The following is a 57,671-nucleotide window of genomic DNA, read 5'->3' as shown; positions in this document are numbered from 1 at the left end:
CCCAGCAGGAGGCCCTCGGTCCTTCTGCCGCCCGTCCGCGCCGGGTCCGTCACGCCGGCCCGCGGGGTTCCGGCCTGCTGCGGGGCGGCGTCGCCGTCGGCGGCCGCGAGGGGTGCTGGCGTGGGTGGGGTGGTGCGGTCGGCTCCCGCCGATCCGTGGGGCGCCAGTTCGTGTGCCGTCATGCGGGGGCCTCCGTTCCGTCGCCCGCCGCCAGGACGAAGTCCGCCGGGCCCGGTTCCGTGCCGGGCACCGCCGGGGTCAGCAGGTCCGCCACCTCCAGGACGTGGTGGCCCGCCATCGCCGGCAGGCAGGAGCCCCGCGCCGGGGCGATGGCCGCCGCCCAGGCCGCCGGGATGGCCGAGACGCCCCGGGTGGCGCCCGCCAGCGCCCCCGCCACCGCCGCGGTCGTGTCCGCGTCGCGGCCCATGTTCACCGCGGTCAGCACCGACTGCTCGAAGTCGCCGTCGGCCGCCGCGTACGCGCCGAACGCGAGGGCGACCGCCTCGGGCGCCAGGTCGGTCCAGGGGTAGCCGCCGATGACGACCGCGGAGCGGACGGCGCGTTCGCCGCGGTGGGCGACCGCCACGGCGCGGCGCAGGCTGCGGGCCGTCCAGGAGTCGTCGGGCACGACCGCGAGGCCCGCGGCCACCACGGCGGTCGGCGGGGCGCCGGCCATCGCCGCCGCCACACCCGCCGCCACCGCCTGGCCGCCGTAGATGCCCTCGCCGTCGTGGCTCACCGAGCCGTCGATCGCGACCAGTCGGGCCGCCTCCGCCGGGCGGCCCGCCGCGAACACCCCGAAGGGGGCCGCGCGCATGGCCAGGCCGTCGCTCCAGGCGTGCCGGTGCTGGGCCGAGATGGGCGCGGCCAGGCCCCGGCGCAGATTCTCCAGCGTGCCGCGCTCGCTGAAGCCGGCGCCCCGGAAGGGGCCCTCGTCGCGGTCGGCGATCAGTTCGTGCCAGGCCGCCTCGACGTGCGCCGGGGTGAGCGCGGAGCCGTGCCGGGCCAGCAGGAGGGCCGAGAAGAGGGCGTACTCGGTGTCGTCCGTGCCGGCCGGCTTCTCGGCCACGTAGCCCGTGATGCGGCCCCACCGCGCGCGGATCTCGGACGGCTTCATGTTCTCGGCCGGCGCTCCGAGGGCGTCACCGACGGCCAGGCCCAGCAGTGCGCCCCGGGCCCGTGCGCGGAGTCCGGCGGCGTCCCCGGGCGCCGGGACGGAGGGGACGCGGGCGATCGATGCCATACGGCATGTGTCCCACCGCGAGGACTCCCGCGAGCCTCACCCACCTCAGCATCACCCGGTCGACATCTGCGCGAGGCCATGATCAAGTGAGCGAAAACCGGTAAAAGCGCAGGTTAGCGCAGCCTTTCCTTGCTGGCAGGAGCGGAATCGGAGGGGTAGTTTTGTTGTTGTAAAACTCTGGAACTTGTCCAAAGTAGGGGAGCGGGGTTTCTTCCATGGCCATCATCGAGACCGAGGCGGCGCTGCACGAGGCGCACCGGGACAACCACACGCACCGGGACGTGAACGGCGGCTGGCTGCGTCCCGCGGTGTTCGGCGCGATGGACGGCCTCGTCTCCAACCTGGCTCTGATGACCGGCGTGGCGGGCGGGTCGGTCAGCCAGCAGACCGTGGTGCTCAGCGGGCTGGCGGGCCTGGCCGCCGGTGCCTTCTCCATGGCCGCCGGCGAGTACACCTCCGTCGCCTCGCAGCGCGAGCTCGTCGAGGCCGAGCTGGACGTGGAGCGGCGCGAGCTGCGCAAGCACCCCAAGGACGAGGAGGCCGAGCTGGCCGCCCTCTACGAGGCGAGGGGGGTCGAGCCGCGGCTGGCCCGCGAGGTGGCCCGGCAGCTGTCGAAGGACCCCGAGCAGGCGCTGGAGATCCACGCCCGGGAGGAACTGGGCATCGACCCCGGCGACCTGCCCTCGCCCACCGTCGCCGCCGTGTCCAGCTTCGGCTCCTTCGCGCTCGGCGCGCTCGTCCCCCTACTGCCGTACCTGCTGGGGGCGAGCAGCATGTGGCCGGCGGTGCTGCTGGCGCTGCTCGGGCTCTTCCTGTGCGGCGCGGTGGTGGCCAAGGTGACCGCGCGCAGCTGGTGGTACAGCGGTCTGCGCCAGCTGCTCCTGGGAGGCGCGGCGGCCGGTGTGACGTACGCCCTGGGCACCGTGTTCGGAACGGCCGTAGGATAGCGCGGCTCGGACTTATGCGTGGGGCCGCATAAGTAACCGTTACTCGCTGGTTTCGATGGTGCGGCCACCGGGCATGAGCCGTAAGCGCTGCGGGCAATGAGGCCCGCCGCGTGCCCCCAGCGGGGCGGGCGACGACGCCTGCCCCCGCCCCAGGGCCCGACGGGCATCGATCTCACCCGGTCGTTCCGTGCCGGCCCCCCATAGCTTCCGCCGTCGGCGCGGTACCCCCGCCGCGAGCCCACGGTGTCCGCATGTTGGAACGGGTTATCCCGGTTCCCGAGAACCGCTCCATCATGTAACCTGCACGAAATTTTGCGATCACGCAGAGGGCCAACGTCGTCCCTCGGCACTTTGCACACGCCACATGACGACGACGGGAGAGCCGATGCGTACGCCGCGCCAGCCGTCCCAGCACTCCGCGAATGGCCAGAACTGGTCGTTCATGGATGCTCGCCCTGCTGCGCAGGGTATGTACGACCCCCGCAACGAGCACGACGCCTGCGGCGTCGGCTTCGTCGCCACCCTCACCGGCGAGGCGTCCCACACCCTGGTCGAGCAGGCCCTGACCGTCCTGCGCAACCTGGAGCACCGCGGTGCCACCGGCTCCGAGCCCGACTCCGGCGACGGCGCGGGCATCCTGTCGCAGGTCCCGGACGCCTTCTTCCGCGAAGTGGCCGGATTCGAACTGCCCGCGGCCGGTGCCTACGCCGTCGGCATCGCCTTCCTGCCGGAGGACTCCACCGACGAGGCCGTCTCGCGCATCGAGACCATCGCCGCCGACGAGGGCCTGACCGTCCTCGGCTGGCGCGAGGTGCCGGTCGCGCCCCAGCTGCTCGGCGCCACCGCCCGGTCGACCATGCCGGTCTTCCGCCAGGTCTTCGTCACCGACGGGGCCTCGGAGGGCATCGCCCTCGACCGCAAGGCCTTCGTGCTGCGCAAGCGCGCCGAGCGCGAGGCCGGGGTGTACTTCCCCTCGCTGTCGGCCCGCACGATCGTCTACAAGGGCATGCTGACCACCGGCCAGCTGGAGCCCTTCTTCCCCGACCTGTCCGACCGCCGTTTCGCCTCCGCGATCGCGCTCGTGCACTCCCGCTTCTCGACCAACACCTTCCCGTCCTGGCCGCTCGCACACCCGTACCGCTTCGTCGCGCACAACGGCGAGATCAACACCGTCAAGGGCAACCGCAACTGGATGGTGGCCCGCGAGTCGCAGCTCGTCTCGGACCTGTTCGGCTCCGACGGCAAGGCCATCGAGCGGATCTTCCCGATCTGCACCCCGGACGCCTCCGACTCCGCCTCCTTCGACGAGGTCCTGGAACTGCTGCACCTGGGCGGCCGCTCCCTGCCGCACTCCGTGCTGATGATGATCCCGGAGGCGTGGGAGAACCACGACTCCATGGACCCGGCCCGGCGCGCCTTCTACCAGTTCCACTCCACGATGATGGAGCCCTGGGACGGCCCCGCCTGCGTCACCTTCACCGACGGCACCCAGGTCGGCGCGGTCCTCGACCGCAACGGCCTGCGCCCCGGCCGCTACTGGGTCACCGACGACGGCCTGGTCGTCCTCGGCTCCGAGGTCGGCGTCCTGGACATCGACCCGGCCAAGGTCGTCCGCAAGGGCCGCCTGCAGCCCGGCCGCATGTTCCTCGTCGACACCGCCGAGCACCGCATCATCGAGGACGACGAGATCAAGGCCCAGCTCGCCGCCGAGCACCCCTACCAGGAGTGGGTGGAAGCCGGCGAGATCGAGCTGTCCGACCTGCCCGAGCGCGAGCACATCGTCCACACCCACGCCTCGGTCACCCGCCGCCAGCAGACCTTCGGCTACACCGAGGAGGAGCTGCGCGTCATCCTCGCGCCGATGGCCAAGGCCGGCGCCGAGCCGATCGGCTCGATGGGCACCGACTCGCCGATCGCCGCGCTGTCGGACCGCCCGCGGCTGCTCTTCGACTACTTCACGCAGCTGTTCGCGCAGGTCACCAACCCGCCGCTGGACGCCATCCGCGAGGAGCTGGTCACCTCCCTGCGCAGCTCCCTCGGCCCGCAGGGCAACCTGCTGGAGCCGAACGCGGCCTCCTGCCGCAGCGTCCTGCTGCCCTTCCCGGTCATCGACAACGACGAGCTGGCCAAGCTCATCCACATCAACGCCGACGGCGACATGCCCGGCTTCAAGGCCGCGACCCTGTCCGGCCTGTACCGGGTGCACGGCGGCGGTGAGGCGCTGGCCGCGCGGATCGACGAGATCTGCGCCGAGGCCGACGCGGCCATCGAGAACGGCGCCCGCCTGATCGTCCTGTCGGACCGGCACTCGGACGCCGAGCACGCGCCGATCCCGTCGCTGCTGCTCACCGCGGCCGTCCACCACCACCTCATCCGCACCAAGCAGCGCACCCAGGTGGGCCTGCTGGTCGAGGCCGGCGACGTCCGCGAGGTCCACCACGTCGCCCTGCTCATCGGCTACGGCGCCGCCGCGGTCAACCCGTACCTGGCGATGGAGTCCGTCGAGGACCTGGTCCGCGCCGGCACCTTCCTGCCCGGCATCGAGCCCGAGAAGGCCATCCGCAACCTCATCTACGCCCTCGGCAAGGGCGTGCTGAAGGTCATGTCCAAGATGGGCATCTCGACCGTCGCCTCCTACCGCGGCGCCCAGGTCTTCGAGGCCGTCGGCCTGGACGAGGCCTTCGTCGACAAGTACTTCAACGGCACGGCCACCAAGATCGGCGGCGTCGGCATCGACGTCATCGCCAAGGAGGTCGCCGCCCGCCACGCCAAGGCCTACCCGGCCTCCGGCATCGCCCCGGCGCACCGCGCGCTGGACATCGGCGGCGAGTACCAGTGGCGCCGCGAGGGCGAGCCGCACCTGTTCGACCCGGAGACGGTCTTCCGCCTCCAGCACTCCACGCGCGCCGGCCGCTACGACATCTTCAAGAAGTACACCGAGCGCGTGAACGAGCAGTCCGAGCGGCTGATGACGCTGCGCGGCCTGTTCGGCTTCAAGTCGGACCGCAAGCCCATCCCGATCGACGAGGTCGAACCGGTCTCCGAGATCGTCAAGCGGTTCTCCACGGGCGCCATGTCGTACGGCTCCATCTCGCAGGAGGCGCACGAGACCCTCGCCATCGCCATGAACCAGCTCGGCGGCAAGTCCAACACCGGTGAGGGCGGAGAGGACCCGGAGCGCCTGTACGACCCGGCGCGCCGCTCCAGCATCAAGCAGGTGGCGTCCGGCCGGTTCGGTGTGACGAGCGAGTACCTCGTCAACTCCGACGACATCCAGATCAAGATGGCCCAGGGCGCCAAGCCCGGCGAGGGCGGCCAGCTGCCCGGCCACAAGGTCTACCCGTGGGTCGCCAGGACGCGGCACTCGACGCCCGGCGTGGGCCTGATCTCCCCGCCGCCGCACCACGACATCTACTCCATCGAGGACCTCGCCCAGCTGATCCACGACCTGAAGAACGCCAACCCCCAGGCGCGCATCCACGTCAAGCTGGTCTCCGAGGTCGGCGTCGGCACGGTCGCCGCGGGTGTGTCCAAGGCGCACGCGGACGTCGTGCTCATCTCCGGCCACGACGGCGGCACCGGCGCCTCCCCGCTGACCTCCCTCAAGCACGCGGGCGGCCCCTGGGAGCTCGGCCTCGCCGAGACCCAGCAGACGCTGCTGCTCAACGGTCTGCGCGACCGCATCGTCGTGCAGACCGACGGCCAGCTGAAGACCGGCCGCGACGTGGTCATCGCCGCGCTGCTCGGCGCCGAGGAGTTCGGTTTCGCGACCGCGCCGCTCGTCGTCTCCGGCTGCGTCATGATGCGCGTCTGCCACCTGGACACCTGCCCGGTCGGCATCGCCACGCAGAACCCGGTGCTGCGCGAGCGGTACAACGGCAAGGCCGAGTACGTCGTGAACTTCTTCCAGTACATCGCGCAGGAGGTCCGCGAGATCCTCGCCGAACTGGGCTTCCGCTCCATCGAGGAGGCCGTCGGCCACGCCGAGGCCCTCGACGTGACCCGCGCGGTCGACCACTGGAAGGCGCAGGGCCTGGACCTGGCTCCGCTGTTCCACGTGCCCGAGCTGCCCGAGGGCGCCGTGCGCCACCAGCTGATCGCGCAGGACCACGGCCTGGAGAAGGCGCTCGACAACCAGCTGATCAAGCTCGCCGCCGACGCCCTGGCCGCCTCGGACGCCACCGAGGCCCAGCCGGTGCGCGCCCAGGTGCAGATCCGCAACATCAACCGCACGGTCGGCACCATGCTCGGCCACGAGGTGACGAAGAAGTTCGGCGGCGCGGGCCTGCCCGACGACACCATCGACATCACCTTCACCGGCTCGGCCGGCCAGTCCTTCGGCGCGTTCGTGCCGCGCGGCATCACGCTGCGCCTGGAGGGCGACGCCAACGACTACGTCGGCAAGGGCCTCTCCGGCGGCCGGATCATCGTCCGCCCCGACCGCGCGGCCGACCACCTCGCCGAGTACAGCGTCATCGCCGGCAACACCATCGGCTACGGCGCCACCGGCGGCGAGATGTTCCTGCGCGGCAAGACCGGTGAGCGGTTCTGCGTCCGCAACTCCGGCGCGACGGTCGTCTCCGAGGGCGTGGGCGACCACGGCTGCGAGTACATGACCGGCGGTCACGCGGTGGTGCTCGGCGAGACGGGCCGCAACTTCGCGGCCGGCATGTCCGGTGGTATCGCGTACGTCATCGACCTGGACCGCGACAACGTCAACGCCGGCAACCTGGACGCGATCGAGGCGCTGGACGACACCGACAAGCAGTGGCTGCACGACGTGGTCCGCCGCCACCAGGAGGAGACGGGATCCACCGTCGCCGAGAAGCTCCTGGCCGAGTGGGACACCGCCGTCGAGCGCTTCAGCAAGATCATCCCCAGCACGTACAAGGCAGTGCTCGCCGCCAAGGACGCCGCCGAGCGAGCCGGTCTCTCCGAGACCGAGACCCACGAGAAGATGATGGAGGCGGCGATCAATGGCTGACCCGAAGGGCTTCCTGAACCACGGGCGCGAGGTCGCCAAGTCCCGCCCCGTCGAGGAGCGCGTCCGCGACTGGAACGAGGTCTACGTCCCCGGCTCCCTGCTGCCGATCATCAGCAAGCAGGCCAGCCGGTGCATGGACTGCGGCATCCCGTTCTGCCACAACGGCTGTCCCCTCGGGAACCTCATCCCCGAGTGGAACGACTACGCCTACCGCGAGGACTGGTCGGCCGCGCAGGAGCGCCTGCACGCCACCAACAACTTCCCGGAGTTCACGGGCCGCCTGTGCCCCGCCCCGTGCGAGTCGGCGTGCGTGCTGGGCATCAACCAGCCGCCGGTCACCATCAAGAACGTCGAGGTCTCGATCATCGACAAGGCGTGGGAGACCGGGGACGTCGCCCCGCAGATCCCGGAGCGCCTGTCCGGCAAGACCGTCGCGGTCGTCGGCTCGGGCCCGGCCGGCCTGGCCGCCGCCCAGCAGCTGACCCGGGCCGGCCACACCGTCGCCGTCTACGAGCGCGCGGACCGCATCGGAGGGCTCCTCCGGTACGGCATCCCCGAGTTCAAGATGGAGAAGCGGCACATCAACCGCCGCATCGAGCAGATGCGCGCGGAGGGCACCCGCTTCCGCACGGGCGTCGAGATCGGCCGCGACCTGAAGGCCACCGACCTGAAGAAGCGCTACGACGCGGTCGTCCTGGCCGTCGGCGCGACCACGCCCCGCGACCTGCCGGTGCCCGGCCGCGAGCTCAAGGGCATCCACCAGGCCATGGAGTACCTGCCGCTGGCCAACAAGGTGCAGGAGGGCGACTTCGTGGCGCCTCCGATCTCGGCCGAGGGCAAGCACGTCGTGGTCATCGGCGGCGGCGACACCGGCGCGGACTGCGTCGGCACCGCCCACCGCCAGGGCGCGGCCTCCGTCACGCAGCTGGAGATCATGCCCCGCCCGAACGACGAGCGGCACCCGATCGACCAGCCCTGGCCGACCTTCCCCATGCTGTACAAGGTCACCTCGGCCCACGAGGAGGGCGGCGAGCGCGTCTACTCGGTCTCGACGACCCACTTCGAGGGCGACGAGGACGGCAACGTCCAGTGGCTGCACCTCACCGAGGTGGAGTTCGTCGACGGCAGGCTGACGCCCAAGCCGGGCACGGAGCGCAAGATCCCCGCCCAGCTGGTGACGCTGGCGATGGGCTTCACGGGCACCGACCGCGAGAACGGCCTGGTCGAGCAGTTCGGCCTGGAGCTGGACGAGCGCGGCAACATCGCCCGCGACGCCGACTGGCAGACCAACGTGCCGGGCGTGTTCGTCGCCGGTGACGCCGGCCGCGGCCAGTCGCTCATCGTCTGGGCGATCGCGGAGGGCCGCTCGGCCGCCAAGGGCGTCGACCGCTTCCTGACCGGTGCCAGCGACCTGCCGGCCCCGATCCGCCCGACGGACCGTGCGCTGATGGTCTGACGCGCACGCACAGAACGTCCCGTACAACGGCGTACGGAACACCGACGGCGCCTGCCCCACTGTCCCCGACCGGACGACCGGGCAGGCGCCGTCGCCCTGCTCAGCCGTTCCCGTCCCGGTCCCCTCCTCGTCGGACCGGTCGCACGGTCCCCAACTCCTCGGCCCCGCCGAGCGGGTGCCGGAGCTGAGCGGGGGAAGCGGTCGCCGCGGAGTGAGAGAGTACGGCCATGGCCGCGATCAGTCTGAGCAAGGTGCAGGAGACCGCTCCCGCGCTGGTGAACCTGTACAAGAGTGCCGGGGTGTCCCTCACGAAACACGGGCTGGACGGGCTGCGCGCCGCGGTCTACCTCGTGGTCGACCACTCCGGGTCCATGAGGCCCTACTACAAGGACGGCAGCGTGCAGGCGCTGGCCGACCGGGTGCTGGGGCTGTCGGCGCACCTCGACGACGACGGCACCGTGCCCGTGGTGTTCTTCTCCACGGACGTCGACGCCCAGACGGAGATCGCCCTGGCCGGTCACCAGGGGCGGATCGAGCGGATCGTGGCGGGGCTGGGGCACATGGGCAAGACCAGCTACCACCTGGCCATGGACGCCGTCATCGACCACTACCTCGACAGCGGGACGGCCGAGCCCGCCCTGGTCGTCTTCCAGACCGACGGCGGGCCGATCAGCAAGCTCGCCGCGGAACGGTACCTGTGCAAGGCGGCGAGGCTGCCGCTGTTCTGGCAGTTCGTCGGCTTCGGCGACCCGCGCAGCAAGCAGTTCGACTTCCTGCGCAAGCTCGACGAGCTGGCCGTGCCCGGCAAGCGGGTCGTGGACAACGCCGGGTTCTTCCACGCCGGCGAGGACCCCCGGAAGGTCTCGGACGCCGAGCTGTACGACCGGCTGGTGGGGGAGTTCCCGAAGTGGCTGGTGGCCGCCGGGGCCGAGGGCATCGTGCGGGACCCCGGCACGCGCTGAGCGGCACGGTCGCCCCCTTGGCCCAGCCGCTCCCTCGCTCCGTTGGCGTCGCCGGGGAGCCGTGCCACGCTGGGAAGGATCCGACGGGGAGGCGACGACGTATGGGCGACGACGGCGCACGACGGGTGTCCGGGACTGCCTCCGCCCGCAGGTGGCCTCCCGCGGGCAGGGGCGAGAGGCTCGCCGACTGGGCGGACGGCCGGCTGGGACTGTACGCGCTGGCCAAGGCCAACATGCGCAAGGTCTTCCCGGACCACTGGTCCTTCATGCTCGGCGAGGTCACCCTCTACAGCTTCGTGGTCCTGATCCTCACCGGCGTCTACCTCACCCTGTTCTTCGAGCCGAGCATGCAGGAGGTCGTCTACCAGGGCTCGTACACGGAACTCAACGGCGTCCTGATGAGCAGGGCCTTCGAGTCGACCCTGGACATCAGCTTCGACGTGCGCGGCGGTCTGCTCATCCGGCAGGTCCACCACTGGGCGGCGCTGGTCTTCATCGCCGGCATGCTGGTGCACATGATGCGGGTGTTCTTCACGGGCGCCTTCCGCAAGCCGCGCGAGCTCAACTGGGTCTTCGGCTGGACCCTGCTGATGCTCGGCATCATCACCGGCCTGACCGGCTACTCCCTGCCCGACGACCTGCTGTCCGGCACCGGCCTCCGCTTCGCGCACGGCGCGATCCTGTCGATCCCCATCGTGGGCACGTACGTGGCGTTCTTCCTGTTCGGCGGGGAGTTCCCGGGCGACGACATCATCTCGCGCCTCTTCCCGGTCCACGTGCTGCTGCTGCCCGGGATCATGCTGGGCCTGGTGGCCGCCCATCTGATCCTGGTCTTCTACCACAAGCACACCCAGTTCCCGGGGCCCGGACGCCAGGAGCGGTCGGTCGTGGGGATGCCGTTCCTGCCGGTCTACATGGCCAAGGCGGGCGGCTTCTTCTTCCTCGTCTTCGGCGTGCTGACGGTGATGGGCGCCATCGCCCAGATCAACCCCGTGTGGGCCTTCGGCCCCTACCGGCCCGACCTCGTCACCACCGGCGCCCAGCCCGACTGGTACCTCGGCTTCTCCGAGGGGCTGATCCGGGTGATGCCGGGATGGGAGATCAACCTGTGGGGCCACACGCTCGTCCTCGGCGTGTTCATCCCCTTCACGCTGTTCCCGCTGATCCTGCTCGCCCTCGGGGTCTACCCCTTCGTCGAGGCGTGGATCACCGGCGACAAGCGCGAGCACCACATCCTGGACCGGCCGCGCAACGTGCCCGTCCGCACCGGCCTGGGCGTGGCCTGGCTGACCCTGTACGCGGTGCTGCTGATCGGCGGCGGCAACGACATCGTCGCCACCCACCTGCACCTGTCCATCAACGCCATCACCTGGTTCGTGCGCATCGGCGTCTTCGCGCTGCCGGTCGCCGCCTTCTTCGTCACGAAACGGATCTGCATGGGGCTGCAGCGCCGCGACCGCGCCAAGGTCCTGCACGGCAGGGAGACCGGCACCGTCAAACGGCTGCCGACCGGCGAGTACGTCGAGGTGCACGAGCCGCTCACGCAGGCGGACCTGTTCACCCTCACCCAGCACGAGCAGAACCCGCCGTACGCGATCGGGCCCGAGGTCGACGCCGGGGGTGTGCGGCGCAGGGTCAAGCGGTCCGAGCGGCTGCGGGCCCGCCTCGCGCACGCCATGTTCGGGCCCGGCGCGCGGATCGAGAAGCCGACGGTGGAGGAGTACCGGAAGATCACCAGCGGCGATCACGGGCACTGACGACCAGGGCCCGGCACTCCTGCGGCGAGCCCCAGGCGGTACGCAGGGCCCGGGCCTTGCCCAGCCACAGCGACAGGTCGGACTCGGCCGTGTACCCGATCGCGCCGTGCAGTTGCAGCGCGGTCCGGGCGGTGGCGTACGCCGCCTCGCACGCGGCGGCCTTGGCGGCGGCCACGTCGGCCGGGTGCGAGGTGAGCGCGGCGCCGAAGAGCAGCGGCCGCGCGAACTCCAGGGCGATCTTCGCGTCGGCCAGCCGGTGCTTGACCGCCTGGAACGAGCCGACGGGCACGCCGAACTGGTGACGCTGCCCGACGTAGGCGACCGTCCGGTCGAGCAGCGCCAGACCCACGCCGAGGGCCTGGGCGGCGGTGGCGAGACGGGCCCGCAGGAGGGCCGCACCGGTGCCGGCGCCGAGGCGTTCCCCGCCGGGGACGAGGGGCGTGAGACGACGGGCCGGGTCCAGGGAGGGGCGGACGGGACCGTGACCGGGGGAGAGACACACGCCGCCGGGCTCCCAGGAGAGCCGGAGGGCGGCCGCGTCGCCGTCCAGGGCGTAGGGCGTCCGGGGGCCGGCCGGGTCGCCGGTGAGGGTGCGGGGGGTCCGGGTGGTGGCCGCGTCGGTGTCCGGGGCGCGCGGGACCGGCGCGGTGTCCAGGGCGTGGGGGCCGTGCCCGGTGGCGGCGCCGGTGTCCGGGACGCCGGTGCCGGGGGCGTCGGTGTCCTGTGTGCCGGTGTCCAGGGCGTCGGGGTCCCGCGGAAGGCCCGGAACGTGGGGCCGTCCGCCCGGCAGCCGCCGCAGCTTGCGTTCGGTCCGGCCCGGTGGCCGGTCCGGGTGCGGGCCGGGCGGCTCCGTAGGCCGTTCCGCTGTGGGTCCGGCCGGGCCCGGTGGTGTCACCGTCGCCATCGTCTCCCCGCTCGCCAGTGCGGGCAGCAGCCGCTTGGCGGTGGCCGGGCCGGACCCCGCCAGGAGCTCCGCCGCCGTGACCGTCTCCACCAGGGGGCCGGGCACCGCGTGACGGCCCAGCTCGACGAAGGCGACGGTCAGTTCGACCGGCCGCGGTCCCAGCCCCCCGTACGCCTCCGGCACCGCCAGCGCGAACACGCCCGCCTCCGCCAGCCGGGACCACAGCGCCCGCCCGCCCGCGTGGTCGCCCCGGCCCCACGCCCGTGCCACCGCCGGGGTGTCCGCCGCCGTCAGCAGGGCGTCCAGCGACGCGGCGAAGGCACGCTGCTCGGGGTCGAGGAGGAACCGCATCAGCGCCGTCCCTTCGGCAACCCCAGCAGGCGTTCGGCGATGATGTCGCGCTGGATCTCGTTCGTGCCCGCGTAGAGGGGCCCGGCGAGCGCGAAGACGTACCGCTGCGCCCAGTCCGTGTCGGCCCGTTCGCCCTCGGGGCCGAGCAGGTCCAGGGCCGTCTCGTGCAGCGCCAGGTCCAGCTCGGACCAGTGGACCTTGTTCAGGCTCGACTCGGGGCCGACGGCCTCGCCGTCCAGGAAGCGCGAGGCGGCCCCGTAGGTGAACAGCTGGTAGGCCCGGGCACCGATCAGCGCGTCGGCCACCCGGTCCCGCGCGGACGCCGGACCGCCCCGCTCCCGCCACAGCTCCTCCAGCCCGCGCGCGGCGGCGAGGAACCGGCCGGGGGAGCGGAGCAGCAGCCCGCGCTCGTTGCCCGCGGTGGACATCGCGATGCGCCAGCCCCGGCCCGGCGCGCCGATCACGTCCTCGTCGGGGACGAAGACCTCGTCGAGGAACAGCTCCGCGAACGCCGGCCTGCCGTCGAGGCGGGCGATCGGGCGGACCGTGACACCGGGGGCGCGCAGGCCGAACATCAGGTACGTCAGGCCCCGGTGGGGACCGGCCGCGTCCGGGTCGCTGCGGAACAGGCCGAAGGCGCGGTCGGCGAAGGCGGCCCGCGAGGACCAGGTCTTCTGGCCGCTCAGCAGCCAGCCCCCGTCCGTGCGCACGGCCCTGGCCCGCAGGGACGCCAGGTCCGAACCGGCCTCCGGCTCCGACCAGGCCTGCGCCCAGACCACCTCGCCGGAGGCCATCGGCGGCAGGACCCGGGCCCGCTGCTCCTCCGTGCCGTGGTCCAGCAGGGTCGGGGCGAGCAGCTGGACGCCGTTCTGCCCGACGCGGCCCGGGGCGCCGGCCGCCCAGTACTCCTCCTCGAACAGCAGCCACCGCAGGAGCCCGGAGTCCCGCCCGCCGTACCGCTGCGGCCAGCTGACGACCGACCAGCGGTCGGCGGCCAGCTCCGCCTCCCAGGCCCGGTGCGCGGCGAAGCCCTCCTCGGTCTCCAGGGAGGGCAGCGGCGCGCGCGGCACGTGCGCGTGCAGCCAGTCCCGTGCCTCGGTGCGGAACGCCTCGTCCGCCGGGGAGATCGCCAGGTCCACGGCCACCCCTCCTTCCCTAACAAGTGTTTGGTAGGTTAGCGTGGGCCCATGACAGCCGTCGAGTGCCCGTCGTACGTGCCCGGCCACGGCCTGCTGGCGGGGCGGACCGCCGTCGTCACCGCGGCGGCCGGCGCGGGCATCGGCGGGGCCACGGCCCGGCGCCTGCTGGAGGAAGGCGCGCGCGTGCTGGTCAGCGACGCGCACGCACGGCGGCTCAAGGAGCACGAGGCGCGGCTGACCGGCGAGTTCGGCGCGGACGCGGTCACCGCCGTGCCCTGTGACGTCACCGACGACACACAGGTCCGCACCCTCTTCGAGACGGCCGCGCGGGAGCACGGGCGTCTGGACATCGTGGTCAACAACGCCGGTCTCGGCGGTACGGCGGAGCTCGCCGACATGACCGACGACGAGTGGAACCGCGTCCTGGACGTCACGCTGAACGGCACGTTCCGGTGCATCCGGGCGGCCCTGCGCCTGATGCGGGGCAGCGGAGGCGGCGTGATCGTCAACAACGCCTCCGTCGCCGGCTGGCGCGCCCAGGCCGGGCAGGCCCACTACGCCGCGGCGAAGGCGGGAGTGATGGCGCTGACCCGGTGCGCGGCGGTCGAGGCCGCCGCCCACGGGGTGCGGGTCAACGCCGTGGCGCCCAGCCTCGCCCTGCACCCGCACCTGGTGAAGGTGACCACCCCCGAGCTGCTCGCCGAGCTGACCGCCCGCGAGGCGTACGGGCGGCACGCCGAGCCGTGGGAGGTGGCCAACGTGATCGTGTTCCTCGCCTCGGGCTACTCGTCGTACATGACCGGGGAAGTGGTCTCCGTCAGCAGCCGGCACCCGTAGGACGACAATGGACCCGTGCCTCCTACGAAGAAGAAACCCCAGGTGACCACCGTCGAGCCGGCCGCGGCCCCCGCACCCGGCGACCGCCGCGGCGACCTCCTGCGCACCGCCGCCGAGGTCTTCGCCGAGCAGGGCTACAACGCCACCACCGTCCGCACGATCGCGGACCACGCGGGGATGCTCGCCGGCAGCCTCTACTACCACTTCGACTCCAAGGAGTCGATGCTGGAGGAGATCCTGCGCGGCTTCCTGGACGAGCTGTGGGACGGCTACGACACCGTCCTGGGCGCCGGACTCGGGCCGCGCGAGACGCTTGAGGCCCTGGTCACCGAGTCGTTCCGGGAGATCGACCGGCACCGCGCGGCCGTGGCGATCTACCAGAAGGAGAGCAGGCAGCTGGTGGCGCAGGAGCGGTTCGCGTTCCTCGCCGAGTCGCAGCGCAGGTTCGAGCGGGCGTGGCTGTCGACCCTGGAGCGCGGCGTCGCCGAGCGGGCCTTCCGGGCCGATCTCGACGTCCGGCTCACCTACCGGTTCGTGCGCGACACGGTGTGGGTCGCCGCCTCCTGGTACCGCCCGGGCGGACAGCACAGCCCGGAGGAGATCGCCCGGCAGTACCTGTCGATGGTGCTGGACGGGATCGCCGTACGCGAGTAACCCCCAGACGCGAGGGAGTCGTCATGGCCGAGGCCTACATCGTCGAAGCGGTGCGCACACCCGTCGGGCGGCGCGGGGGAGGGCTGAGCGCGGTCCACCCGGCCGACCTCGGCGCGCACGTCCTCAAGGAGCTGATGACCCGCTCGGGCGCCGACCCGGCCGCCGTGGAGGACGTCGTCCTCGGCTGCCTGGACGCGGTGGGACCGCAGGCCGGGGACATCGCGCGCACCTGCTGGCTGGCCGCCGGGCTGCCCGAGGAGGTGCCGGGCGTGACCGTCGACCGGCAGTGCGGCTCCTCGCAGCAGGCGGTGCACTTCGCCGCTCAGGCCGTGCTGTCCGGCACGCAGGACCTGGTGGTGGCGGGCGGCGTGCAGAACATGTCGATGATCCCGATCGCCTTCGCCACCCGGCAGGCCGCCGAACCGCTCGGGCTCACACAGGGGCCGTTCGCGGGCAGCGCGGGCTGGCGGGCCCGCTACGGGGACCAGCCCGTCAACCAGTTGGTGGGCGCCGAGACGATCGCCGCCCAGTGGGGCATCAGCCGGCGTGACCAGGAGGACTACGCCCTGCGCTCGCACAGGCGGGCGCTGCGGGCGATCGACGAGGGCCGCTTCGCGCGCGAAACCGTGCCGTACGGGCAGGTCACGGCCGACGAGGGCCCGCGCCGGGACACCTCCCTGGAGAAGATGGCCGCCCTGAAGCCGGTCCTCGACGGCGGCACGATCACCGCCGCCTGCTCCTCGCAGGTCTCCGACGGGGCGGCGGCGATGCTGCTGGCCTCCGAACGTGCCGTGCGCGACCACGGGCTCACCCCGCGCGCCCGCGTGCACCACCTCTGCGTGCGCGGCGAGGACCCGATCCGCATGCTCACCGCCCCGATCCCCGCCACCGCCCACGCCCTGCGGAAGACCGGCCTGGCCATCGACGACATCGACCTCGTCGAGATCAACGAGGCCTTCGCGCCGGTCGTCCTGGCCTGGCTGAAGGAGACCGGCGCGGACCCGGAGCGGGTCAACGTCAACGGCGGTGCCATCGCCCTGGGCCACCCGCTCGGGGCGACCGGCGTCAGGCTCATGACGACCCTGCTGCACGAACTGGAGCGCACCGGCGGCCGGTTCGGCCTGCAGACCATGTGCGAGGGCGGCGGCCAGGCCAACGTGACGATCATCGAACGGCTCTGAGCCGGGCCAGCGTCTCGTCGGCCTCCCGCATGATCCGCTCCACCAGCTCCGCGCACGACGGCAGGTCGCCGATCACCCCGGCGACCTGCCCGGAGGCCATCACCCCCAGGTCCGCACGGCCGTCGACCATCGCCGACCTCAGCAGCATCGGCGTGTTCGCCGCGAGCAGCACCTGGCTCCAGGAGAGGTCCCTGCCGCGCCGGAGGGCGAGCCCGTCGCGCAGCATCCGCCGCCAGGTCAGCCCGGACAGCCGGCGGAAACCGGACGCGTGCCGCACCGCCCGCACCAGCGCCCGGCCCCGGCCGGCCCGCTCCAGGGCGTCCACCAGGTCCGTGCGCAGCATCCGGTGCGGCAGACCGTCCACCGCCCTGGTCACCGTCACGTCCCGCACGGTCGCCGCGAGGTATCTGGCCTTCACCGCGTCCGGCACCGTCGAGTCCGACGTCAGCAGGAACCGCGTGCCCATGGCCACGCCCGCCGCCCCGTAGGCCAGGGCCGCCACCAGCCCGCGCCCGTCGAAGAACCCGCCCGCCGCGACGACCGGGATCCGCACCGCGTCCACCACCTGCGGCAGCAGCACGGTCGTGGCCACCTCGCCGGTGTGCCCGCCGCCCTCCGCGCCCTGCACCAGCACCGCGTCCGCGCCCCACGCCGCGACCTTCTCGGCATGCCGCCGGGCCCCCACGGTCGGCATGACGACGACGCCCGCCTCCTTCAGCTCACCGATCAGCTCGCGGGAGGGGGCCAGGGCGAAGGAGGCCACGCGGACACCCTCCTCGACGAGGATCCGCACCCGCTCGCCCGCGTCGGCGGCGTCGGCACGCAGGTTCACCCCGAACGGCGCGCCGGTCCGGGCCCGCACCTCCCGTACGGCCGCCCGCAACCGGTCGGGCGTCATCGTCGCCGAGGCCAGGATGCCGAGGGCACCCGCGTTCGCCGCGGCGGAGACCAGGCGCGGCCCGGCCACCCAGCCCATGCCGGTCTGCACGATCGGGTGGCGGACGCCGACGAGCCGGGTCAGGGCCGTCTCCCTCACGCGGCGACCTCCCGGGCCCTGGCACCGGCCGGGTCCAGGACCTCCCGGATCAGCCGGAGCTCCTCGGCGGTCGGCTCCCGGGTGGCCGGCACCTCGTCCGGCACGGTCAGCCCGAAGCCCGTCGCCTCCCCGACCTGCTCCACCGTGACCCCCGGATGCAGGGAGGCCAGCCGCATCGAGCGGTCGGGGGTGGCGAAGTCGAAGACCCCCAGGTCGGAGACGACCCGTGGGATGCGGTGGTGGCGCGCCCCGGCCGCACGGTCGTACCCGACCCCGCAGACCAGGTCGACCCGCTCCACGAAGACGCGCCGGGAGTGCCTCGGGACCCAGTAACTGGTGGGGTGGTTGAGGGTGTTGACCGGTGCGCCGCGCACCCCGAGCAGCTGGCGCCTCGGGCGCTCCCAGTCGCCGATGCAGGAGATGTTCTGGTTGCCGAACCGGTCGAGCTGGCTCGCGCCCATCATCACGTGCCGCCGCCCGCCGGTGACGAGGTCCAGGTGCTGCCGGTAGGGCAGCCAGCCCTCCGGCGTGCCGTCCGGGCGGACGAGCAGGGCCTCGCCGTCGGTGAGCAGCAGCTCCGGTGCGAAGGTGAGCCGGGCCAGCCGGGCCCCGAGCGAGGGGATCAGCCCCATGGGGCTGGCCAGCACCTCGCCGTCACCGCGCCAGGCCTCGGCGCAGGCGACCACGCAGTACTCGGCGCGCGTGGCCACGCCGTACGCGGCGCGGGCGGCCGGGGTCACGCCCCGTCCCCGACGGCCGCGCGGTAGGCCTGTTCGTCCCCGGCGAGGAACCGGGCGGCGAAGTCGGGCCAGGGGGTGGTGGCGTACGTCCGCTGGAAGGCCTCGTCCCGGCCGTAGTCCGGCGCGCAGGACGTGAAGTGGGCGCCGTGCGGGGTCTCGACGACGCCGGTGACCGCGTGCCGCTTGATCAGCAGGGTCTGCGGCGGGGCTTTGCCCGTCAGCTCGGCCGTGTCGACGATCCGTTCGCAGGAGACGTACGCCGTGCCGGCCGCCGCGCAGAAGAGGTCGTCGAAGTACGGGTCGGGGCCCAGGTACTGCCCGTTGCCCGACCGGTCGGCGCGGTTGACGTGCACCAGGGCCGCGTCCAGCCGCAGGGCGGGCATCGCCACGAACGTCTCCCCGTCCTCGTACGGCGACGTGACCGTGCGCAGGCCGGGGTTGATCCGCATGACGTCCGAGCCGAGTCCGGCCCGCACCGGCAGGAACGGCAACCGGTGCGCCGCCGCGCGCAGCCCCCACAGGAACATCGCCTCGTCGATCTCGGTCAGCGCGACGGCGCCGCGCTCGCGGGCCGCGCGGTAGTGCGGCTCCAACGGGATGGAGTCCAGGGTGACGAACGGCGTGACGAGCCTGCGTATGCGTCCGGCGGCGGCGAGCATGCCCACGTCCGGGCCGCCGTACGAGACGATCGTGAGATCGGTGATCTCCGACCGGAGCACTGCTCTCACCAGGGCCATCGGCTTGCGGCGGGAGCCCCAGCCGCCGATGCCGAGGGTCATGCCGCTGCGCAGCCGGGCGGCCACCCCGTCGGCGGTCATCGTCTTGTCCCTCACCCGCGCCCCTCCTCGCCGAACCCCGCGCGCACCCGCGCGCCCACCCCGCCCAGGCCCGCCTCGAAGGTGAAGCCCTGCTCGAAGCGGTAGCTGCGGCGCACGTCGACCGGGTCGATGCCGTTGAGGGCGGCCTTGGCCAGCCGCAGCAGCTGCCCGTCCTTCCCGGCGATCTCGCGGGCCAGATCCAGGGCGGCGGCCCGCAGCTCGCCACGCGGCACGACCCGCCACACCGAGCCGTGCGCGTGCAGTTCGGCCGCGGTCGCCGTGCGCGAGGTGTAGTACAGGGCCCGCATCAGGTGCTGGGGGACCAGCCGGGCCAGATGCGTGGCCGCGCCCAGCGCGCCCCGGTCCAGCTCGGGCACCCCGAAGACGGCGTCCTCGCTCGCCACGATCGCGTCCGCGTTGCCCACCAGTCCGATGCCGCCGCCCAGGCAGAAGCCCTGCACCGCCGCCACCACCGGCACCGCGCAGTCGTACACGGCGCCGAAGGCCTCCGCGCAGGCGTGGTTGGCGCCGATCAGCGCGGCGTCGCCGTCCCGCTGGATCTCCTTGATGTCCACCCCCGCGTTGAAGCCGCGCCCCTCGGCCGCCAGCACCACGCACCGGGCCTCCGGGTCGCGCCCGGCCGCGCGCACCGCGCCGGCCAGGGCGGACCAGCCGGCCACCGGCAGGGCGTTCACCGGTGGGAAGTCGACCGTGACGACGCGGACGCCCTTTTCCCCGCCCGAGGTGGAGACACCCATGGCATCATCAGCTACCTTTCCACCAAACGTTTGTTAGGTGGAAAGGTAGCAGCGCATGGAGCTGGACGGGAAGGTCGCCGTCGTCACGGGCGGGACCCGCGGCGTCGGCGCCGGTATCGCGCGCGCCTTCCTGCGCGCCGGAGCGCGGGTACTGGTCTGCGCGCGCCGTCCGCCCGAACGCCCCCTGCCCGGCGCCGAGTTCGTCCGCCTGGACGTCCGCGACGCCGAGGCCGTCCGGCAGTGGTGCGCCGGCCTCCCACGGCTGGACGTCCTCGTCAACAACGCGGGCGGCGCACCCCAGCGGCTGCTCACCGAGGCGGGCGCCGACCGGCACGCGCGCGTGGTGGAACTGAACCTGCTGGCCCCGCTGACCGTGTCCCTCGCCGCCCACGACCACCTCCGGCGCGCGAAGGGCTCGATCGTCATGATCGGCAGCGTCAGCGGCACCCGCCCCTCACCCGGCGCCGCCGCCTACGGGGCCGCCAAGGCGGGCCTGGAGAACCTCGCCCGCTCGATGGCCGTGGAGTGGGCGCCCGACATCCGGGTCAACACCCTCGTCGTCGGCATGGTCCGCACCGAACTGTCCCACCTCCACTACGGCGACCGGGACGGCGTCGCCCAGGTCTCCCGCACGGTCCCCCTGGGACGACTCGCAGAACCGTCCGACGTGGGCGCCGCCGCGGTCTTCCTCGCGTCCCCGGCCGCCGCCTACATCAGCGGGGCGAGCCTGCACGTGCACGGGGGCGGGGAACGGCCCGCCTTCCTCGGTGCGGCGAACGCCGCCCACGGGCCGGACGGCGACAAGGGGAGCCGACATGAGCGGAATCTGTGAGGGCCGGGTCGTCGCCGTCACCGGCGCGGGCCGCGGGCTCGGCCGCGCCCACGCGCTGGCGTTCGCGGCCGAGGGCGCACGGGTGGTCGTCAACGACCTCGGGGTGGGCCTCGACGGCACGCCCGAGCCGGGCGGCCCCGCCGCCCGGGTCGCCGGGGAGATCCGCGCGGCGGGCGGCGAGGCGGTACCGCACGGCGGCGACATCGCCACCACCGAGGGCGCCGCCTCGCTCGTCCGGACCGCGCTGGAGACGTACGGCCGGCTCGACACCCTCGTCAACAACGCCGGCTTCCTGCGCGACCGGATGCTGGTCAACCTCGACGAGGACGACTTCGACGCCGTCGTGCGCGTCCACCTCAAGGGCCACTTCCTGCCGCTGCGGCACGCGGCCGCGCACTGGCGGGCCGAGATCAGGGCGGGCCGCCGCCCCGAGGCCCGGATCGTCAACACCGGCAGCGGAGCAGGGCTGCTGGGTTCGGTCGGGCAGGGCAACTACAGCGCCGCGAAGGCCGGGATCGTCGCCCTCACCCTGGTCGCGGCGGCCGAACTGCGCCGCTACGGCGTCCACGTCAACGCGATCGCCCCCGCGGCCCGGACCCGCATGACGGAACGGACCTTCGCCGACACCATGGCCGCCCCCGGCACCGGCTTCGACGCGATGGCGCCGGAGAACGTCTCCCCCCTCGTCGTGTGGCTCGGCTCCGCCGCGAGCGCGGGCGTGACGGGTCGCGTCTTCGAGACGGAGGGAGGCCGGATCACGGTGATGGACGGCTGGCGCCGCGGCCCGAGCGCCGACAAGGGGGCGCGGTGGGAGCCGGCGGAGGCGGGAGAAACAGCACGCCACCTCCTGACGAAGGCCCCCGCCCCCGGACCGGTCTACGGTGCCTAGCCCCGACTCGCGCGGCTTCTTTGTGGGCTCCCGCCCCGGGCGGGGTTGGGGGCCGGTCCCGGCTTTGCCCGGCGCCCCCGGGCGGGGCATCGCGCGCCCCCTGCTCTCTTGCGGGCGCCGCTCGGGGGCGGGGCTGTGGCGCCCGGCCCGGTTTGCCTGCGGGCTCCGGTCCGGGTGGGGTGTGGCGTTCGGGCCCGGCCCAGCGGCGTGATGGCTACGTGTCGCACTCCAGCACGCTCCGGCACAGCGCGCACCGTGCCCGGACGCGGCCCTTCACCGGCACCCGGATGCGCTGGTGGCACGTGGGGCAGGGGAACGACACCCGCAGCCGTCCGCCGACGTCGGGCGAGAACGCGTACCGCACCCCGGGCTGGGGTCCCGCCGGCGCGTGCCGCCGGTCCCGGGCGTACCGGCGCCGCCCCGCCCACCCCGCCGCGGTCAGCGGCGGCTGCTGCCCGTCCCGTCGGGCCAGCTCCCTGCCCCGCTCGTACGCCCGGTACGCCTGCGCGCTGGTGAACCACACCGACGGGTCCTCGCCGAAGACCAGTGCCCGCTTGGCCAGCACGTACCCGAACTCCTCCGGCGTGAGGTACCCCAGCTTCTGCGACGACGCCCCGTCCTCCCGGTAGGCGTCCAGCAGCAGCCACCCCGCGCCCAGGTACGTCGTCGCCGTGTCCGTGAGGATCTCGTTGTCCCGCACGCCCGGGAAGGACAGGTCCAGCCGGTGCAGGTACACGTGCGTCACCTCGTGCGCCAGGGCCGCCCCGATGTCCCGCCGATGCGTACGGAACCGGTCGTTCAGCTCCACGAAGTACTCCGGACCCGCCGCCAGCTCGACGTTCGCCGCGTGCCGCATCTCCCGGAAGCTCACGATCAGCCGCGCGTCCGGCAACCGGTAGTGCCGCACCAGCTCGTGCGCCACCCGCTGCGCCCCCAGATACAGGTCGTCGGTGTCGCAGAACGCCACGTCGGCCGGGAGAACGCTGGTCGCGAACGTCTGGATCGTGTCGTACGACAGGCGCCGGTACAGCGCCGTGATGGCGGCCCGCACCGTCTCCAGGTGCGGGTAGCCGTGCTCGACCGGCCCGTCGTTCGCCACGACTCACCCCCAGGACGCCCGGGACCCGGTTCCACTGTACGAGGGCCCGGCGCGCGCCGGACCGGTCCGGGCGCGGCGAAAACCGGTCGTCCTCACCCCGGGCCGCTGGCAGAATCCGGGCCGTGACCAGCGACCAGCGTTCCGTCGCCGCCGCGCTCACGGTGGGCGGCCAGGACGACGACCTCGAAAAGCGGCTCGACGAGGAGCTGACCGCCTTCAACACCGCCGCCTCCGGCGGGGCCGCCACCGAGCCCCTCTCCGCCCGCGTCACCGACGGCGCCGGCGAACTGGCCGGCGGACTCACCGCCTGGACGTGGGGCAGCCTGTGCTCCGTCGACATGCTCTGGGTGCGCGACGACCTGCGGCACGCAGGCTGGGGCAGCCGGCTGATGCGCGCGGCGGAGGCCGAGGCGGCGCGGCGCGGCTGCACCGACATGATCGTCTCCACCTACAGCTTCCAGGCCCCCGGCTTCTACCCCCGCCTCGGCTACCGGGAACGGGGCCGGATCGAGGGCGTCCCCGGCGGCCACGAGGACGTCTACTTCCACAAGCGCCTCCCCGTGGCCGAGGTGTGAGACGGCCCGCTGCCGTCCCGCCCGGTCCCCGTAGGCTGACGCCCCATGACCACCAGCAACACCCGCACCGGCGACGTCGACCCCGCCGTCCGTGAGGAGCTCGCCCGGCTGCGCGACAGCATCGACAACATCGACGCGGCCGTCGTCCACATGCTCGCCGAGCGCTTCAAGTGCACCCAGCAGGTCGGCCACCTCAAGGCGGAACACCAGCTGCCGCCCGCCGACCCGGCGCGCGAGGCCCGCCAGATCGCCCGGCTGCGCGCCCTCGCCGAGAACGCCAAGCTGGACCCGGCCTTCGCCGAGAAGTTCCTCAACTTCATCGTCGCCGAGGTCATCCGCCACCACGAGCGCATCGCGGACGAGGCCACCAACGGCACGGCCCCGACCGGCAGTTGACCGGCGGGATACGGCAACCCGGCCTCCTCGGACAACGGCAGCCGCCCGACGGCGCCCCGACCGAGACGCCCGCCCCCGCACCACGACCCGCGACCGCCGGTAACCGGCCACGGGGGAGTGACACGGCGGCCCGCACGGGGCATGCTGCGCTGTGCACAGCATGTCAGCCGGCGAGCACTGCCCGTCAGTGTCCCGCTTTACTCTGGTCCTCCACGAGGGAGGGGCGTCGGGCCATGCCGTCGGATACCAGGATCCTCATCGTCGACGACCACGAGGACACGCTGTACGCGCTGGAGAGCGCCCTGGCCCCGCTGGGCTACCGGCTCGGCCGGGCCACCAGCGGCGACGAGGCACTCAAGCAGGTCCTGCGCGGTCAGGTCGGCCTAATGCTGCTCGACGTGCGCATGCCCGGCGTCGGCGGCCTGGAGGTCGTGCGCTACATGCGGCGCGTCGAACAGACCCAGCACATCCCGGTCATCCTGCTCACCGGCTTCGGCGCCGACCAGGAACTGACCACCGCCGCCTTCGGCCTCCAAGTCGCCGACCTCGTCATGAAACCCGTGGACCCCTGGGCCCTGCGCACCAAGGTCCGCTACCTCTACGACACCCACCAGCGCCACCTCGCGCTGCAGCGCGAGGTACACCGGCTGCGCACCCTCGTCCGGGAGCACACCGACGCCACCCCGCGCCCCCCGCGCCCGCCCCACCCCGACGCGCGCGTGCCGTCCCAGCGGCTCATGGGGGCGCACGCCGGGGAGCTCGAAAGAGACCGCACCTAGACCGGACATTGCGCACGTACCGATCCGCCTCTGTGCCTTGCCGGTGCCATCAGGCAGCATGTCACGCATGTCCGTACTGACGCGCGACGAAGCGCAGACCCGAGCAGAGCTCCTCGACGTCCACCACTACACCATCGAACTGGACCTGACCGGCGGGGAGGAGACCTTCGACTCCCACACCCTGATCGCGTTCAGCGCCCGCACGGACGGTGACACCTTCGTCGAGGTCAGGCCCGCCGATCTGCGCTCCGTCACCCTCGACGGACACCCCCTGGACCCGGACGCCCTGGACGGCAACCGGCTGCCCCTGAAGAACCTCACCGCCGGCGACCACGAACTGCGCGTGCACGCGGCCATGCGCTACTCGCGCACCGGCGAGGGCATGCACCGCTTCACCGACCCCACCGACGGCGAGACCTACGTCTACACGCAGCTGTTCATGGACGACGTCCAGCGCGTCTTCGCCGCCTTCGACCAGCCCGACCTGAAGGCCGTCTTCGAGCTGTCGGTACGGGCCCCGCAGGGCTGGACCGTCCTCGCCAACGGCGTCACCGAGCACACCGGCGACGGCCACTGGCGGGCCGCCCCCACCCCGCCGATCTCCACCTACCTCGTCGCCGTCGCCGCCGGTCCCTGGCACACGGTGCGCACCGAGCACCGCGGCCTGCCCTTCGGCCTGCACTGCCGCCGCTCCCTCGCCCCCTACCTGGACGCCGACGCCGACGAACTCCTCGACGTCACGCGCGCCTGCTTCGACCGCTACCACGAGAAGTTCGACGAGCCCTACCCCTTCGACTCCTACGACCAGGCCTTCGTACCCGAGTTCAACGCGGGCGCCATGGAGAACCCCGGCCTGGTCACCTTCCGCGACGAGTTCGTCTACCGCTCCGCCGTCACCGACACCGAGCGCCAGACCCGCGCGATGGTCGTCGCCCACGAGATGGCCCACATGTGGTTCGGCGACCTCGTCACCCTCAAGTGGTGGGACGACATCTGGCTGAACGAGTCCTTCGCCGAGTACATGGGCTACCAGACCCTCACCGAGGCCACCCGTTTCACCGACACCTGGACCGACTTCGGCGTCACCCGCAAGTCCTGGGGCTACGACGCCGACCAGCGCCCCTCCACCCACCCCGTCGCCCCCGAGGCCGTCGACGACACCGCCTCCGCGCTGCTCAACTTCGACGGCATCTCCTACGCCAAGGGCGCCAGCGCCCTGCGGCAGCTCGTCGCCTGGCTCGGCGAGAAGGACTTCCTCGCCGGCATCAACACCCACTTCGCCCGGCACAGGTTCGCCAACGCCACCCTCGCCGACTTCATCGACTCCCTCGCCGGCGCCACCGAGCGCGACGTCCACGCCTGGGCCGACGCCTGGCTGCGCACCACCGGCGTCGACACGCTCACCCCGCACATCGCCCCCGGCGACCGCGGCACCTGCGTCCTCACCGTCGACCGCGCCGGCAGCCGCCCGCACCACGTCGCCGTCGGCCTGTACGACCGTGACCTCGGCGACGACGGCGGCCACCTCGTACTGCGCGAACGCCTCCACCTGGACCTCCCGCTGGACGGCGCCCACCCCATCGGCAAGCGCCCGGCGCTGCTCCTGCTCAACGACGGCGACCTCAGCTACGCCAAGGTCCGCTTCGACCCGGAGTCCTTCGAGACCGTCCGCAAGGACCTGTCCGGCCTGCCCGCCCCGCTCACCCGCGCGGTCGTCTGGAACGCCCTGCGGGACGCCGTCCGCGACGGTGAACTCGCGCCCGGCGCCTACCTGGAGACCGCCCGCGCCCACCTCCCCCTGGAGACGGACCTCGCCCTCGTCCAGGGCGTGCTGGCCTTCGCCGCCACGCACATCGCCGACCGCTACCTGGCCCCCGAGGAGCGGCCCGCCGCCCTGGCCACCCTGTCCGAGCTGTGCCGCGACCTCATCCGCCGCACCGAGGACGGCGACAACCCCGGCCTGCGCCTGATCGCCGTACGCCACCGCATCGACGTGGCCGCCCACCCGGACACCATCGCAGCCTGGCTCGCCGACGGCACCGTCCCCGGCGGCCCGGAGCTCGACCCCGAGCTGCGCTGGCGCGTCCTGGCCCGGCTCGCCGTGCTCGGCGCGACCGACGAGGCCGCCATCGCCGCCGAGCTGGAGCGCGACCCGAGCGCCACCGGCCAGGAGGGCGCCGCCCGCTGCCGGGCCGCGCTGCCCGACCCGGAGGCCAAGGCCCGCGCCTGGGAGGCGATGTTCGGCTCCGACGACCTGTCGAACTACCTCTTCTCCGCCACCGCCCGGGGCTTCTGGCAGCGGGAACAGGCCGACCTGGTGCGGGAGTACGTGCCGCGCTACTACGCCGACGCGGTCACGGTCGCCGAGCGCCGCGGCCCCGCCATCGCCACGGCGATCGGCCGGGACGCCTTCCCCGCCCACGCCGTCGACGCGGACACCCTCCGCCTCGGCGAGGAGTGCCTGCGCGACGCCGATCCGATCCCGGCCCTGCGCCGCACGCTGGTGGACCAACTGGACGACCTGGAGCGGGCGCTGCGGGTCCGGGGAATCCGGCGGGGCTGACCACGGGCGCGGCCCGGCCGGCCCCCGGCCGCCGCCCGCGCCGATGGCGGCCGCGGAAGGGGCCGTGGGAGTCGGTGGCAGTGCCTGCGCCGATGGCGGCCCCGGAAGGGGCCACCGGAGCCGGTCGGCGCCCGCGCCTGCGGCGCCCCGGACCGGGGCACGCGGCCGCCGACCGAAACTGACACCCACGCGCACAAGCACCTCCACCCGGGTTGGGTCGTTGGGCTGTTCGGGCGTACTCGCCCCCGCGCCCCGGAGGTCAGCCCATGCGCACCCCGCCCCTCGCCTCGGGCCCCGAAGGCCCCCACGCCCTGCGGCCGTTGCTCGCCACCGTGCTCGACGCCCTGGACGCCGGGGCCCGGGCACGCGGCGGGCCGCTGCCCGCCGGCGGACCGGACGCCGTCGCCCTGCGGTTCCGGGAGGCGGTCGGGGAGATCCTCCCCGAGCGGGGCGACCCGCACGCCGTCCACACCCTGGTCCGGGCCTTCGCCGAAGGCGCCGCCGACCCCGCCCACCCCCGGTGCGCCGCCCACCTGCACTGCCCGCCCCTGGCCGTCGCCGCGGCCGCCGACCTGGCCGCCTCCGCGATCAACCCCTCCCTGGACTCCTGGGACCAGGCCCCGGCCGCCTCCGCACTGGAGGCCATGGTCACCCGGCTGACCGCCCGCGAGGTCTACGGCACCGGCCCGGCCACGAACCCCGACTCCGTCGTCACCACCGGCGGCACCGAGTCCAACCAGCTCGCCCTCCTCCTCGCCCGCGAGGCCTGCGGCGGATCCGTCCGGCTCGTGACCGGCGCCAACGCCCACCACTCGCTGGCCCGCGCCGCCTGGCTGCTCGGCCTGCCCGAACCGGCCGTCGTCCCCGCCCCGGCCGGCACCCTCGACCCCGCCGCGCTCGCCGCGACCCTCACCCGCCTGACCGGGCCCGTGCTCGTCGCCGCCACCGCCGGCACCACCGACGCCGGACTCATCGACCCGCTGCCCGAGATCGCCGCCCACTGCGCGACCCACGGCGCCCGGCTGCACGTCGACGCCGCCTACGGCGCGGGCCTGCTCTTCAGCACCCGGCACCGCGGCCTGCTCGACGGACTCGACGCCGCCGACACCGTCACCCTCGACCTGCACAAACTCGGCTGGCAGCCGGTCGCCGCAGGACTCCTCGCCGTCCGGAACGCACCCGACCTCGCCGCCCTGCGGCACCACGCCGACTACCTCAACGCCGCCGACGACACCGAAGCCGGCCTGCCGGACCTGCTCGGCCGCTCCCTGCGCACCACCCGCCGCCCCGACGTCCTCAAAGTCGCCGCCACCCTCAAGACCCTCGGCCGCAGCGGCCTGGGCACCCTCGTCGACCAGGTGTGCGCCCACGCCCACGCGTTCGCCGCCCTGGTCCACGAACACCCCGGCTTCGAGCTGCACGCCCCGCCCGTCATCAGCACCGTCCTGTTCCGGCCCGCGGGCGCCCCCGACACCACCGTCGCCGCCGTACGCCGCGCGCTGCTCACCGACGGCCGTGCCGTCCTCGGCCGGGCCCGCCTCGACGGCCGGCTCTGGCTCAAGGCCACCCTCCTCAACCCCGCCACCGGGCCCGACGACCTGGCCGCCCTGCTGCACCTCGTGGCAGAGAGCCGAGCGACACTCGTGGAAGGACACATCCCCTGATGAACCCCGCACAGCCGCAGCCCGACGCCCCCCACGACCTGGTCGGCGTCGGCATCGGCCCCGCCAACCTCTCCCTCGCCGCGCTCGCCCACCCGCTGCGCGACCTCGACAGCGTCTTCTACGAGCAGCGCCCCGCCTTCGCCTGGCACCCCGGCCTGCTCATCGAAGGCGCCACCATCCAGGTCCCGTTCCTCGCCGACCTGGTCACCCTCGTCGACCCCACCAGCGACTGGAGCTTCCTCAACTACCTCAAATCCCGCGAGCGGCTTTTCCCCTTCTACTTCGCCGAGCGCTTCCACATCCAGCGCGCCGAGTACGACGCCTACTGCCGCTGGGTCTCCGAGAGCCTCCCGGCCCTGCACTTCGGCCACCAGGTCGACGCCGTCCGCTGGAACCCCGAACGCGACCTGTTCGAGGTCGACTTCACCCAGCTCGACGGCGGCGGCGAGGCGGAGGCCCTCGGCCGGACGTACACGCGCAACGTCGTCCTCGGCATCGGCACCGAGCCCTACGTCCCCGACCCCCTCAAGCCCCTCACCGAGGCACCCGGCGTGCCCGTCGTGCACGCCGCCGACTACCTCGACCACCGCGCCGCCCTGCTCGCCGCCGAACACGTCACCGTCGTCGGCATCGGCCAGTCCGGCGCCGAGATCTTCCTCGACCTGCTCCGCAACCGGCCCGCCGGACGCGAGAGGCTGCACTGGCTCGGCCGCACCGAGGCCTTCGCGCCCATGGAGTACTCCAAGCTCGGCCTGGAACACTTCACACCCGACCACACCCGCTACTTCCACGCCCTGCCCGAGCCCGCCCGCGACCGGCTCCTGGCCGGGCAGTGGCAGCTCCACAAGGGCATCGACGCCGGCACCGTCGCCGCCATCCACGACGAGCTCTACCGGCGCACGCTGCACGGCGGCTGGCCCGACGCCGTCCTCACCCCCGGCGTCCGCGTCCGCACCGCCGGCCGGATCGCGACGACCAAGGTGGAACTGCACCTGGAACACGCCCGGCAGGACAGCCGCTCCCGCCTCACCACCGACGCCGTCGTCCTCGCCACCGGCTACCGCGAACGCCCCCTCGACCGCGTCCTCGCCGGCCTCGACCCCTACCTCCGCCGGGACAGCCAGGAGCGGCCCCGCGTCGACGAGGACCACCGGCTCGTCCTCGACCCGTCGGTCACCGGCTCGGTGTACGTCCAGAACGCCGAGACCCACACCCACGGCGTCGGCACCCCCGACCTGGGCCTGCTCGCCTGGCGCGGCGCGGTCATCCTCAACTCCCTGACCGGCGGGGAGGCCTACGCACTCCCGCGCCGCACCGCCTTCACCACCTTCGGCCTCACCCAGCGGCAGCACGTCCCGCCGCCCCGCGAGGCCCCGGCCCTCATCCCGCTCGTCGACGACCGGAGGTGAGGGGGACGCGGCTCAGAAGACCGGCGCGCCGTCGCGCGTGAGCCTCCAGTCCACCGCGGCGAACTCGGCCGGGTCGATCGACCCCTTCGCCTTCACCCAGGCGATCATGGTGTTGCGGATCTCGTCCGAGTTCGACCACAGCAGCGGAGCGGCGGCGACATGCGGGAAGTTCCCGCCGCCGTTGGCCCGGTAGTTGTTCACCGCGAACACGAATTTCGCGTCGTCCGCCAGCGGCCGGCCCTCGAACCGCACGTTCGTCACCCGCGACCCGGCCGGCTTCGCGATGTCGATCTCGTACGACAGACCGCTCACCACGTCGTAGTTGTAGTCCGGGATGCCGCCCGCGTTGGTCAGCTTCGCCGGATCCACCGGCGCCCCGGCCGGCGTCTGCACGAAGTAGTTCGCCGAGAACTCCAGGTACGCCCTCAGCTGCGCGCCCGTCACCAGCCGCGCCTCCAGCGTGTTCTCGAAGACGTACAGACCGGCCACGTCCCGGATCGTCACCTCGCCCGCCGGGATCCGGGCACTGCGCGAGAAGCACGCCGCCTGCGACAGCACCGGCAGCGCCGCGTACTCGGTGCCCGCCAGCGCCTGCTTCACCGTGTCGGCCTGGATGTGGTTGATCAGGTCGATGATCGGCACGTCCTTGTACGGCGCCTCGGCCGACGTCATCTCCGCCGCGTTCGTGCCGATGACCTGGTTGACGTACGCCACGACCTTCTCGTGCTCGTCGGACAGCAGCCGCACGATCTCCGGGTCCTCCTCCACCGTGTTGGAGTTCAGGACCTGCGCGCCCACCTTCTCGACCTTCCAGCAGCCCTTCTCCCAGACCAGCTCGAAGTCGAACAGCGTCAGCCGCTGCCCCCACTTCAGCGGCTCGGACAGCACGACCCGCTTGCCGGTCTTCTTGTTCGTCACGAAGTACTCGGGGATCTCCGTGTGCGCGTGCCCGACCAGGATCGCGTCGATGCCCGGCACCTGCTCGGCCACCAGACCGGCCGCGTTCTCGATGTACGGCAGCTGGTCACCGTAGGACGACGTCCCCGACGAACCGCTGTGCGCCGAGACGATGACGACGTCCGCGCCCATCGACCGCAGCCTCGGCACCCACTTCGCCGCCTGCTCCTCCAGACCCGGGAACGTCATCTTGCCCTGCACGTTCGCCTTGTCCCAGATCGCGATGCCCGGGTTGGTCAGCCCCAGCACCGCCACCTTCACGTCCCGCCCGAACGGCGTGCGCAGCCGGTGCATGCTGTACGGCGCGAACGCCGGGCGCAGCGTCTTCGCGTCCAGCGCGTTGGCGCCCAGCAGCGGGAAACGGCACTGCTGCTCGAACTTGCGCAGCACCGGGATGCCGTAGTTGAACTCGTGGTTGCCCAGCGCCGCCGCGTCGTAGTCCATGGCGTTCATCGCCTGCGCCATCGGGTGCACCGGACCGCCCTCGGCGGTGATCGGGTCCACCTTGGCGTAGTAGTACGACAGCTGCGTGCCCTGGATGGTGTCGCCCGCGTCGATGAGCAGCGTGTTGCCGCGGCCCTTCTCCGCGCGCACCCGGTTCACCAGGGTGGAGACCTTCGCCAGACCGACGTCGTTGTGCGCCTTGTCGTCGAACTCGGCGTCCGTGAAGTAGTCCCAGTTGAAGACGTTGCCGTGCAGGTCGGTCGTCCCCATCACGGTGAACGCGTAGCGCTTCGCGCGCCCCCGCGAGCCCTCCCGCGCCTCGGCCGCCTCGGCACCCGGCGCCGCGACCGCGCCGGCCAGCGCCACCCCCGCCCCGGTCACGGCGGACTTCTCCAGGAACTTCCGGCGGTTCAACGGCATGTCGGGCTCTCCTCGCGGAATCTGTGGACGACGCGCGTAGATAACGCGCGTAGATTCTGACCCGGTCATGACCGGCCGCAACAGTCCCGCCAGGTTGCGATCTGATGACTCGGAACCCCCCACTCCACGCCGTCCGCCCGCCACACCGTGACAGAGTGGGACGTATGACCGCGCCCACGGCAGACGCCCCCCAGCCCGTCCCCTACGGCACGCCCGACGCCCCGCGCATCGCCGTGCGCGGCGAGGCCCGCCTCGAAGTCGACCCGGAGATCGCCCGCATCGGCATCACCGTCGCAGCCCGCGGCCGCGACCGCCGCTCCGCCCTCGACGACCTCACCCGCCGCAACGCCACCGTCCTCGACCTGGTCAAGTCCTACGGCGACGCCGTCGAACGCCTGGAGACCGGCGCCTTCTCCATCACCCCCGAACTCACCAAACACGGCCGCGGCGAACGCGTGCGCACCTACCACGGCAGCGTCCACGTCACCGCCGAACTCACCGACTTCACCGCCCTCGGCGAACTCACCACCCGCCTCGCCGACCTCGACCTCACCCGCGTCGACGGCCCCTGGTGGGCCCTGCGCCCCGACTCGCCCGCCCACCGCGAGGCCCGCAAGAAAGCCGTGACGGAAGCCGTCCAGCGCGCCCGCGAGTACGCCGAGGCCCTCGGCACCACCCTCGCCGCCCTGGTCGAACTCGCCGACATCGGCGCCGAGAACAGCCCTCCGGGCTATCCCCAGGCCCCCGGCCGCATGCGCTCCGCCGCCTTCGCCGGAGCCGCCGAGGACGCCCCGGCCGCCCCCCTCGACCTCGAACCCCAGCGCCAGCGCGTCCACGCGCAGATCAACGCCCGCTTCACGATGGTGCCGCCGCGGCTGTGAGCCCCCGGACGAGTGAATTCCGAAAACGCGACCGAATTACGCCGGGGCGTTCCCGGGAATCCCCGAGCGCTCATCGGAGCACCCCGCCGCACAATTCAACCCTTGTCAATAACGTTTCACGCAAAGTCTGTTGAGTGGTCACGCACGGCCAATTCCCTACCGGCCGGTAACTCATAGGCTCAGACCTATGCGCCGAGCGAAGATCGTCTGCACCCTTGGGCCCGCCACCGACTCGTACGACCAGATCAAACGCCTGGTCGACGCGGGAATGGACGTGGCCCGATTCAACCTCAGCCACGGCGGACACGCCGAACACGAGGAGCGCTACCACCGCGTGCGCAAGGCCGCCGACGAGACCGGCCGCAGCGTCGGCCTCCTCGCCGACCTTCAAGGCCCGAAAATCCGGCTCGGCCGCTTCACCGAAGGCCCCGTACTCCTTGAACGCGGCGACACCTTCACCATCACCGTCGAGGAAGGCGTCGAAGGCGACCGCGACACCTGCGGCACCACCTACGCAGGCCTCGCCGCCGACGTCACCCCCGGCGAACGCGTCCTCGTCGACGACGGCAAGGTCTGCCTCGAAGTCACCGAGGTCGACGGCCCCCGCGTCCACACCACCGTCGTCGAGGGCGGCGTCGTCTCCGACCACAAGGGCCTGAACCTCCCCGGCGTCGCCGTCTCCGTCCCCGCCCTGTCCAAGAAGGACGAGGACGACCTGCGCTGGGCCCTGCGCACCGGCTTCGACGTCATCGCCCTCTCCTTCGTCCGCAGCGGCCGCGACATCCAGGACGTCCACCGCATCATGGACGAGGAGGGCCGCCGCCTCCCCGTCATCGCCAAGGTCGAGAAACCCCAGGCCGTGGAGAACATCGACGACATCGTCGCCGCCTTCGACGGCATCATGGTGGCCCGCGGGGACCTCGGCGTCGAAATGCCCCTGGAGCAGGTCCCGATCGTCCAGAAGCGCGCGATCAAGCTCGCCAGGCGCAACGCGAAACCGGTCATCGTCGCCACGCAGATGCTCGACTCGATGATCGACAACGCCCGCCCGACCCGCGCCGAGGCCTCCGATGTCGCCAACGCGGTCATCGACGGCACGGACGCGGTGATGCTGTCCGGCGAGACGAGCGTCGGCAAGCACCCGGTCGAAACGGTCCGCACGATGGCCCGCATCGTCGAGGCGGCGGAGGAAGACCTCCTGGCCAAGGGCCTGCCGCCGCTCACCGAACGCAACAAGCCCCGCACCCAGGGCGGCGCGGTCGCCCGGGCGGCCGCCGAGATGGGCGACTTCCTCGGCGCGAAGTTCCTGGTCGCCTTCACCCAGTCCGGCGACACGGCCCGCCGCCTGTCCCGCTACCGCTCGCCCATTCCGCTGCTCGCCTTCACCCCCGACCAGGCCACCCGCTCCCGGCTCAGCCTCACCTGGGGCGTCGAGACGTTCCTCGGGCCGCGGGTCGACTCGACGGACGCGATGGTCGACCAGGTCGACGAACTGCTCCTGCGCTACGGCCGCTGCCGCCCGGGCGACACGGTCGTCATCACCGCCGGCTCCCCGCCCGGCGTCTCGGGATCCACGAACCTGGTCCGCGTCCACCACATCGCCGAGACCGACAGCCCGCGCTAGGACGCCCCTTCAGTACTTGGGCCCGACGTGGGCGTCCATGAGGGCTACGGAGGCTCTGCGGGCGATGGAGATGTTGCGCGCGTTCGCCTTCTTCCACTCGACGCCCACCCGGTCGAGCGCTGAGGTGAAGAGGCGGATGATGTCGGGCGACAGGTTGGTGAGGAAGTACCGGGGATATGCGTAGCGCTTCCGCTCACCGGCGACCGTGCGCGTCGTCCAGTTGGTGACGCGGCAGCCGTCGGAATGGATGAGACCGCGGATGAACCCCCACGGGTGCGCGTCGACGATGGCCTGCTGCCAGGGCTCGAGGAGGATACGGCGTTCGTGCTTCTTGCCGGGCCCGTGCTGGGGGAAGAGGTGCGGCCAGTGCCTGCTGTAGCTGACCACCGAGACGTACCCCTGTGCCTGAACGCGGTAGGCACGCCCGGTCGGGTTGGTCGCACGCATGGCGGTCTCGCAGGCGTCGATCAGCCCGGGCCAGGACTCCGTGCAGGCGATACGCAGGTAGTACCCGCTCCGGCGGTGGGCACTGATGCAGCCGTCGCCCAGGTAGAGACCGAGCAGGTAGGCGTACGCCTGCTCGTCGGCAGGCGGGTTTGGGGGTGGAGCCGCCACGCGGGGCTTGGGCTCGACACGAACCCGCCAGGAGCGGATCGCCGCCCGGGAAACGCCGGTTTCCCGGCTCACGGAGTTCAGGCTGCGTCCTTCCGCCACCAGGGCCAATACGCGCTTGCGCGTTCCGACGTCGTACATGCAGCCACTGTCGGGGATGCCCTGCGGAGCCGGGAAGCAAAGAGCGGATGTTCACGAGAACGTGGACATCCGCTTCGAACGGCTGACCTTGGAAACCAAGGAAAAGTGCCCCGGGTCGGACTCGAACCGACACTGTATGGGTTTTGAATCCATTGCCTGCTGCCAATTGGGCTACCGGGGCCCGGTGAATCCAAGGTTGAGCTGGACCCACTGCCCGACCACCATACCGCAGCTAGGTACGCTCTTGGGAGCAGTACCGGCCTGCCCCGTACCAAGGAGCCCACGTGAGCGCCCCCGAGTCGCCCCAGCCTGTTGACGTGCCTGAAGAGGACAAGTCGCACGTGCCTCCGATGACGACGCGGGTCGTCATCGCCGAGGACGAGGCCCTGATCCGGCTCGACCTCAAAGAGATGCTGGAGGAGGAGGGGTACACCGTCGTCGGTGAGGCCGGTGACGGTGAGCAGGCCGTGGAGCTGGCCCGTGAGCACCGTCCCGACCTGGTGATCCTGGACGTGAAGATGCCGAAGCTCGACGGCATCTCCGCGGCCGAGAAGATCGCCGAGGAGAGCATCGCGCCGGTGCTGATGCTGACCGCCTTCTCCCAGCGGGATCTCGTCGAGCGCGCGCGGGACGCCGGTGCCATGGCGTACCTGGTGAAGCCGTTCAGCAAGACCGACGTCGTCCCGGCGATCGAGATGGCCGTCTCGCGGTTCACGGAGCTGAAGGAGCTGGAGAAGGAGGTCGCCGACCTCACGCTGCGGCTGGAGACGCGCAAGCTGGTGGACCGGGCGAAGTCGATCCTGCAGACGGAGTACGGCCTGACCGAGCCGGCCGCGTTCCGGTGGATCCAGAAGACGTCGATGGACCGCCGCATGTCGATGCAGCAGGTCGCGGAGGCGGTCATCCAGGACGCCGAGGAGAAGAAGGCCGGCAAGGGCTGATCCCGCAGCGTGGAAGAGGCCTGCTTTCCTCCGGCCGGAGGAAAGCAGGCCTCTTTCGTATGCGCTGTCGTATGCGCTTTCGTATGCGGCGGGACGCTCAGTCCTCGCCCAGGTACGCCTTGCGCACCGACTCGTCGTGCAGCAGGTCCTGGCCCGTGCCGGACAGGACGATGTTGCCGACCTCCATGACGTGACCCTGGTCGGCCAGGGACAGGGCGGCCTGGGCGTTCTGTTCGACCAGGAGGATGGTCGTGCCCTGGGACTTGAGCTCCGAGATGGTCGCCATGATCTTCTGCATCATGATCGGGGAGAGGCCCATGGAGGGCTCGTCGAGCATGAGCAGCTTGGGCTGGGACATCAGGGCGCGGCCCATGGCGAGCATCTGCTGCTCGCCGCCGGAGAGGGTTCCGGCGGCCTGCTTGCGGCGTTCCCCGAGGATGGGGAAGAGGTCGTAGGCGCGCTGGATGTCCTTCTCGATGCCGTCCTTGTCCTTGCGGAGGAACGCTCCGAGCTGGAGGTTCTCCGCGATGGTGAGGCGGGGGAAGATGTGCCGGCCTTCGGGTGAGTGGGCCAGGCCGAGGGAGACGATCTTGTGGGCGGGGATCCCGTTGAGGGGCTTGCCGTCGAAGAGGATCTTCCCGGCGGTGGGCTTGAGCAGGCCGGAGAGGGTGCGCAGGGTGGTCGTCTTGCCGGCGCCGTTGGTGCCGATGAGGGTGACGACCTGTCCGGCGTCGACGCTGAAGGAGATGCCCTTGACGGCTTCGATCTTGCCGTAGGAGACCCGGAGGTCCTCGACTTCGAGGAGTGCGGTCACTTGGCTTCTCCCTTGGTGCTGCTGGTGGTGCTGGTCGCGTCGGCGGCGGCTTCGGCGGCCTCGACCTCGGCGGCTTCGGCCTGCCCGGGGTCGCCTTCGAAGGGTTCGCCGAGGTAGGCGGCGACGACGCGTTCGTCGGCCTGGACGACGTCGGGGGTGCCTTCGACGAGCTTCTCGCCCTGGACGAGGACGGCGACGCGGTCGGAGAGGTTGAAGACGAAGCGCATGTCGTGCTCGATGAGCAGGACGGCGATGCCCTTGTCGCGGATGGCGAAGACGAGGTCCTCGGTGGCCCGGGTCTCCTGGGGGTTCATGCCGGCGGTGGGCTCGTCGAGGAGGAGCAGGCCGGGCTCGGAGGCCATGGCGCGGGCGATCTCCAGCTTGCGCTGTTCGCCGTAGGGGAGGTTGCGGGCGAGGTGGTCGCGCTTGTGGGCGAGGCCGATGAACTCCAGGAGTTCCATGGCGCGTTCCTCGCTGGCGCGTTCGGCCTTCTTGAAGCCGGGGCCGCGCAGGAGGGCGGACCAGAGGCCTTCCTTGGTCCGCGTGTGGCGGCCGACGAGGACGTTCTCGAGGACCGTCATGTTGGCGAACAGGCGGATGTTCTGGAAGGTGCGGGCGATGCCGGCCTGGGTGACCAGGTGGGGCTTGGGCGGGAGGACGGTGCCCTTGTAGGAGACGGTGCCCTCGGTGGGGACGTACAGGCCGGTGAGGCAGTTGAAGAAGGTGGTCTTGCCGGCGCCGTTGGGGCCGATGAGGCCGACGATCTCGCCGGTGTTGACCGTGAAGTCGACGGAGCGGACGGCGGTGAGGCCGCCGAAGCGCATCGTGACGTCGCGGGCTTCGAGTACAGGTGTCGTCATGATGGTTACGCCCCCGCCTTGGTGACGGCCGGTTCGTCGGTCAGCGTGGTCTGTTTCGGTACGTCGAGTTGGCCGGTCTCGTGGAATTCGAGCTGGCGCCGGCGGTTGGCGATGATGCCCTCGGGGCGGAAGCGCATCAGGAGGATGAGCGCGATGCCGAAGGCGAGGAGCGACTTCTCCTGGAGGAAGACGAGCTTCTCGGGGAGCAGGTAGAGCAGGGCGGCGCCGAGGAGCGGTCCGGCGACGGTGCCCATGCCGCCGAGGACGACAGCGGCCAGGAGGAACGCGGAGTTGGGCGGGGTGGAGCCGGCGAACTGATACGGCGTGGGGACCACGCTGTAGGTGACGTGGGCGCTGACGGTGCCGGCGAGGCCGGCCAGGGCGGCGCCGAGGGCGAAGGCGATGAGCTTGACGCGGAAGCCGTTGATGCCCATGGCGGTGGCGGCGGTCTCGTCCTCGCGGATGGCGATCCAGGAGCGGCCGATGCGGGAGTCGGCGGCGCGCGTGTAGACGAGGACGACGATGGCCATGATGAGGACCATCAGCAGGTAGTAGTTGGCGAACCGGCCGAGGGTGAACCCGCCGATGTCGTGGGCCTCTCCGAAGTTGAACCCGAAGAGGTTCAGGTCGGGGATGGAGGGGATGCCGTTGGGGCCGTTGGTGACGTCGGGTCCGGACTGGCCGTCCATGTTGTTGACGGCGATGCGGAAGATCTCACCGAAGCCGAGGGTGACGATGGCGAGGTAGTCGCCGCGCAGCCGCAGGGTCGGGGCGCCGATGAGGACGCCGAAGACGAGGGAGGCGGCGGCGCCGGCCAGGGCGGAGGCCCAGAAGGGCAGGTGGACGCCGGAGATGGTGGAGAACTCGGAGCCGGAGACGAGGGCGGCGGTGTAGGCGCCGACGCCGAGGAAGGCGACGTATCCGAGGTCGAGCAGGCCGGCGAGGCCGACGACGATGTTCAGGCCGAGGGCCACGGTCCCGAAGATCAGGATGTTGACGCCGATGTTGGCGTAGTGGTCGTCGGTCTGGGTGAAGGGGAAGGCGATGGCCGCGGCGAAGCCCATGGCGAGGGTGAAGCTGCGGTTGGCGGCGACGAGCGCGGAGAAGCGGTCGAGGAGGCCGGCGGTGTGCAGGGCCCAGACGGCGAAGACGACGACGAAGAGGTAGCCGACGAAGAGTTCGCCGTACTCGGTGTCGATGCCGTAGGTGAAGACGCCGAGGCCGATGATCGTCACGACGGTGATGACGGCCCGCTGGACCCAGGGCGCGGTGGCCTGGGGGGCGGCGATCCGCTCGGGCTTGGCGACGTAGGCCTTGACGGCTTCCTTGGTACCGTCGCCGGTGCGCTCCTGGGGGAGGGCGAAGGCGCCGAGGACGGGCAGGAGGGAGGCGACGGCGGCGATCCAGCCGCCGGGTTCGAGGTTGACGACACCGCCGAGTTCGGTGCTGATGGCGATGACGGTGAACCAGGTGACGGCGAATCCGCCGAGCGCGTTGAGGACGAGCGGGGCGTTGTTGCGGGCGGGCAGCAGCCAGCCGAGGCCGCGGACGCCGTACGCGGCGAGCGCGTACAGCGCCGTGAGGAGCCCGGCGGTGAAGGTGAGCCACTGCAGGCCGCCGGGGTAGCCGTTGATGGTGAGGTCGCCGGGGAACTCGGAGGTCCAGGTCCAGGCGAGGAACGCGGAGGCCGCGGTGGCGATGCCGCCGCCGAGCAGCAGGGCGCGGGCGGCCGCCAGGGGCAGGGGTATGAGGCCGGTCGGGGCGGGCGGCGCGGGGGTGGCATCCGGGGCGGGGGTCTTGGTCGTGTCGGTCATGTGATCACGCCCTGTCCGCGACGCGCTCGCCGAGCAGGCCCTGTGGCCTGAAGAGGAGCACGAGGATGAGGAGGCAGAAGGCCCACACGTTGGCCCAGCTCTGGCCGCCGAGCTGCTGCATGCCGGGGATCTCGTCGATGTAGGCGGAGGCGAGGGTCTCGGCGATGCCGAGGACGACGCCGCCGAGCATGGCGCCGTAGATGTTGCCGATGCCGCCGAGGACGGCCGCGGTGAAGGCCTTGAGGCCCATCAGGAAGCCCATGCGGTAGTCGACGTTGCCGTACTTGAGTCCGTAGGCGACGGCGGCGACGGCGGCGAAGAAGCCGCCGATGGCGAAGGCGATGACGATGATGCGGTTGGTGTCGATGCCCATGAGCTGCGCGGTGTCGGGGTCCTGCGCGGTGGCCTGCATGGCGCGTCCGGTGCGGCTGCGGCGCACGAAGAAGGCGAGGGCGGCCATGCAGATGACGGCGGCGAGGATGAGGAAGATGTCGGCGTCCTTGATGGTGACGGAGCCGATCTCGTGGGTGGCGTCGAGGCCGGGGAAGGCGCGGGCGCGGTCGGCGCCGGGGTAGAAGTTGCGCACGACCTCCTGGAGGGCCAGGGACAGGCCGATGGCCGTGATGAGCGGTGCCAGGCGTGGTGCTCCGCGCAGGGGCCGGTAGGCGAACCGTTCCGCCCCGACGGCGATGAGGATGGCCACGAGGGCGCCGCCGAGGAGCATGAGCGGTACGGCGAGAGCCATCGAGGTGCCGTCGGGCAGGATGTAGAAGTAGACCGTGAGGGCGCCGAAGGCCCCGGTCATGAAGATCTCGCCGTGCGCGAAGTTGATGAGCTGGACGATGCCGTACACCATCGTGTAGCCGATGGCGATCAGCCCGTACATCGAGCCGAGAAGCAGCCCGTTGGCCAGCTGCTGCGGCAGGGTGTTCACCGCATGGCCTCCATGTCGCTGGTGGTCGTGTGCACTGGATGCGTGCGTGGTCGTGTGCTGTGTGGGGGTGTGAAAACGGGCCGCGCGGTCGGGGTCGTCCTCCGCGCGGCCCGTGGTACGGCTACTGGGGGGCCGGACTACTGGAGGTCGGCGGTGCCGGTCTCCACGGCCTTCCAGGCACCCTTCTCGACCTGGTACACCGTCAGCTGCTTGTTGGTGGTGTCGCCGTACTGGTCGAAGGCGATCTTGCCGGTGAGGCCTTCGAAGTCGGACTTCTGGACACCCTCGACGACCTTGGCGCGCAGGTCGTTGATGTCGCTGGGCACCTTGCCGCCGTTGGCGTCGGCCGCGGCCTTGACGGCCTTGATGATGGCGGTGGTGGCGTCGTAGGCGTAGGCGCCGTAGGCGCCGTAGTCGCCCTTGTAGCCCTTGTCCTTGTACGTCTGGATGAACTGCTTGGCGGCGGGCAGGGTGTCGGCGGGGACACCGATCGCCGTGGCGAGGTCGCCCTCGGAGGACTTGCCGGCGGCCTCGATGTAGGTGGAGGCGAACATGCCGTCGCCGCCGAACAGCGGGATCTTGACGCCGGTGTCCTTGAGCTGCTTGGTGATCAGCGCGGACTCGTCGTACTGGCCGCCGTAGTAGAGCAGGTCGGCGCCGGAGTTCTTGATCTTGGTGACGAGGGAGCCGAAGTCCTTGTCGCCGGTGTTGACGTGGTCGGTGCCGACGACCTTGCCGCCGAGCTTCTTGTACTGCTCGGCGAAGATCTTCGCGAGGCCGGCGCCGTAGGTCTGCTTGTCGTCGACGACGAAGGCCTTCTTCTTCTTGAGGCCGTTGAACGCGTAGCCGGCGGCGAAGCTGCCCTGCAGCTCGTCGGTGGTGGCGGTGCGGAAGTAGGTCTTGAACGGGCGCTTCTTGTCCGTCTGCCAGTTCTTGCCCTGGGTCAGCTCCGGGTTGGTGTTCGCCGGGGAGATCTGGACCATGTTGGCCGAGGCGAAGACCTGCTGCATCGTCTGGGCGACGCCGGAGTTCAGCGGGCCGACGGCGCCGACGGCGGTCTTGTCACCGACGATGTTGGTCGCGTTGGACTGGCCGGTGGCGGGCTGCGCCTTGTCGTCCAGGGCCCTGAGCTTGAACTTCACGCCCGGGACCCAGTTGTTCTTGTTGGCGTCGTCGACGGCTATCTGGGCGCCGTACTGGATGCCGAGGCCGGTGGTGGAGTTCTCACCGGAGAGGGGGGCGTCGACGCCGATGGTCAGCGTCGTGCTGCTCCCGCTGTCTCCGCCCTTGTCACCGCTGTCGTCTCGGGAGCCGCAGGCGGTGAGAGTCAGAGCTCCGGTCGTGAGAACGGAGGTAAGAATCACCAAGGAACGCTGTCGCACAATCAGTCCTTTCACAGGCAGGCCCCGCCCTGGTCGGGGGGTGAGTGCCGCGCTGGTACCGAACTCCCGATGTGGAGCGGTGACTGGCCGTGACTCTAAGCCCGGGGTAAGGGCACGGTCAGTGGTGCGGGCTCGCTTGTGACTTTCTTGTTATGACGGGGTGGATGCCCGGTCTCGGCGGCGGGTCCTCTCGGCGGGTTTGGTGGATTTTCTCCGAAGTCCGCATTCTGAGAACGCGCACTTCCGCTTGGCCGTGGCTGAGATCATGCGCTGCCCGGGCCACGGGCGGCACGGTGAAGATCGGAAAGGTTTCCGGAGCGGACAAGGCCGAAGAGGAAATCGCGGTGTCGTATTGCGCGCGCGTTACGGAGCGTTACGTGGAGAAAAGGCGGGGCGGCGTCCGGGGGAGTGGAAGAAGGGCTTTTTTCGTCGTCCGGGAAGTCGGGCATCTCCCCGGGGGAGCCGGGAGGGGTGTGCCGAACGCCCCGCCGGACCGGGGCGGGACCCGGTGCGGCGGGGCGTTCGGTGGTGCCGTGCGGCCCGTGCGGGGTTACGGCAGCTGGGTGAAGGGCGCCAGGAACGCGCGGGCGCCCGGGGTGTCCAGACGGTACGTCACGTTGGTGGCGTAGCAGGGGGTGTCGCCGGTGATGGTGGTGGCCGCGAGGACGCGCTTGCCGTCGAGCGTCGCGAAGTTCGGTCCGCCCGAATCGCCGTAGCAGGCGCCCCCGTTGCCCTGTGGCGCGGTCATCGCGAGGCGGGCCCAGGAGTCGTTGAGGGCGTTGAAGGTGACGGGCGCCTTCATGCGGACGCCGCCACCGGGGTGGGTCTGTCCGCCGGGGCCGTTGACGGCCTCCTGGGTGCCGTATCCGGCGACGACCCAGTCGGTGGCGTTCAGGCCCTGGGGCCCGAGCCTGCCGAGCTGGTTGGCGGTGGGCAGGGTGGCCGGGGTGAAGCTCCAGCGGGCCTTGACCGCGGCGGCGGACAGCTGGACCACCGCGATGTCGCGGGTGTCGGAGGCGGGCCCCGGGTAGTCCGGGTGCGAGTGGGCGGTGCCCGGGACGGCGACGGCGGCGGCCTGCGCGGCGGGGTCGCCGGGGTACTTCTTCGCCGCCGCGTCGAGCCCGGCCTGCACGTCCTGGTCGAGGGAGACGTGGAAGCGCACGTTGTCGGGCCAGTCGGTGGTGCAGTGCGCGGCGGTCAGGAAGGTGTCCCGGTCGATCATGGTGCCGGAGCAGACCCAGTCGACCCGGTCGGGGGTCGCGGGGTCGCCGTCGTCGTCCCAGGTGGCCACGAGGGCGCCCACCTCGGTGCGCTCGGGGGCGGGCGTGGCGTTGTAGGAGTTGATGGCGGAGGACGGCAGCGCGGTGGCGAGCACGGCGGCGCCGGCCGCGGCGGTGACGGCGAGGGCACGTACGGAGGTCAAGAGAAACCCTTCTGGGGGTGGGACGGGTCTTCTCCTGTGGGGGGAGCGTCAGTGAAGCGCCCGGCGGCGGCCGCGGCAAGGGCCCGGCCGCCCTTCCAGGGTTTTCCCTATGCCGGTCAGCGCGCGGAGCGGATGAGCTCCTCGTCGCCCGGCCGCACGTCGCGCAGCATGCAGGTCAGCCGGGCCGTGCACACCCGCTTGTCGTCCTCGTCCGTGATCACGATCTCGTAGGTGGCGGTCGTACGGCCCCGGTGCACGGGCGTGGCCACGCCGGTGACCAGCCCGGAGCGGGCGCCGCGGTGGTGCGTGCAGTTCAGGTCGACACCCACGGCGATCTTGGAGCTGCCGCCGTGCAGCATCGAGCCGACCGAGCCGAGCGTCTCGGCGAGCACCGCGGAGGCCCCGCCGTGCAGCAGCCCGTAGGGCTGGGTGTTGCCCTCCACCGGCATCGTCCCGACGACCCGCTCCGCCGAGGCCTCGAGGATCTGGACACCCATCCGGATGCCGAGGTGGCCCGCGGAGAACAGGGCCGGGAGGTCCACGCCGAGCGCGGCGTACTCGTCGATGACCTCTTGCGGGAACTTCACGTGCTGCTGCTCACCCATGGGGCCCGGCTCCGATCGTCCTGGTCGCTGCGGCTTCCTGTGCCTGAGCGAACGCTCAGTCGGTCGCCGATTGTTCCAGACGCACCACGACCGACTTGCTGGCCGGGGTGTTGCTGGTGTCCGCGGTGGCGTCCAGCGGCACCAGCACGTTGGTCTCCGGGTAATAGGCGGCGGCACAGCCCCGGGCCGTCGGGTAGTGCACGACCCGGAAACCGGGCGCCCTGCGCTCCACACCGTCCTTCCACTCGCTCACCAGGTCCGCGTACGACCCGTCCGCCAGCTTCAGGGCCCGCGCGTCCTCGGGGTTGACCAGCACCACCCGGCGGCCGCCCCGGATGCCCCGGTAGCGGTCGTCCAGGCCGTAGACCGTGGTGTTGTACTGGTCGTGCGAGCGCAGCGTCTGCAGCAGCAGGCGGCCCTCGGGCAGCTTCGGGTACTCGACGGGCGCGGCGGTGAAGTTGGCCTTGCCGGTGGCCGTCGGGAAGCGGCGCTCGTCGCGCGGCGCGTGGGGGAGCGCGAAACCGCCGGGGCGCTCCACGCGCGCGTTGAAGTCCTCGAAGCCGGGGATCACCCGCGCGATGCGGTCCCGGATCGTCGCATAGTCCTTCTCGAACTCCTCCCACGGCGTCCGGCTGTTCCCGCCCAGCACCCGGCGGGCCAGGCGGCACACGATGGCCGGCTCCGACAGCAGGTGCGGGCTCGCGGGTTCCAGGCGGCCCCGGGAGGCGTGCACCATGCCCATCGAGTCCTCCACCGTCACGAACTGCTCGCCGCCGTCCCGCACATCGCGCTCGGTGCGGCCGAGCGTCGGCAGGATCAGGGCCCGGGCGCCGGTGACCACGTGCGAGCGGTTCAGCTTCGTCGACACGTGCACGGTCAGCCGGGCCCGCCGCATGGCCGCCTCGGTGACCTCCGTGTCGGGCGACGCCGAGACGAAGTTGCCGCCCATCGCGAAGAAGACCTTCGCCTCGCCGTCGCGCAGCGCGCGGATCGCCCGTACGACGTCGTAGCCGTGCTCGCGCGGCGGTGCGAAGCCGAACTCCCGCTCCAGGGCGTCCAGGAAGGCCGGCGCGGGCCGCTCGAAGATGCCCATCGTGCGGTCGCCCTGCACGTTCGAGTGTCCGCGCACCGGGCACACGCCCGCGCCCGGGCGGCCGATGTTGCCGCGCAGCAGGAGGAAGTTGACGATCTCGCGGATCGTGGGCACCGAGTGCTTGTGCTGGGTCAGGCCCATCGCCCAGCAGACGATCGTCCGCTCGGAGGCGAGGACCAGGGACAGGGCCTTCTCGATGTCCTCCCGGGTCAGCCCGGTCGCCGTGAGCGTCTCGTCCCAGTCGGCGGCGCGGGCTGCCTCGGCGAACTCCTCGAAACCGTGCGTGTGCTCCCGCACGAACGCCTCGTCGACCGCGCCCTCGCGCTCCAGGATCAGCTTGTTCAGCAGGCGGAACAGCGCCTGGTCGCCGCCGATGCGGATCTGCAGGAACAGGTCCGTGAGCGCGGCGCCCCGGAGCATGCCCTGCGGGGTCTGCGGGTTCCTGAAGCGCTCCAGGCCCGCCTCGGGCAGCGGGTTGACGCTGATGATCCGCGCCCCGTTGGCCTTGGCCTTCTCCAGGGCGGAGAGCATGCGCGGGTGGTTCGTGCCGGGATTCTGGCCGGCGACGATGATCAGGTCCGCCCGGTACAGGTCCTCCAGCAGGACGCTGCCCTTGCCGATGCCGATCGTCTCCGACAGGGCCGAGCCGGACGACTCGTGGCACATGTTCGAGCAGTCCGGGAGGTTGTTCGTGCCCAGCTCGCGGGCGAAGAGCTGGTAGAGGAACGCGGCCTCGTTGCTGGTGCGGCCGGAGGTGTAGAAGACCGCCTCGTCCGGGGAGCCGAGCGCGGCGATCTCCTCCGCGACGATGTCGAAGGCGCGCTCCCAGGTGACCGGCTCGTAGTGCGTGCCGCCCTCCGGGAGGTACACGGGGTGGGTGAGGCGGCCCTGCTGACCGAGCCAGTAGCCGCTGCGGCCGGCCAGGTCGGCGACCGGGTGCGCGGCGAAGAACTCGGGCGTGACCCGGCGCAGCGTGGCCTCCTCCGCCACCGCCTTCGCGCCGTTCTCGCAGAACTCGGCCTTGTGCCGGTGCTCCGGCTCCGGCCAGGCGCAGCCCGGGCAGTCGAAGCCGTCCTTCTGGTTCACGCTCAGCAGCGTCAGCGCCGTGCGCCTGACCCCCATCTGCCGCTGGGCGGCGCGCAGGGTGTGCCCGATCGCCGGGAGGCCCGCAGCCGCGTGCTTCGGCCCGGCGACCCGCGGCGCGTCCTGGACCGGATCACTCTTGGGCGGCTTCGACGCCATCGCACGCTCCCCTTCGACTGCGCTGTGAGGTACGTCTCCGATCCTCGCACGCGGTCGTGACATCGGGTGAGGCCGCCCCGGCCCCGGAACTCCGCCCCGGGAGTGGCCCTGTGCTGTCGGCTGGCCTGGTGCGGGGTCCGGGCTCTGTGTCGGATTCGTACCACTTTGTGCTGTGCTGGGGTCCGGCTCTGCGTCGGCTTGTGCTGTCACCCGGCAGGGCCAGGGCCTCGCCTCGGGCGGCTCCGCCGGGCCTCTGGCGTCGTCCGCCCGGTCCGGAGCCACGCCGTTGCAGGGCATCCTGCCGTCACCCGGGCCGGCCCGGGACCCGCTCCCGCCGGCGCCCGTCGTCATCGGGGCCCGGTCCGGAGTCCTGCCCGCCCCGTAGACCTCCCGCCGCCACCCCGCCCGGCCCGGCACGCACCGGGGCGGGGCCGAGTGTCAGTGGGGCGTGGCAGGATCGGGGGCGTGGCAGAGACAGCATCGAAGACGACCGACACGACCTCCGGCGGCAGCCGCCCGCGGCTGATGCTCATGGACGGGCACTCGCTGGCCTACCGCGCGTTCTTCGCGCTGCCCGCGGAGAACTTCACCACCGCGACGGGCCAGCCGACGAACGCGATCTACGGCTTCGCGTCGATGCTCGCCAACACGCTGCGCGACGAGGCGCCCACGCACTTCGCGGTCGCCTTCGACGTCTCCCGCAAGACCTGGCGCTCCCAGGAGTTCACGGAGTACAAGGCGAACCGCTCCAAGACCCCGGACGAGTTCAAAGGCCAGGTCGAGCTGATCTGCGAGCTGCTCGACGCGATGGGCGCCGCCCGCTTCGCCGTGGACGGCTTCGAGGCGGACGACGTCATCGCCACGCTCGCCACGCAGGCCGAGGCCGAGGGCTTCGAGGTGCTGATCGTCACCGGCGACCGGGACTCGTTCCAGCTGGTCAGCGAGCACACCACGGTGCTGTACCCGACCAAGGGCGTCTCCGAGCTGACCCGCTTCACCCCGGAGAAGGTATTCGAGAAGTACGGGTTGACGCCCGCGCAGTACCCCGACTTCGCGGCCCTGCGCGGTGACCCCTCCGACAACCTCCCCGGCATCCCCGGCGTCGGCGAGAAGACCGCCGCGAAGTGGATCAACCAGTTCGGTTCCTTCGCCGAGCTCGTCGAGCGCGTCGACGAGGTCAAGGGCAAGGCGGGGCAGAACCTCCGCGACCACCTGGAAGCCGTCAAGCTCAACCGCCGCCTCACCGAGCTGGAGCGCCGGGTCGAGCTCCCCAAGGGCGTCACCGAACTCGCGCGCGTCCCGTACGACCGCAAGGCCGTCGCGATGGTCCTGGACACCCTGGAGATCCGCAACCCCTCGTTGCGCGAGCGGCTCTTCGCCGTCGACCCGGGCGCCGAGGAGGCGGAGACCACCCCGATCAGCGCCGAAGGCGTGGAACTGGACGGCACGGTGCTCGGCACCGGCGAGCTCACCGCCTGGCTCACCGAGCACGCCACCGGACCCCTGGGCGTCGCCACGGTCGACACCTGGGCGCTCGGTGCGGGCTCGGTCGCCGAGGTCGCCCTGGCCGCGCCCGGCGGACCGGCCGCCTGGTTCGACCCCTCCCAGCTGGACGAGGCCGACGAGACGGCTTTCGCGGCCTGGCTCGCCGACGCCGCCCGGCCCAAGATCTTCCACAACGCCAAGGGCGCCATGCGCGTCTTCGCGGAGCACGGCTGGAGCGTCGAGGGCGTCACCATGGACACCGCGCTCGCCGCCTACCTGGTCAAGCCGGGCCGCCGCTCCTTCGACCTGGACGCGCTGTCCCTGGAGTACCTGCACCGCGAGCTCGCCCCCGCGGCCGCGGCCGACGGCCAGCTCGCCTTCGGCGCGGACGAGGGCGCCGAGGCGGAGGCCCTGATGATCCAGGCGCGTGCCGTCCTCGACCTGGGCCAGACCTTCGAAAGCCGTCTGGAGGAGGTCGGCGCCGCCGACCTGCTGCGCGACATGGAGCTGCCCACGTCCGCGCTGCTGGCCCGCATGGAGCGGCACGGCATCGCGGCCGACCGGCCCCACCTCGAGGCCATGGAGCAGATGTTCGCCGGCGCCGTCCAGCAGGCGGTGAAGGAAGCCCACGCGGCGGCCGGCCACGAGTTCAACCTGGGCTCGCCCAAGCAGCTCCAGGAAGTCCTCTTCGGCGAGCTCGCCCTGCCCAAGACCAAGCGCACCAAGACCGGCTACACCACGGACGCGGACGCACTGGCCTGGCTGGCCGGCCAGACGGACAACGAACTGCCGGTGATCATGCTCCGCCACCGCGAGCAGGCCAAGCTGCGGGTCACCGTCGAGGGCCTGATCAAGACGATCGCCGCGGACGGCCGGATCCACACGACGTTCAACCAGACGGTCGCCGCCACCGGCCGCCTCTCGTCGACGGACCCGAACCTGCAGAACATCCCGGTCCGCACGGACGAGGGCCGCGCGATCCGCCGCGGCTTCGTCGTCGGCGAGGGCTTCGAGTCGCTGATGACGGCCGACTACAGCCAGATCGAGCTGCGCGTCATGGCCCACCTCTCCGAGGACGAGGGCCTGATCGAGGCCTTCACCTCCGGCGAGGACCTGCACACCACGGCCGCCTCCCAGGTCTTCGCGGTCGAGCCGGACGCGGTGGACGCCGAGATGCGCCGCAAGATCAAGGCCATGTCGTACGGCCTGGCCTACGGACTGTCCGCCTTCGGCCTCTCCCAGCAGCTGAACATCGAGGCGGCGGAGGCACGCGCTCTGATGGACGCGTACTTCGAGCGGTTCGGCGGCGTGCGGGACTACCTGCGCCGGGCGGTCGACGAGGCCCGGGCGACGGGTTACACAGCGACGCTCTTCGGACGTCGGCGCTACCTGCCCGACCTCAACAGCGACAACCGCCAGCGCCGCGAGGCCGCCGAGCGGATGGCCCTGAACGCGCCCATCCAGGGCACGGCGGCCGACATCGTCAAGATCGCCATGCTCAAGGTCGACGACGCCCTGCGCGAGGCGGGCCTGTCCTCCCGCATGCTCCTCCAGGTCCACGACGAAATCGTCCTTGAGATCGCTCCCGGGGAGCGGCCGGCCGCGGAGGAACTGGTCCGCCGCGAGATGGCGAACGCGGTCCAGCTCCGTGTCCCCCTGGGCGTCTCGGTGGGCGCGGGACCGGACTGGGAGTCGGCGGCACACTAGGGACCGTTCCGAGGCATCGAGGGCCGGCCGGGACACGGCAGGTCCTCGATGCTCCGGGCACCCCTCTCGGAAGCCCCACCCCCCAGTCCCTCATCCACCTGTCACTCGCGTGGCCGCCGAGAAAGCGCCCTGCCTCCCGGTCGTGGCAAGGATGCGGGCATGGGTATACGCACGCTCATCAGCCGCACGGCCCCAGGCGTGACACCGCGGCCGGCGTTCCGCGTGACGCTCTTCTCGCTGCTCCGCGCGGCGCCCCCACCGGCCGGCGCGACGCTCCCACCGGCCCGCGCGACGCTCCCACCGGCCGACCTGGCGCCCTCACCGGCTCGGGCGGCGCTCCCACCGGTCCGCGTGGGGGTGGCGCCGGTGCGTGCGGTCGTGGCGCCGGTCCTCCGGGCGGTGCTGCCCCGGGTCCCGGCCGTCGCGGTCGACGCCCGCACCGCGCGCGTCCCGGCCGGTCCCATCACGGCCACGGTTCTGGGCCGCAGCGCGGTGCGCCTCCGGCTACGCCTCAGCCCGGCCCACAGCCGGAAGCCCGCTGCCCTGAGCCGTGCGGCGGCCGGTGTCCGGCGGCGCCTGGCGCCTGGCCGCAAGCCCCTGGCCCTGCGTCACGCGACGACGACCCTCCGGCGGTGTCTGGCCGATGTCCGGCGCGGGCTGACCGATCCGGTCGGCGCCGACGACCGTTACCCCTGACCGTCTGACCGTCTGACCGTCTGACCGTCTGACCGTCCCTGCCGACGCCGTACTCCACACCGGCACCGCCCTCGGCCGACACCGGGCCCGCCTACAGTTACCGCCCGCACGCGCACCGCCCCCACGGACGCGCCGGGCACCGCCCCGGCCCTCTCAGCGAACCGCCGAACGGCGCGGTTCCCCACCGACGCGTCCCGGAGCACCGGGGCCCGGAACCGGACGCCACGCCCTGACCGCCACGCCACACAGCAGCACCGCCGGGACGAGCCCCGCGCCCGCGCCGAAGCACACCGTCGGGATGATCTCCCACGGCTTCGCCGCCGATCCCCAGTAGGACCACCACCGCACGGTCCGCTGAACCGCCCCCACCGACGCGAACCCGCCGATCACCGCCGCGGCCGCCCAGCGGTCCCGGACCGACAGCACCGGAACCCCCACCGGCTCGCCCCCGGGCATCCGCCGCAGCGCCCGCGCTGCGAACACGGCGATCACGGCAGCGGCCACCACGGAACCGCCGTACTGCAGCTACCAGTACAGCGGCGATCCCGCCACCTCCCGCCCCAGCACCGGGAACATCCGTGTCCCCCACCCGGCGAGGTGCGTGAACGCGTCCCACACGACGTGCGTCAGCGCCCCGAGCACCGCGGACCCGTACCACCACGCCACCAGCGAGGGCCGTACGCGCGCGCGGGGCGCCCCGCACCGCACCAGCGCGGCCACCCGTCCCTGCCGGGCGCGCGGCAGCAGCGCCACCAACGGCTCGCGCACGAGCAGCCACAGGCCCACCAGCACCCAGGCGACCAGCACGTCGACCGTGACCACACCGGTGAACGAGTGCGTGAACTCCCCGAACTCCATCGCCCCGGGCAGCACACTCGCCGCGTAATAGGTCAAGTCGGGCGCGAAGGAACCCGCCACCAGCACCGCGGGCACCAGCCGGCCCCGGCCGCTCCCGTCGGTGCGCACGCCGGGCAGGACGGCTGCCGCATGGCTCAGCGTGAACGGCAACTCGGCTCCTCGCGACGGTCGTTGTCAGGGGGATCGCAGGGCCCCAGTATGCGGGACGCCGCACGCCGGTACCGGGCGGTGCCGTCCACATGGCCGACCGGTGAAAACGGGCACGAACGGGTGTCTGGGCCAGCAAAGTTGTCGTAGGGTCGCCAGGGTCACCGTGCCGGAGCGGAGAGATGTCTTCCGGAGGGCAACCACTCGGGCCGGTCGATCGTCACAACAGAGCGAACGCAACAGCAGTACGCGAACGCATCACAGAGCGCGACAGACAGAGACGGGCGCTCGGGCGTCCACGGGAGGGGTTCACTCTATGGCGGCGCAATTCGGCAGGAGGCTGCGCAAAGGGGCGGCGACGACCGCCGTGGCCGCGGTAGCGGTCGCGGCCTTGTCCGCCTCCCAGGCTCCGGGCGTGAACGACCACGGCAGACAGACCGCCGCCGACGCCACCCCGTCGCCCGACGTGAGCGCCTCCGACGGCAGCGCCACCGGCAACTCGCCGTACTACACGGACCTGCCGCCGCTGAAGAGCCCCAACCCGTCCCCGTCCACCGGGCCGTCCGCGAGCGGTCAGGGCGAGAGCGAGGCGGGCATCCCCGCGACCGTCCTCGACGCCTACAAGAAGGCCGAGGCCTCCCTGCGCGAGTCCAAGCCGGGCTGCAACCTTCCCTGGCAACTCCTCGCGGCCATCGGCCGGGTGGAGTCGGGCCACGCCCGCGGTGGACGCGTCGACGCCGAGGGCACCACGATCTCGAAGATCCTCGGCCCGCAGCTCGACGGCAACGGCTTCGCCCTCATCAAGGACACCGACAACGGCGCCCACGACGGCAACAGCACGTACGACCAGGCCGTCGGCCCCATGCAGTTCATCCCGTCGACCTGGGCGTGGGCGGGCCGCGACGGCAACGCCGACGGCAAGAAGGACCCCAACAACATCTACGACGCCGCCCTCGCCGCCGGTCACTACCTCTGCCGCAACAACTGGGACCTGTCCGACCAGGACGAACTCGACAAGGCGATCCTCAGCTACAACAACTCCCGCGAGTACCTGAACCTCGTCATGAGGTGGCTGGAGTACTACCGCAAGGGCACGCACGAGGTCCCGGACGGCACGGGCACGCTGCCCGGCGACCGCAGCGACGGCGGCTCCGGCACGAGCCCCGACCCGTCCACGCCGTCCACGCCGTCCACGCCGAGCACGCCCGGCCAGGGCGCCTCCAAGCCGAAGCCCGGATCCCCGCCGACGAAGCCCGGCGGCGGCACCGAGACCCCCAAGCCGCCCACCACCCCGCCCAGTTCGCCGACCCCGCCGCCCTCCACGTCCCCCACGCCCACCGACACGGTGGACCACCTGGAGAACGCGGGAGCGGCGAAGCTCACGGCCATGGCCGGCGACGTCTTCGCACAGCGCATCAGCACCCGTGCCGAGACGAAGGCCGGCAAGGCCGTCGCCAAGGTGCGCATCCGCTTCACGATCCTCGGCGACACGGACACCACCTTCACCGGCGGCGAGAGCGTGGCCACGGTCGCCACCAACAGCTCCGGCGTGGCCGTCGCCCCGGCCCTGCAGGCGGGGGAGAAGACCGGCGCCGTCACGATCCGGGCCACGGTCGTGGGCCGGACGGTCCCGGGCCTCGACTACACGGCGACGGTCACCGAGCGCGCCGCCGACAAGCTCACCCGAACCGGTGACGCCGCGCTGACCTGCGTCCCGGGCGGCGAGTTCGCCACCCCGGTCCAGGTCAAGGCGACGTACCAGGGTGCCGTCGCCGACGGTGTCGCGGCCACGGCCACCCTGATCACGTCGGCCGCCGATCCCACCGCCAACGACAAGGGCCCCTACTTCAAGGACGAGGCCGGCAAGCCCGTGCGCACCCTGACGGGCCTGAAGACCGACGCGAAGGGCCTGCTGACGCTGCCGAAGCTGTACGCCGACGACACGGCCGGCACGTTCCTGCTGCGCGTCACCACCGCGGGCGGGGCGACCCTCACCGTCGAACTGACCGTGGCGGCCGCCGAGACGTCCTCGCCGAGCCCTTCGGCCGACCCGAGCGCGTAGCGCGCGCAACGCTCAGGCACGACGGACGGCGCCCCTCCTTACGGGGGGCGCCGTCCGTCGTGCTGCAAGAGGGCGCCGTCCGTCGTGGGCACGGACGGCGCGGGCGCGGACGTCGTGGTGCGTACGACGTGTTCTCATCTCCGCCGCGCGTTGCTACGGTGCCGAAAAACCTGACGGTGTATCAGCTCCGTCCGTGGGGAGGCCCCGTATGCGCGCCCTCATCGCCGCCGCCATCGGTCTCGCCGCCGCGTTCACCGTGGTCCTGACGCTGACCGCCCTCGGCCAGCCCTCCGGCGGCACGTCCCCGAAGCCCTTGCTGACGACGGTGCCCGCACACCCCTGACCCCCCGCCCGGGAGGGAGGCCGAGATGCGCCGCAAGGCCGGCCTGGTCCTGCTCGCCCTCGCCGTGTTCTTCGCGGCCCTGTCCCCGCTGCTGCGCTGGTACGCCTTCCCGCGCCTGGCCAAGGTCCCGGCGAACCACTACCAGGACATGGTCCTGGAGGCGCGGAACGCCACCCTCCTCGACTACGGCACGATGCGGGCGGAAAAGGTCCCGAAGGTCACCGTCGTACAGACCCTCCGGGGCGACGTGGAGGCCTCCGAGCGGATCGAGGAGTCCGCCGGCCGGGACGTGGTCGTCTGGGACGGCCTGACCTACGTCGTCGGTCCCGACGGCGCCATGGTCTCGAAGATCCCCGAGCGCTACGTCTTCGACGCCCACACCCAGGAGCCCGTCCACGCCACCGGCGAGATGGTCGACGGCGACCCGGTGCGCCGCGAGGGCATCGAGTTCAAGTGGCCCTTCCTCACGGAGAAACGGGACTACGCGTACTTCGACGCCCAGGCCCGCGTCACCGCCCCCATCCACTACAAGGGCACCCGGGACTTCCGGGGCCTGGAGGTCTACTACTTCGAGCAGACCATCCCGTGGACGAGGGTGCCGATCCCGAAGACCCTGCCCGTCGAGGGCCTCACCCGCGAGGCGGTCGCGGCAACCGGCACGACCCGCTGGTACACCACGGTCCGCAGGTTCTGGGTCGAACCCCTCACCGGAGCCCCCGTCCACGGCGAGGAGATCCACCGGGAGGAACTGCGCGGCGGTACCCTCCTCGGCGAGCGCGACAAGGTCACCGCGTTCGCCGGGCACGTCAAGATGCGTGAGGACTACACCGCGCACACGGTCGACCTGGTGAAGTCACAGCGGCTGTTCGTCCTGCTGCTGACCGCCTGGCTGCCCTGGGGCTCCCTGGCCCTCGGCGTCCTCCTGCTGGCCCTCGCGCTGTTCCTGGAGGCCCGCGGCCGCCGCCGGCCAGGGGCCGCCGCCGCGCGGGCCGGGGACCCGTCGCCGGTCACCGCCTGAGCCGCGCGTTGGTGTGCCGCGTCGGCTCGGCCCCGGCCGGGTCCTCGGGCCAGGGGTGCTTCGGGTACCGCCCGCGCAGTTCGGCGCGCACGCTCCGGTAGCCGTCCCGCCAGAACGAGGCGAGGTCGGCGGTGACGGCCGCCGGCCGCCCGGCCGGGCTCAGCAGATGGACGAGCAGCGGCACACCGGCCACCCGGGGCGACTCCTGGAGGCCGAACATCTCCTGCAGCTTCACCGCGAGCACGGGCTGCTCGGGACGCGTGTAGTCGATCCGGATCCGCGACCCGCTCGGTACGGTCATCCGCTCCGGCGCGAGCTCGTCGAGCCGCCCGGCCTCGCCGGACGCCCACGGCAGCAGCCGGGCGAGCGCCTCCCCGGCGTCGATCCGCGCCAGGTCCGCCCGCCCCCGGGCCCGGCTCAGCTCCGGCTCCAGCCACTCCTCCACGCGCGCGTGGAGGGAATCGTCGGAGACGTCCGGCCAGGGCTCGCCGAGACGCAGGCGCACGAACGCCAGCCGCTGCCGCAGCACCAGCGCCTCCGGCGACCACCGCAGCAGCCCGAACCCCTCCCGCCGCAGTCCGTCCAGCAGCGCGGCGCGCACCAGCCCCGGATCGGCGTCCCGCAGCGCCCGCACGGTCAGCTCCACGGCCCCCAGCCGCTCCACCCGCCGCGCCACGACGTCCCCGCCGTCCCACCCGACCTCGTCCCGCCCGGTCAGCAGAGCCCCCGCCGCGAGCCGCGCCACGTCCTCGTCGACCACGGCCCCGAGCCGCACGCGCGCGTGCCCCTTCCCGACGGGCCGGTCGGCGACGGCGACGGCGATCCAGGCGGCGCCCCGCAGCGCGCTCCCGTCACCGGCCTCGGCACGGGTCCCGGAGACCATCAGGTACGACCCGCCGTCACTCCGGGCGACACGCTCGGGAAAGGCGAGCGCGGCGACGACCCCGGCCTGCCGCTCCTCCGGGGAGTCCGCCCAGGCCCGGGCAGCGGGCGGACCGTCAGCCCGGGCGGGGAAGGCACCGCCGGGCACGACACCCCGCAACCGCCGAACCTCACGGCGCCAGCGCTGCGCGTAGGCGTCACCCCCACGCCGGGCCCGCCGCAACGCGCCCGCGAGATCGTCCCCGTACTCCCGCGGCGCCTCCTCGCTCAGCAGGGCGACCACCTCCGCGGCCCGCTCGGCCCCGACCAGCGGCACGGAGTCCACCAGAGCCCGCCCCAACCGCGGATGCAGTCCCAGCCGGGCCAGCGCGACACCCCGCCCGGTGGCCCGCCCGGCGGAGTCGACCGCCCCCACGGCCTCCAGCACCTCACGGGCCGCCGCCATGCCCCCGGCGGGCGGCGCGTCCAGCAGCGCCAGCCCGGACGCGTCCGGATCGCCCCAGCACGCCACCTGCAACGCGAACGCCGTCAGGTCGGCCACCTTGATCTCCGGCGACGGATACCGCGGCAGGCGTGCGTCCTCGGCCTCCGCCCAGCACCGGTACACGACCCCCGGTGCCTCGCGTCCGGCCCGTCCCGCCCGCTGCCGCGCGGCCGCCCGCGACGCCCGTACGGTCGTCAGCGCGCTCAGCCCGCGTGCGTGGTCCACCCGCGGCTCGCGCGCCAGTCCCGAGTCCACGACCACCCGCACTCCCGGCACCGTCAGCGACGACTCCGCGACCGACGTCGACAGCACCACCCGCCGCCGCCCGCCGGGGGCCAGCACGGCGTCCTGCACGGCCGCCGGCGCCCGCCCGTGCACCTGGAGCACATCCACCCCGGCCGGCTCCCCGAGCAGCCCGGCGACCCGGGCGATCTCCCCGGCGCCCGGCAGGAAACACAGCACGTCCCCCTCCCGCTCGGCCAGCGCCCGCCGCACCACCGACGCCACGTGCGCCAGCAGCGCCGGATCGACCCGCGTCCCGTGCGGCGGCCGTACCGGGCGCGCCGGCGGCACCCACACCACCTCGACCGGGTGAGCCGCCCCGCGCGCCTCGACCACCGGCGCGCCGCCCAGCAACTCGGCCCACCCCTGGGCGTCGGTCGTCGCCGACGCGGCCACGAGGCGCAGCTCCGGCCGCAGGGTCTCGCGCACGTCCCACAGGAACGCCGCCACGGTGTCCGCGTCCAGGTGCCGCTCATGGCACTCGTCGAGCACCACCACGTCCACGCCCGCCAGCTCCTGGTCGCGTTGCAGCCGCTGGAGCAGCACACCGGTCGTCACGACCTCCACGCGCGCGTGCGGCCCGACGACCCGCTCCCCGCGGACGGTGTAGCCGACGCTCCCGCCGACCCGCTCACCCAGCAGCCAGGCCATCCGCCGCGCCGCCGCCCGGGCCGCGATCCGCCGCGGCTCGGCCACGACCACCCGCCGCCGCGGTCCTTCCCCGAGCAGTCCCGCCAGCGCGAGCGGCACCAGGGTCGTCTTGCCGGTGCCGGGCGGCGCGACGAGGACAGCGGCACCGCGGTCGTCGAGAGCGGTACGCAGGGCACGCAGGGCGGAACGCACGGGCAACTGTTCGAGAAGGTCGCTGCGGATCACCCGTCCAGTCTCCGGCACGCCGCTACGCTCACGGCATGCAGCTGCCCGACGAAGACGTGACACTCACCGAGCACCTGGGCGCCCTCGCGGGGGCCGGGGGAGGCGGAGCCCGCTTCGTGGCCCGGCGGCTGAAGAAGGACGTCCTGGAGATCCGTCTCGGCACGGGGCTGGCGCCGCAGGCGGCGACGGCGCTGGCGTGGCGGGTTCTGGAGAGCTGCGGCCGGCCGCTCGTCACCGTCGCCGTGCCCGGGGGCACGCTCTCCGCGGAGTGATGGGCACGGGCCTCGGCGGACTCAACCCCGCCGTCGTCACGCTCACCGTCACCGCGGCCGACGACGGCGAAAGCACCGTACTGATCAGGGGCGCCGCCAAAGAAGGGCTGATCAAGCAGCGCGGTGGCCGGCGGGCCGCCGAGACGGTCGCTTCCCACTGGCTGCGGGGCGACCCCACGGCCTGGCCCGAGGCCACCCCGCCGGACTGAGACCGGCCGGCTAGGTGTGCTGTCCGGACAGGTTGGTGACGCGGCTGGCTGGGGTGTGGCCGCTGATGCCGGTGTGGGGTCGGTGGTAGTTGTATCAGTCCAGCCAGTCGGGAAACGCTGCCTGGCGTTCGGAGTCTGAGGTGTAGGGCCGCTGGTAGGCCCATTCGTCGAGCAGGGTGCGGTGGAAGCG

Annotated in this window: 46 protein-coding genes, 1 tRNA gene and 2 pseudogenes (1 of these 49 running past the window's edge); 26 read left to right on the top strand and 23 right to left on the bottom strand. The window is 72.5% G+C overall.

Translation table 11 applies throughout. The annotated features are described in order from the left end of the window. Together AC07DA_RS09600 and AC07DA_RS09595 are read right to left on the bottom strand one after the other, a co-directional pair. Positions 1 to 182, bottom strand: the start of a protein-coding gene (locus AC07DA_RS09600) for an ADP-ribosylglycohydrolase family protein (protein ID WP_479126200.1). Its footprint begins 1,084 nt before the window's first position; only the first 182 of its 1,266 coding nucleotides appear in the window; its start codon is at positions 180 to 182; the stop codon falls past the left edge of the window. Continuing rightward, positions 179 to 1,243 (bottom strand): ADP-ribosylglycohydrolase family protein, encoded by a 1,065-nt coding sequence (locus tag AC07DA_RS09595; protein WP_479126199.1) that lies wholly within the window; start codon positions 1,241 to 1,243, stop codon positions 179 to 181. Before AC07DA_RS09595 ends, AC07DA_RS09600 begins: the two co-directional genes overlap by 4 nt. A 215-nt stretch (positions 1,244 to 1,458) precedes the next feature. Here AC07DA_RS09595 and AC07DA_RS09590 point away from each other — a divergent pair, with 215 nt between their 5' ends. The 5 genes from AC07DA_RS09590 to qcrB all read left to right on the top strand — a co-directional run bounded on the left by AC07DA_RS09590 (position 1,459) and on the right by qcrB (position 11,349). Continuing rightward, on the top strand, positions 1,459 to 2,190 hold the full coding sequence (locus tag AC07DA_RS09590; protein ID WP_479126198.1) for a VIT1/CCC1 transporter family protein: 732 nt from the start codon (positions 1,459 to 1,461) through the stop codon (positions 2,188 to 2,190). Positions 2,191 to 2,575: 385 nt separating this feature from the next. Further along, a complete protein-coding gene (gene gltB / locus AC07DA_RS09585; RefSeq protein ID WP_479126709.1) occupies positions 2,576 to 7,174 on the top strand; it encodes a glutamate synthase large subunit in 4,599 nt (1,532 codons plus the stop codon). Then, positions 7,167 to 8,630, top strand: a complete 1,464-nt coding sequence (locus tag AC07DA_RS09580) for a glutamate synthase subunit beta (protein ID WP_479126196.1) — start codon at positions 7,167 to 7,169, stop codon at positions 8,628 to 8,630. The genes gltB and AC07DA_RS09580 overlap by 8 nt, the downstream gene beginning before the upstream one ends. Before the next feature lie 227 nt (positions 8,631 to 8,857). Continuing rightward, on the top strand, positions 8,858 to 9,592 hold the full coding sequence (locus AC07DA_RS09575) for a vWA domain-containing protein (RefSeq protein ID WP_479126194.1): 735 nt from the start codon (positions 8,858 to 8,860) through the stop codon (positions 9,590 to 9,592). Positions 9,593 to 9,693: 101 nt separating this feature from the next. Further along, positions 9,694 to 11,349, top strand: a complete 1,656-nt coding sequence (gene qcrB, locus AC07DA_RS09570) for a cytochrome bc1 complex cytochrome b subunit (RefSeq protein WP_479126192.1) — start codon at positions 9,694 to 9,696, stop codon at positions 11,347 to 11,349. On the opposite strand, the gene AC07DA_RS09565 is transcribed toward qcrB, so the two are convergent. Both AC07DA_RS09565 and AC07DA_RS09560 read right to left on the bottom strand, forming a co-directional pair. Further along, positions 11,324 to 12,604 carry an acyl-CoA dehydrogenase family protein gene (locus tag AC07DA_RS09565; protein WP_479126190.1) on the bottom strand — a complete coding sequence of 427 codons (1,281 nt, stop codon included), beginning with the start codon at positions 12,602 to 12,604 and terminating at the stop codon, positions 11,324 to 11,326. The genes qcrB and AC07DA_RS09565 overlap by 26 nt on opposite strands. After that, complete coding sequence (locus tag AC07DA_RS09560; RefSeq protein WP_479126189.1) at positions 12,604 to 13,743, bottom strand: acyl-CoA dehydrogenase family protein; 1,140 nt, start codon at positions 13,741 to 13,743, stop codon at positions 12,604 to 12,606. The genes AC07DA_RS09565 and AC07DA_RS09560 overlap by 1 nt, the downstream gene beginning before the upstream one ends. A 48-nt stretch (positions 13,744 to 13,791) precedes the next feature. On the opposite strand from AC07DA_RS09560, the gene AC07DA_RS09555 reads away from it, so the two are divergent. Genes AC07DA_RS09555 through AC07DA_RS09545 form a run of 3 tightly spaced genes read left to right on the top strand, consistent with a single transcriptional unit; the run spans position 13,792 to position 16,415 of the window. Then, positions 13,792 to 14,580 (top strand): SDR family oxidoreductase, encoded by a 789-nt coding sequence (locus tag AC07DA_RS09555; RefSeq protein ID WP_479126188.1) that lies wholly within the window; start codon positions 13,792 to 13,794, stop codon positions 14,578 to 14,580. Between the two features lie 15 nt (positions 14,581 to 14,595). After that, entirely contained in the window at positions 14,596 to 15,234 is a 639-nt protein-coding gene (locus AC07DA_RS09550) for a TetR/AcrR family transcriptional regulator (protein ID WP_479126186.1), read from the top strand. Between the two features lie 23 nt (positions 15,235 to 15,257). Then, positions 15,258 to 16,415 (top strand): acetyl-CoA C-acetyltransferase, encoded by a 1,158-nt coding sequence (locus AC07DA_RS09545; protein WP_479126184.1) that lies wholly within the window; start codon positions 15,258 to 15,260, stop codon positions 16,413 to 16,415. On the opposite strand, the gene AC07DA_RS09540 is transcribed toward AC07DA_RS09545, so the two are convergent. Genes AC07DA_RS09540 through AC07DA_RS09525 form a run of 4 tightly spaced genes read right to left on the bottom strand, consistent with a single transcriptional unit; the run spans position 16,399 to position 19,767 of the window. Further along, positions 16,399 to 17,451: an NAD(P)H-dependent flavin oxidoreductase gene (locus AC07DA_RS09540; RefSeq protein WP_479126182.1), complete on the bottom strand. Its 1,053-nt coding sequence runs from the start codon at positions 17,449 to 17,451 to the stop codon at positions 16,399 to 16,401. The two genes, AC07DA_RS09545 and AC07DA_RS09540, sit on opposite strands and share 17 nt — an antisense overlap. Next, the gene (locus tag AC07DA_RS09535; protein ID WP_479126180.1) at positions 17,448 to 18,191 is read right to left on the bottom strand and encodes a CoA-transferase subunit beta; all 744 of its coding nucleotides are present in this window, start codon (positions 18,189 to 18,191) and stop codon (positions 17,448 to 17,450) included. The genes AC07DA_RS09540 and AC07DA_RS09535 overlap by 4 nt, the downstream gene beginning before the upstream one ends. Then, entirely contained in the window at positions 18,188 to 19,024 is an 837-nt protein-coding gene (locus AC07DA_RS09530) for a CoA transferase subunit A (RefSeq protein WP_479126179.1), read from the bottom strand. The genes AC07DA_RS09535 and AC07DA_RS09530 overlap by 4 nt, the downstream gene beginning before the upstream one ends. Continuing rightward, complete coding sequence (locus AC07DA_RS09525) at positions 19,021 to 19,767, bottom strand: enoyl-CoA hydratase family protein (RefSeq protein ID WP_479126177.1); 747 nt, start codon at positions 19,765 to 19,767, stop codon at positions 19,021 to 19,023. Before AC07DA_RS09525 ends, AC07DA_RS09530 begins: the two co-directional genes overlap by 4 nt. Positions 19,768 to 19,822: 55 nt before the next feature. Between AC07DA_RS09525 and AC07DA_RS09520 the strand changes: the two genes are divergently transcribed. Next, positions 19,823 to 20,599, top strand: coding sequence for an SDR family oxidoreductase (locus tag AC07DA_RS09520; protein WP_479126176.1), 777 nt, complete (start codon positions 19,823 to 19,825; stop codon positions 20,597 to 20,599). Continuing rightward, positions 20,583 to 21,488 carry an SDR family oxidoreductase gene (locus tag AC07DA_RS09515; protein ID WP_479126174.1) on the top strand — a complete coding sequence of 302 codons (906 nt, stop codon included), beginning with the start codon at positions 20,583 to 20,585 and terminating at the stop codon, positions 21,486 to 21,488. Before AC07DA_RS09520 ends, AC07DA_RS09515 begins: the two co-directional genes overlap by 17 nt. Before the next feature lie 214 nt (positions 21,489 to 21,702). Here AC07DA_RS09515 and AC07DA_RS09510 read toward each other — a convergent pair whose 3' ends face one another. Next, a complete protein-coding gene (locus AC07DA_RS09510) occupies positions 21,703 to 22,587 on the bottom strand; it encodes a hypothetical protein (protein WP_479126172.1) in 885 nt (294 codons plus the stop codon). A 122-nt stretch (positions 22,588 to 22,709) separates the two neighbouring features. On the opposite strand from AC07DA_RS09510, the gene AC07DA_RS09505 reads away from it, so the two are divergent. The 6 genes from AC07DA_RS09505 to AC07DA_RS09480 all read left to right on the top strand — a co-directional run bounded on the left by AC07DA_RS09505 (position 22,710) and on the right by AC07DA_RS09480 (position 29,973). Beyond that, positions 22,710 to 23,162, top strand: coding sequence for a GNAT family N-acetyltransferase (locus AC07DA_RS09505; RefSeq protein WP_479126170.1), 453 nt, complete (start codon positions 22,710 to 22,712; stop codon positions 23,160 to 23,162). A 45-nt stretch (positions 23,163 to 23,207) separates the two neighbouring features. Then, complete coding sequence (locus tag AC07DA_RS09500; protein ID WP_479126168.1) at positions 23,208 to 23,558, top strand: chorismate mutase; 351 nt, start codon at positions 23,208 to 23,210, stop codon at positions 23,556 to 23,558. A 233-nt stretch (positions 23,559 to 23,791) separates the two neighbouring features. Next, positions 23,792 to 24,337, top strand: coding sequence for a response regulator (locus AC07DA_RS09495; RefSeq protein ID WP_479126166.1), 546 nt, complete (start codon positions 23,792 to 23,794; stop codon positions 24,335 to 24,337). 67 nt (positions 24,338 to 24,404) lie between these two features. Continuing rightward, positions 24,405 to 26,900: an aminopeptidase N gene (pepN, locus tag AC07DA_RS09490; protein ID WP_479126164.1), complete on the top strand. Its 2,496-nt coding sequence runs from the start codon at positions 24,405 to 24,407 to the stop codon at positions 26,898 to 26,900. A gap of 266 nt (positions 26,901 to 27,166) precedes the next feature. Beyond that, positions 27,167 to 28,564, top strand: coding sequence for a pyridoxal phosphate-dependent decarboxylase family protein (locus AC07DA_RS09485; protein WP_479126162.1), 1,398 nt, complete (start codon positions 27,167 to 27,169; stop codon positions 28,562 to 28,564). Beyond that, positions 28,564 to 29,973, top strand: a complete 1,410-nt coding sequence (locus AC07DA_RS09480) for a lysine N(6)-hydroxylase/L-ornithine N(5)-oxygenase family protein (RefSeq protein ID WP_479126160.1) — start codon at positions 28,564 to 28,566, stop codon at positions 29,971 to 29,973. Before AC07DA_RS09485 ends, AC07DA_RS09480 begins: the two co-directional genes overlap by 1 nt. A 12-nt stretch (positions 29,974 to 29,985) precedes the next feature. Here AC07DA_RS09480 and AC07DA_RS09475 read toward each other — a convergent pair whose 3' ends face one another. Then, a complete protein-coding gene (locus AC07DA_RS09475; protein ID WP_479126159.1) occupies positions 29,986 to 31,794 on the bottom strand; it encodes a bifunctional metallophosphatase/5'-nucleotidase in 1,809 nt (602 codons plus the stop codon). Between the two features lie 164 nt (positions 31,795 to 31,958). Here AC07DA_RS09475 and AC07DA_RS09470 point away from each other — a divergent pair, with 164 nt between their 5' ends. Continuing rightward, positions 31,959 to 32,675, top strand: a complete 717-nt coding sequence (locus tag AC07DA_RS09470) for an SIMPL domain-containing protein (RefSeq protein ID WP_479126157.1) — start codon at positions 31,959 to 31,961, stop codon at positions 32,673 to 32,675. 187 nt (positions 32,676 to 32,862) lie between these two features. Further along, a complete protein-coding gene (pyk, locus tag AC07DA_RS09465; RefSeq protein WP_479126155.1) occupies positions 32,863 to 34,299 on the top strand; it encodes a pyruvate kinase in 1,437 nt (478 codons plus the stop codon). 9 nt (positions 34,300 to 34,308) lie between these two features. Here the strand turns inward: pyk and AC07DA_RS09460 are convergent, their stop codons facing one another. Beyond that, positions 34,309 to 35,052, bottom strand: a complete 744-nt coding sequence (locus tag AC07DA_RS09460) for a transcriptional regulator (RefSeq protein WP_479126153.1) — start codon at positions 35,050 to 35,052, stop codon at positions 34,309 to 34,311. A 106-nt stretch (positions 35,053 to 35,158) separates the two neighbouring features. Further along, positions 35,159 to 35,233: transfer RNA gene (locus AC07DA_RS09455), tRNA-Leu, on the bottom strand. 103 nt (positions 35,234 to 35,336) lie between these two features. On the opposite strand from AC07DA_RS09455, the gene AC07DA_RS09450 reads away from it, so the two are divergent. Further along, a complete protein-coding gene (locus tag AC07DA_RS09450; protein WP_479126151.1) occupies positions 35,337 to 35,993 on the top strand; it encodes an ANTAR domain-containing response regulator in 657 nt (218 codons plus the stop codon). A gap of 97 nt (positions 35,994 to 36,090) precedes the next feature. Here the strand turns inward: AC07DA_RS09450 and AC07DA_RS09445 are convergent, their stop codons facing one another. From AC07DA_RS09445 to AC07DA_RS09410, 8 genes are all read right to left on the bottom strand, one after another. Then, positions 36,091 to 36,807, bottom strand: a complete 717-nt coding sequence (locus AC07DA_RS09445; RefSeq protein ID WP_479126149.1) for an ABC transporter ATP-binding protein — start codon at positions 36,805 to 36,807, stop codon at positions 36,091 to 36,093. Next, positions 36,804 to 37,667, bottom strand: coding sequence for an ABC transporter ATP-binding protein (locus tag AC07DA_RS09440; RefSeq protein ID WP_479126147.1), 864 nt, complete (start codon positions 37,665 to 37,667; stop codon positions 36,804 to 36,806). Before AC07DA_RS09440 ends, AC07DA_RS09445 begins: the two co-directional genes overlap by 4 nt. Positions 37,668 to 37,672: 5 nt before the next feature. After that, positions 37,673 to 39,481, bottom strand: a complete 1,809-nt coding sequence (locus AC07DA_RS09435; protein ID WP_479126146.1) for a branched-chain amino acid ABC transporter permease — start codon at positions 39,479 to 39,481, stop codon at positions 37,673 to 37,675. 4 nt (positions 39,482 to 39,485) lie between these two features. Further along, positions 39,486 to 40,415 (bottom strand): branched-chain amino acid ABC transporter permease, encoded by a 930-nt coding sequence (locus AC07DA_RS09430; RefSeq protein ID WP_479126144.1) that lies wholly within the window; start codon positions 40,413 to 40,415, stop codon positions 39,486 to 39,488. A 137-nt stretch (positions 40,416 to 40,552) separates the two neighbouring features. Then, entirely contained in the window at positions 40,553 to 41,782 is a 1,230-nt protein-coding gene (locus tag AC07DA_RS09425) for a branched-chain amino acid ABC transporter substrate-binding protein (protein ID WP_479126143.1), read from the bottom strand. A 565-nt stretch (positions 41,783 to 42,347) separates the two neighbouring features. Next, entirely contained in the window at positions 42,348 to 43,220 is an 873-nt protein-coding gene (locus AC07DA_RS09420; RefSeq protein WP_479126141.1) for a trypsin-like serine protease, read from the bottom strand. A gap of 116 nt (positions 43,221 to 43,336) precedes the next feature. Beyond that, entirely contained in the window at positions 43,337 to 43,825 is a 489-nt protein-coding gene (locus AC07DA_RS09415; protein ID WP_479126140.1) for a PaaI family thioesterase, read from the bottom strand. A gap of 55 nt (positions 43,826 to 43,880) precedes the next feature. Further along, complete coding sequence (locus tag AC07DA_RS09410) at positions 43,881 to 46,160, bottom strand: FdhF/YdeP family oxidoreductase (RefSeq protein WP_479126138.1); 2,280 nt, start codon at positions 46,158 to 46,160, stop codon at positions 43,881 to 43,883. Positions 46,161 to 46,625: 465 nt separating this feature from the next. Here AC07DA_RS09410 and polA point away from each other — a divergent pair, with 465 nt between their 5' ends. Both polA and AC07DA_RS09400 read left to right on the top strand, forming a co-directional pair. Continuing rightward, positions 46,626 to 49,352 (top strand): DNA polymerase I, encoded by a 2,727-nt coding sequence (gene polA / locus AC07DA_RS09405; protein WP_479126136.1) that lies wholly within the window; start codon positions 46,626 to 46,628, stop codon positions 49,350 to 49,352. Between the two features lie 159 nt (positions 49,353 to 49,511). Continuing rightward, positions 49,512 to 50,048, top strand: coding sequence for a hypothetical protein (locus AC07DA_RS09400; protein ID WP_479126135.1), 537 nt, complete (start codon positions 49,512 to 49,514; stop codon positions 50,046 to 50,048). Between the two features lie 153 nt (positions 50,049 to 50,201). On the opposite strand, the pseudogene AC07DA_RS09395 reads toward AC07DA_RS09400, so the two are convergent. Beyond that, positions 50,202 to 51,056 (bottom strand): annotated as a pseudogene (locus AC07DA_RS09395) (DUF4184 family protein). A 313-nt stretch (positions 51,057 to 51,369) separates the two neighbouring features. Between AC07DA_RS09395 and AC07DA_RS09390 the strand changes: the two are divergent. From AC07DA_RS09390 to pgfA, 3 genes are all read left to right on the top strand, one after another. Beyond that, complete coding sequence (locus AC07DA_RS09390; RefSeq protein WP_479126133.1) at positions 51,370 to 53,115, top strand: lytic transglycosylase domain-containing protein; 1,746 nt, start codon at positions 51,370 to 51,372, stop codon at positions 53,113 to 53,115. Positions 53,116 to 53,323: 208 nt separating this feature from the next. Continuing rightward, positions 53,324 to 53,458 carry an SPW_0924 family protein gene (locus tag AC07DA_RS09385; protein ID WP_479126131.1) on the top strand — a complete coding sequence of 45 codons (135 nt, stop codon included), beginning with the start codon at positions 53,324 to 53,326 and terminating at the stop codon, positions 53,456 to 53,458. Positions 53,459 to 53,483: 25 nt separating this feature from the next. Next, positions 53,484 to 54,476, top strand: coding sequence for a cell envelope lipid trafficking protein PgfA (gene pgfA / locus AC07DA_RS09380; protein WP_479126129.1), 993 nt, complete (start codon positions 53,484 to 53,486; stop codon positions 54,474 to 54,476). Here the strand turns inward: pgfA and hrpB are convergent. Continuing rightward, the gene (hrpB, locus tag AC07DA_RS09375) at positions 54,466 to 57,000 is read right to left on the bottom strand and encodes an ATP-dependent helicase HrpB (protein WP_479126707.1); all 2,535 of its coding nucleotides are present in this window, start codon (positions 56,998 to 57,000) and stop codon (positions 54,466 to 54,468) included. The genes pgfA and hrpB overlap by 11 nt on opposite strands. 35 nt (positions 57,001 to 57,035) lie before the next feature. Here hrpB and AC07DA_RS09370 point away from each other — a divergent pair, with 35 nt between their 5' ends. Together AC07DA_RS09370 and AC07DA_RS09365 are read left to right on the top strand one after the other, a co-directional pair. Continuing rightward, on the top strand, positions 57,036 to 57,272 hold the full coding sequence (locus AC07DA_RS09370; RefSeq protein ID WP_479126127.1) for a hypothetical protein: 237 nt from the start codon (positions 57,036 to 57,038) through the stop codon (positions 57,270 to 57,272). Continuing rightward, the gene (locus tag AC07DA_RS09365) at positions 57,272 to 57,481 is read left to right on the top strand and encodes a hypothetical protein (protein ID WP_479126125.1); all 210 of its coding nucleotides are present in this window, start codon (positions 57,272 to 57,274) and stop codon (positions 57,479 to 57,481) included. Before AC07DA_RS09370 ends, AC07DA_RS09365 begins: the two co-directional genes overlap by 1 nt. A gap of 10 nt (positions 57,482 to 57,491) precedes the next feature. On the opposite strand, the pseudogene AC07DA_RS09360 reads toward AC07DA_RS09365, so the two are convergent. Continuing rightward, a pseudogene (locus tag AC07DA_RS09360) lies at positions 57,492 to 57,671 on the bottom strand (integrase core domain-containing protein); the annotation flags it as partial.

It is taken from the genome of Streptomyces sp. NPDC044921, from assembly GCF_056432865.1.
Note: the sequence above shows the minus strand (reverse complement) of the source record. Positions and strands in the feature narration are given on the sequence as shown.

Bases quoted from the DNA above. Each gene is read 5' to 3' on its own strand.
- AC07DA_RS09440 (WP_479126147.1), bottom strand. From the start codon at position 37,667: ATGACGACACCTGTACTCGAAGCCCGCGACGTCACGATGCGCTTCGGC.
- AC07DA_RS09555 (WP_479126188.1), top strand. From the start codon at position 13,792: ATGACAGCCGTCGAGTGCCCGTCGTACGTGCCCGGCCACGGCCTGCTG.
- AC07DA_RS09580 (WP_479126196.1), top strand. From the start codon at position 7,167: ATGGCTGACCCGAAGGGCTTCCTGAACCACGGGCGCGAGGTCGCCAAG.
- AC07DA_RS09575 (WP_479126194.1), top strand. From the start codon at position 8,858: ATGGCCGCGATCAGTCTGAGCAAGGTGCAGGAGACCGCTCCCGCGCTG.
- AC07DA_RS09515 (WP_479126174.1), top strand. From the start codon at position 20,583: ATGAGCGGAATCTGTGAGGGCCGGGTCGTCGCCGTCACCGGCGCGGGC.
- pepN (WP_479126164.1), top strand. From the start codon at position 24,405: ATGTCCGTACTGACGCGCGACGAAGCGCAGACCCGAGCAGAGCTCCTC.
- AC07DA_RS09415 (WP_479126140.1), bottom strand. From the start codon at position 43,825: ATGGGTGAGCAGCAGCACGTGAAGTTCCCGCAAGAGGTCATCGACGAG.
- AC07DA_RS09525 (WP_479126177.1), bottom strand. From the start codon at position 19,767: ATGGGTGTCTCCACCTCGGGCGGGGAAAAGGGCGTCCGCGTCGTCACG.
- AC07DA_RS09480 (WP_479126160.1), top strand. From the start codon at position 28,564: ATGAACCCCGCACAGCCGCAGCCCGACGCCCCCCACGACCTGGTCGGC.
- AC07DA_RS09495 (WP_479126166.1), top strand. From the start codon at position 23,792: ATGCCGTCGGATACCAGGATCCTCATCGTCGACGACCACGAGGACACG.
- AC07DA_RS09485 (WP_479126162.1), top strand. From the start codon at position 27,167: ATGCGCACCCCGCCCCTCGCCTCGGGCCCCGAAGGCCCCCACGCCCTG.
- AC07DA_RS09565 (WP_479126190.1), bottom strand. From the start codon at position 12,604: ATGCGGTTCCTCCTCGACCCCGAGCAGCGTGCCTTCGCCGCGTCGCTG.
- pgfA (WP_479126129.1), top strand. From the start codon at position 53,484: ATGCGCCGCAAGGCCGGCCTGGTCCTGCTCGCCCTCGCCGTGTTCTTC.
- AC07DA_RS09460 (WP_479126153.1), bottom strand. From the start codon at position 35,052: ATGTACGACGTCGGAACGCGCAAGCGCGTATTGGCCCTGGTGGCGGAA.
- AC07DA_RS09385 (WP_479126131.1), top strand. From the start codon at position 53,324: ATGCGCGCCCTCATCGCCGCCGCCATCGGTCTCGCCGCCGCGTTCACC.
- AC07DA_RS09370 (WP_479126127.1), top strand. From the start codon at position 57,036: ATGCAGCTGCCCGACGAAGACGTGACACTCACCGAGCACCTGGGCGCC.
- AC07DA_RS09390 (WP_479126133.1), top strand. From the start codon at position 51,370: ATGGCGGCGCAATTCGGCAGGAGGCTGCGCAAAGGGGCGGCGACGACC.
- qcrB (WP_479126192.1), top strand. From the start codon at position 9,694: ATGGGCGACGACGGCGCACGACGGGTGTCCGGGACTGCCTCCGCCCGC.
- AC07DA_RS09520 (WP_479126176.1), top strand. From the start codon at position 19,823: ATGGAGCTGGACGGGAAGGTCGCCGTCGTCACGGGCGGGACCCGCGGC.
- AC07DA_RS09590 (WP_479126198.1), top strand. From the start codon at position 1,459: ATGGCCATCATCGAGACCGAGGCGGCGCTGCACGAGGCGCACCGGGAC.
- AC07DA_RS09475 (WP_479126159.1), bottom strand. From the start codon at position 31,794: ATGCCGTTGAACCGCCGGAAGTTCCTGGAGAAGTCCGCCGTGACCGGG.
- AC07DA_RS09500 (WP_479126168.1), top strand. From the start codon at position 23,208: ATGACCACCAGCAACACCCGCACCGGCGACGTCGACCCCGCCGTCCGT.
- pyk (WP_479126155.1), top strand. From the start codon at position 32,863: ATGCGCCGAGCGAAGATCGTCTGCACCCTTGGGCCCGCCACCGACTCG.
- AC07DA_RS09410 (WP_479126138.1), bottom strand. From the start codon at position 46,160: ATGGCGTCGAAGCCGCCCAAGAGTGATCCGGTCCAGGACGCGCCGCGG.
- AC07DA_RS09545 (WP_479126184.1), top strand. From the start codon at position 15,258: ATGGCCGAGGCCTACATCGTCGAAGCGGTGCGCACACCCGTCGGGCGG.
- AC07DA_RS09435 (WP_479126146.1), bottom strand. From the start codon at position 39,481: ATGACCGACACGACCAAGACCCCCGCCCCGGATGCCACCCCCGCGCCG.
- AC07DA_RS09400 (WP_479126135.1), top strand. From the start codon at position 49,512: ATGGGTATACGCACGCTCATCAGCCGCACGGCCCCAGGCGTGACACCG.
- AC07DA_RS09470 (WP_479126157.1), top strand. From the start codon at position 31,959: ATGACCGCGCCCACGGCAGACGCCCCCCAGCCCGTCCCCTACGGCACG.
- gltB (WP_479126709.1), top strand. From the start codon at position 2,576: ATGCGTACGCCGCGCCAGCCGTCCCAGCACTCCGCGAATGGCCAGAAC.
- AC07DA_RS09365 (WP_479126125.1), top strand. From the start codon at position 57,272: ATGGGCACGGGCCTCGGCGGACTCAACCCCGCCGTCGTCACGCTCACC.
- AC07DA_RS09595 (WP_479126199.1), bottom strand. From the start codon at position 1,243: ATGGCATCGATCGCCCGCGTCCCCTCCGTCCCGGCGCCCGGGGACGCC.